Origin of the sequence: Roseicella aerolata, assembly GCF_020523605.1 — a bacterium.
Classification (GTDB): Bacteria; Pseudomonadota; Alphaproteobacteria; order Acetobacterales; family Acetobacteraceae; genus Paracraurococcus; species Paracraurococcus aerolatus.
The window spans coordinates 56,381-103,432 of sequence record NZ_JAJAQI010000021.1 but is presented as its reverse complement, the minus strand read 5'-3'; the positions used below and the strand labels follow the sequence as shown (position 1 = coordinate 103,432).

Genomic DNA, 47,052 nt, shown 5'->3' with positions numbered 1-47,052 from the left:
CCTACGGCTTCCTCGTGGCCGAGCGCTGCCTTTTCCCCCCTCAATCCCGCTTCACCGCGCGGCGGCTCAAGACACCTGCGCTATCCAAAGGCTTCCAGCCGCGCGGTGCCGGTCCGGCCTGAGCGCCACGTGCCGCACTCAATCGCCAGCATTCGCCGCCGCCTCACCGTCGGCCTTGTCCACCTCCTCCCGCGCTGCCCCTGCTGCCTGCAGAAACAGCGTATACGGCCAAGAAGCAAGTGACACAGTAAGACTAGGTGGATGTGCTCCATCAGGTCGTCCGTGAGCTTGTGCGCGCCGGTATAGAGGGCGCGCCAGGTGTTGCAGGCGCCGGCCGGCGGCAGGCCGCCATCGGTCAGCGCCTCGAGCGCGCGCAGGTTCTCGCCGTGGTTGTCATGCTCGTGCCGCATCATGGCGATGGGCTGGCCGATCATCGGGTGGCCGCCGCGGCGCATGAGGGGGAAGAGCACCTGTTCCTCCTTCTGCATGTGCTGCTCCATCTCGGCGGCGAGGGTCTCGAGCAGGGCGGCGAGGCCGCGCGGCGCGGCGGGGTTGTCGCCATGCACCGCCTCCACCCGGCGCGCGAGGCGGATCAGCTCCGGCAACTCCCGCCGGTGGGTGGCGTGGTAGCGGGTCTCGATCAGATCGATCAGGGCCGCCGTCTCCTCCGGCGCCGCGGCCCGGTCCGGCACCAGGGCGGCGAGTTCGGCCTCCACCGCCGGCAAGTCGGCGCCGCGCGCCGCCGCGGCCTCGGCCAGCGCGGCCCCGCCGCCGCAGCAGAAATCCAGCTTGTGGCGGCGGAAGACGGCGGTGGCGCCCGGCAGGGCGGCGGCGATCTCGGCAACGGAGCGGGTGGCGAAGCCGGTGGCGGGGGCGAGGCTCGCGGTCATGGCTGCTCTCCTGGCGCCTGCGGGCGCCCTCTGGCCGGCAGCGGGAGGGGGATCAGCCCCATCTCCAGGCTGCGGGCGATGCGGCGGGCGCGTTCGAGCATGTGCTCGGCGCCCTCTGGGGTGAAATGCGCCCGGGCCGTCTCCTCGAAGAGGACGAGCCAGCGGGCGAAATGCGCGGGGGTCAGGGCAAGGCGCGCATGCGCCTGCATGGGCTGGCCGTGATAGCCGCCGGTCATCAGCGCGACCGAGGACCAGAAGCGGGCGAGGGTGGCGATATGGGCTTCCCAGTCCGCCACCTCGGCAAAGGCCGGCCCGAGCAGCGGGTCCTGCCGGGCGGCGCCGTAGAAGGCGCGCAGGAAGGCCTCGATCGCGGCGGCATCGAGCGCGGTCCGGCGGGTGATGTCCCGGCTCAGGGCGGCGCGGCGCTCGGCGGTCTCGGGGATGGCGTGCAAGTGGGTATCTCCGACGCCGATTACTTCTATTGGATAAAGTGGTATCGTCAATACCGATTTTTGCTGTGACGACCTTGCGCCTGCTCACCACGGCGCCGCGCCGGCTGCCTCTCCGCGGATTGCCCGCCACGCGCGGGCTCGGCCGGGTGAGGGAGGCGCACCCCGCGGGGCTCGACCACGCGACCCTCGCCGACTGCATGGCACCGGCCTTCGGTTCGACACTCTTACAAAATATGGGTGGTCTTGCCGCTGTGTGACCCTATATCTTGTGTTCACCGACTCGCCACCCCTGGCGAGCGGCGAGGATGAAGGCTCCAGATGGACGGTTTCCTGCCCGGCGCCGGCGCGGTGCGGCGTACCACGATCCCCGGTGCGAGCTTCGGCACGGCGCCGCTGCCGGCGCGTGCGCTCGACCCCGGCATGGGGCTGGCCGTGGCGCGCCGCACGGTGTTCCGGGCCGAGGACCGGGAGGATTTCGGCCGCGTCGCCGACCGCGTCGCGGCGGGCAACATGGCCCTGCTCGGCCCGTCGGCGGACCGGCTGGAGCAGGCGCGGCTGCGCAACGCCATCGCCACCGGCGCCCTCATCACCTCCGGCCGCCACCTGCAGCATGGCGATGCCGACCAGCCCGGGCGGAACATGGAGGTCTTCACCAACTGCGCGACGGCCAATGCCTCCTTCACCCTGTTCTACCTGCTGCTGAACGGCAGCGGCGTCGGCCGCGCCTATGACGACGAGCTGGTGGCAGTGGACTGGGGGCAGGCGCCGCGGCTGCTGCTGCGGCTGGACCGGGCGCATCCGGACTTCCCCGACACGCGGGCGGAGCTGCACCGCTTCGGCGCGGAATTCGGCCTGCTGCCCTGGGGCACCACGCTGGATGCCTTCTCAGACGCGCAGGAGGCGGAGATCCGCGCCTGGATCGCACGGGAGTTCTGGGACGATGCCGAGGCGCTGCCGGCCGGCGCCCTCCGCCACGCGGTGGAGGACAGCCGCGAGGGCTGGGCCAAGGCGGTCGAGCTGCTGGAAAGCCTGGCCTTCGCCGGCGCCGCCGGCCGCACGCTGCTGCTCGACTTCAGCGCCATCCGGCGGCGCGGCGCGCCGATCGGCGGCATGCAGGGGCGGCCGGCCTCCGGTCCGCTCTCGCTCATGCGCGGCTTCGTCAGCCTCAGGCACCATGTCATCGAGCCGGCGCGGCACCGCTCCCCGGCCGATGAGGCGCTGGCGCCCTGGGAGCAGGCGCTGCTGGTGGACCACTACCTCTCGGTCGAGGTGCAGGTGGGCGGCGCCCGCCGCGCCGCGCGCATGGCCACCAAGTCCTGGCGCGACCCGGGCATCCTGCGCTTCATCCGGGCGAAGTCCGAGGGCGGGCTCTGGACCGCCAACAACTCCGTCATGGTGGATGCCGAGTTCTGGGAGGGCGTGCGCGCCGCCCGGGGCGGCAGCACCCGGCCGCTGCACGCCCACGCCCTGTCGGTCTTCGAGGAAGCCACGCGCTGCGGCTTCATCAATGGCGAGCCCGGCTTCATCAATGGCGACAAGCTGGAGGACCACCGCACCGGGATCGCCTGGGCCAAGCCGGTGCATCTGGACGGGCGCGATGTCCGCTCCGCCCGCTACCAGGCGGACCACGCCGTGCCGCTGCTGGCCGAACTCTCCCGCCGCGCCCGGACGGCGCGCTTCCCGGCGACCACCAATCCCTGCGGCGAGATCACGCTGCACGTCACCGGCGGCTACTGCGTCATCGCCGATTTCGCGCCGCTGCTGGCCTGCCCCGCCGACCTCGCCATGATGACGCCCGGCCAGGTGCCGGACGACCTCGCGGCGGAATGGGATGCGCGGGTCGAGGACAGCGTCCGTCTCGGCGTCCGCTTTCTGATGCGCGCCAACCTGATGGACGCGCTCTATGCCGAGGAGGTGCGGCGCACCAACCGCATGGGCATCGGCCCGACCGGCCTGCATGAATGGGCCTGGATGCGCTGGGGCCTCGGCTTCGAGGACCTGCTCGATGAGACGCGCTCCGCCCCCTTCTGGGCGATGCTCGACCGGCTGTCGGAGGCGGCGAAGGCGGAAGGGCTGGCCTATGCCGAGGAACTCGGCCTCGAGGCGCCGGTCACCGTCACCACGGTCAAGCCCGCCGGCACCACCAGCAAGCTCTTCGGCCTGACCGAGGGCGCCCACCTGCCGGCCCGCCGGCAGTACCTGCGCTGGGTGCAGTTCAAGGGCACGCGCGACGGCAGCGGCGCCTGGGCGACGGACAGCGACCCGCTGCTGGCCGAGTACGAGGCGCGCGGCTATCCCATCCGCACGCTGCAGAGCTTCCCCGGCATGTCCGTGGTCGGCTTCCCGACCCTGCCGCTGATCCAGCGCCTCGGCATCGGGGAGCGGCTGGTGACGGCGCCGGAGGCCGCGCCGGAGGACCAGTACCGCTGGCTGGCGCTGCTGGAGCGGCACTGGATCGGCGCCGAGCGTGGCAACCAGGTCTCCTACACGCTGAAGGTCTTCACCGACCAGCACGACCTGGAGGCCTTCCGCGCCATGCTGCTGGAGCACCAGCCGCGCATCCGCTGCTGCGCCATCCTGCCCAGCCGGCCGGACCATGCGCTGGGCTATGAATACCTGCCGGAGGAGGAGGTGCCGCTCGGCCGCTTCGCCGCGCTGGTCGAGGCCGTGCGCGACCCGGCGCTGCATGAGGCGATCGACCTGGCGCATCTGCAATGCGCCTCGGGCGTCTGCCCGATCTGATACGGGCGGGGCGGCGCACCGCGGCCGGCGCCAGGGCCCATGGCCCGGCGCTGGTGGAGCGGGTTCAGCGGTAGCGGCCGTGCCGCTGCAGGACCTCGATGCGATAGCCGTCGGGGTCGATGAGGAAGAAGAAGCGCGCGAGCAGCGCGCCGTCGCGGCGGAACTCCTTCACCGGCTCCGGCACGATGCCCGCCGCGGTAAGCCGGGCATGCTCGGCATCGAGATCCTCCACCACCACCGCCAGATGCCCGTAGCCGTCGCCGCGCGCATAGGGCTCGGTGCGGTCGTGGTTGGCCGTCAGTTCCAGCTCGAAGGGGCTCTCGGGACTCTTCAGGTAGAGCAGCGTGAAGCCCTCGAAGGCGAGGCGCTCGGCCACCTCGAGGCCGAGCGCCTCGCGATAGAAGGCGACCGAGCGCGCCTCCTCCAGCACGCGGATCATGGAATGGATGGGCTTGGCCATGGCTGGGCTCCTCGGGCGGTGTCCGCCGGTGCGGGGCGCGCGGTATAGAGCAGATCGCAGGGGGGCGTGCAGGCCCGGGAATGGCGTCCGGCCCGGCGGGCCCGACCGGAAGCGCCGGGGCAGCCCTGCCCCGGCTGCGGACCGCATGCCTGGCCGAGGCGCCCGTCGCGCGGTCCCGGCGCCGCCGCGCTACTCCGCGGCCCTGGCCACGGGTGGCCAACCGAGCACGCCCTCCGGGCCCGGGCGGTTCCGCAGCCACCAGGCCCAGTCCTCCGGCAGCAGCGAGATCGGGTCCGGATGCGCCAGCTCCCGCGCCGCCCAGATTGGCCAGTGCGGGTTGGACAGCGCCGGCCGCCCGAGGAGGACCAGGTCGATCAGCTCCTCCCGGATCGCCCTGTCCGCCACGGCGGGGATGCCGAGATTCCAGCTCACCCCAACCGGGATGCCCACCTCGCGCCGCACGCGGCTGGCGCGGTCCACCATGAAGGCCACCTGGTTGAAGGGCAGGTCCTGCACCTCATCCGTGTTCATGCCGAGGCTGAGATCGGCGAGGTCGAGCCCGTGCCGCTTCATCTCGCCGACCGCCCAGATCGAGTCCTCGAACCGGACGCCCTTCTCGTTGAAGTCGTCCGAGCCGAGCCGCATGGTCAGCGGCAGCCGCTCCGGCCAGACCGCGCGCACGGCGTCCAGCGCCTCCCGGTGGAAGCGCAGGCGGTTCTCCAGGCTGCCGCCATAGGCATCGGTGCGCTGGTTGGCGATGGGGGAGAAGAAGCTGGCGCCCAGATAGCCATGGGCGAAATGCATCTCCAGCCACTCGAAGCCGGCGGCCAGCGCCCGGCGCGCCGCCTCGGCATAGGCCCGGTGGATCTCCCGGATCTCCTCCACCGACAGCGCATGCACGGGGTAGGTGTAGCGCCCGCCATAGGGAATGGCGGAGGGCGCGCGCACCTGCCAGCCATCGGGGTGGTCGGGCGGAAGCTGGATCTTGCCCTGCCAGGGCTTGGTCTCGCTGCCCTTGCGCCCGGTATGGCCGAGCTGGATGGCCGGCACCGCGCCCATGTCCTTGATGATGGCGGTGACGCGGGCGAGTCCCTCGATCTGGCTGTCATCCCAGATGCCGGCACAGGCGGTGCAGGTGCGGCCGTCCGGGGTGATGGCGATCTGCTCGAGGAAGACCAGGCCGAAGCCGCCCGCCGCGCGCGAGCCCATCAGCATGACGTGGAAGTCGCCCATGCGCCCGTCCACGGCGCGGTACATCGTCATCGGCGACATGGCGATGCGGTTGCGGAGCGTGACGCCCTTGAGCGTGAAGGGGCTGAAGAGATCCGGCATGGAACGGGTTACCTGACAGGGCTGACCGCGATTCAACGCGGCACCGGCGGAGAGGGCAAGGCGGGACGCCGCGCAGGCGCTGCGAGGGGCGGAAAACCTGCTGCTCAGACCGGCAGCAATGGGCCCGCGGAGCCGGCCGCAGCGGCGCGCAGGATCGCGGCGGTGTCCAGCCCATAGGTGCCATAGAGCTCCGCGATGCTGCCGCTCTGGCCGAAGGCGTCCACCCCCAGCGCCTTCACCTTGTGCCCCTCCACCGCACCGAGCCAGCCGAGCCCGGCCGGATGCGCATCGGTCACGGTCACCAGGCAGCAATGGCGGGGCAGGAGGCGGAGCAGCCGCTCCACCTGGCTCGGCACCGGGGCCTCGCCCCGCATCCGCGCCGCTTCGGCCGCGCGCCAGCCGGCGAAGAGCCGGTCCGGGGAGGTGACGGCCAGCACCCCGACATCGCGCCGGTGCTCGGCCAGCAGCCCGGCGGCGGCGATCGCCTCCGGCGCCACCGCGCCGCTATAGGCGATGGCGACGGCGCAGTTGGGCCCGGGCGGGCGCAGCCAGTAGCCGCCGGCCACGATGTCCCCGGCGAGCGCCGGCGTCACCTCCCGCTTCGGCTGCTCGATGCCGCGCGTGGACAGCCGCAGATAGACCGAGCCGCCCTCGCCGCCCTCCCGCTGCACATGCTCCAGCGACCAGCGGAGGATGACGGCCAGCTCGTCCACATAGGCCGGCTCGAAGGCGGAGAGGCCCGGCTGCGCCATGCCGATCATCGGCGTGCCGATGGACTGGTGCGCGCCGCCTTCCGGCGCGAGGGTGATGCCCGAGGGCGTCGCCGCCAGGATGAAGCGGGCATCCTGGTAGCAGGCGTAGTTCATGGCATCGAGGCCGCGGGCGATGAAGGGGTCGTAGAGCGTGCCGACCGGGATGATGCGCTCGCCGAACAGGCCGTGCGAGAGGCCGAAGGCCGAGAGCATCAGGAAGAGGTTCATCTCGGCAATGCCGAGTTCCACATGCTGGCCGCGCGGCCCGGCCTCCCAGCGGAAGGCGGAGGGGATCTTCTCCTCCCGGAACAGGTCGCGCCGCGGCTCCCGTGCGAAGAGACCCCGCCGGCCGACCCAGCCGCCAAGATTGGTGGAGACGGTAACGTCCGGGCTGGTGGTGACGATCCGCTCCGCGATTGGCGCGTCGCTGCGGGCCAGCGCGTGCAGCAATTGGCCGAAGCCGGCCTGCGTGGAGGCGACGGGCTGCGGTTCGACCGCGAGGCGTTCCGGCACCGGCAGCGCCGGCGCGGTGGTGCGGCGCGGGCCGCTGGCGTTGAAGGGCACGCCTGCCAGGAAGGCGCGCAGCGCCTCCTCCGGGATGCCGAGGCCCTCGGCCGGGTCCCATTCATGGCCGGGACGGATGCCCATCGCGGCGCGCCACTGCTCCATCTGGACCGGGTTCAGCAGGCCCGAATGGTTGTCCTTGTGCCCGGCCAGCGGCAGGCCGAAGCCCTTGATGGTGTAGGCCAGGAAGCAGACCGGCCGGTCATGCTCGATGCCGCGGAAGGCATCCAGCAGCAGGCCGAGGTCATGGCCGCCGAGATTGGTCATCAGCGCCGCCAGTTCCGCGTCGCTCCGCCGGCCGATCAGGGCGCTGACCTCGCCCTGGTCGCCGAGATCGTCCAGCAGGCGCTGGCGCCAGGCGGCGCCGCCGCGGAAGGTCAGCGCGGAATAGAGCTGGTTGGGGCAGGCATCGATCCAGTCGCGCAGGCGCTCGCCGCCGGGCTCGGCGAAGGCCGCCTGCAGCAGGCGGCCGTATTTCAGCACCACCACCTCCCAGCCCATGGTGGCGAAGGTGCCGAGGATCTTGTCGTTCACGCCCTCCCCGATCACCGCGTCCAGGCTCTGGCGGTTGTAGTCCACCACCCACCAGGTGTTGCGCAGCCCGTGACGGGAGCCTTCCAGCAGCGCCTCGTAGATGTTGCCCTCATCCATCTCGGCATCGCCGACCAGGGCGACCATGCGCCCCTCGGGCTGCGTGCCGCCCCAGCCATGCAGGCGCAGATAGTCCTGCACCAGGCTGGCGAAAATGGTCTGTGCCGCGCCCAGCCCGACGGAGCCGGTGGAGAAATCGACGTCGTCCACGTCCTTGGTGCGGGAGGGATAGGACTGCGCGCCGCCCAGGGCGCGGAAGGCCTCCAGCTTCGCCTGCGTCTGATTGCCGAGCAGGTACTGGATGGCGTGGAAGACCGGCGAGGCATGCGGCTTCACCGCCACCCGGTCCTCGGGCCGCAGCACGGCGAAATAGAGCGCCGTCATGATGGTGGCGATGGAGGCGGAGGAGGCCTGGTGGCCACCCACCTTCAGCCCGTCCGCCGAGGGGCGGATGTGGTTGGCGTGGTGGATCATCCAGGCCGAGAGCCACAGCACCTTGCGCTCGAGCGCCGCCAGCACCTGCGCCTCGGTGGCCTGGCGGGGGGAGGCAGCAAGCTGCGTGGAGACCTGGTCGAGCATGGGCGAGTCCTCCGCGGCGGGTTCGTGATGGCCCGCGCGCCGGCGGATGCTAGGGCGGCTGCCCTGGCAATGGCTTGCAAACTTGCCGCTCCGGCCGGCATATCCGGAAGATCCAACCGCAAAGTCCGGCGAATGAGAAAAAAGCAGCCAGAGTCCGCGCTCGACCCGATCAGCATCCGGATCATCGAGCGGATGCAGGAGAACAGCGACATCGGTCTCGCGGAACTGGCGGAGGCGACCGGCACCACGCCCTCTTCCTGCTGGCGGCGCCTGGATGAGCTGCGCCAGCGCGGCGTCATCCGCCGCTCCGTCGCCGTGGTCGACCCGCAGGCGATCGGGCTGGCGGTCAATGTCTTCGTGCAGGTCACGCTGGAGAAGCAGACCGAGGCGGCGCTGCGCGTCTTCCAGACCCGGATCGCGCGGCGCCCGGAGGTGATGGAGTGCTACCTGATGAGCGGCGATGCGGATTACCTGCTGCGCGTCGTCGTGGAGGACCTGGCGCAGTACCACCGCTTCGTGGTGGACCACCTGACGACCATCCCGGGCGTCGCCAACCTCCGCTCCTCCTTCGCCCTGGAGCAGGTGAAGTACACCACCGCCCTGCCGACCGGGCATCTGCACGCGCCGGCGCCGGAGGCCGTGCGACCCTCGAAGCGGGGCAGTGCGCCCCGCGCCCGGTAGCGGAGGCGCGGCGCGCCGGAGGGTGCCGGCTGAAGGTCATGGCCGCGGCGCCGCGCGCGACGGAACGCACGCCGCCCGGTCATGTCCCGATGGAGGGCCGGCTTCGACCCGGCGGCTGGGGGATGCCCGGTCACGCCGCACCGCCGGCGCTCGAGCCGATACACACCGGCCCCGCCGGCGGGGCGGTGTCCGCTGCCGCGCGGCCCGGCCCACCCCCGCCTCATCATGAATGCGCCAGCATTCATGCGGGACGGTTTCAGCCGTGCAGGCCGGGTGCTTCCTGGCCCGTCCGCGCCACATATTCCGTGTAGCCGCCGCCATACTGGTGGATGCCCTCGGGCGTGAGTTCCAGCACCCGGTTGGACAGTGCGGCCAGGAAATGCCGGTCGTGCGAGACGAACAGCATGGTGCCCTCATACTGTGAGAGCGCGGTGATGAGCATCTCCTTCGTCGCCATGTCCAGGTGGTTCGTCGGCTCGTCCAGCACCAGGAAGTTCGGCGGGTCGTAGAGCATCAGGGCCATGACCAGCCTGGCCTTCTCGCCGCCGGACAGCACCCGGCACCGCTTCTCCACCTCGTCGCCGGAGAAGCCGAAGCAGCCCGCCAGGGCGCGCAGCGAGCCCTGGCCCGCCCGGGGAAAGGCGTCCTCCAGCGTCTGGAACACGCTGCGCTCCCCATCCAGCAGTTCCATGGCGTGCTGGGCGAAGTAGCCCATCTTCACGCTGCCCCCGAGCGTGACCGAGCCCTCGTCCGGTGCTGTCGCGCCGGCCACCAGCTTCAGAAGGGTGGACTTGCCGGCGCCGTTCACGCCGAGGACGCAGCAGCGTTCCCGCCGCCGCACCAGCAGGTCCAGCCCCTCATAGATGACCTTGCTGCCGTAGCGCTTGTGCACCTTCCGCAGGTTGACCACGTCCTCGCCCGAGCGCGGTGCCGGCGGGAAATCGAACACCACGGTCTGGCGGCGCTTCGGCGGCTCGACCCGGTCGATCTTCTCCAGCTTCTTCACCCGGCTCTGCACCTGCGCGGCGTGCGAGGCGCGCGCCTTGAAGCGCTCGATGAAGTTGATCTCCTTGGCGAGCATGGCCTGCTGGCGCTCGAACTGCGCCTGCTGCTGCTTCTCGGCCAGCGCGCGCTGCTGCTCGTAGAACTCGTAATCGCCGGAATAGGCCGTCAGCGTGCCGCCATCGATCTCGATCACCTTGTTGATGATCCGGTTCATGAACTCGCGGTCGTGCGAGGTCATCAGCAGGGCGCCGTCATAGCCCTGCAGGAAATTCTCCAGCCAGATCAGGCTCTCGAGGTCCAGGTGGTTGCTCGGCTCATCCAGCAGCATGACGTCGGGACGCATGAGCAGGATGCGCGCCAGCGCCACGCGCATCTTCCAGCCGCCGGAGAGCTTGCCGACATCGCCCTCCATCATCTCCTGGCTGAAGCCGAGGCCGGCGAGCACCTCGCGCGCCCGGCCCTCCAGCGCATAGCCGCCCAGCTCCTCGAAGCGCGCCTGCACCTCCCCGAAGCGCTCGATGATGCCATCCAGCTCCTCCGCCCGGTCCGGGTCCGCCATGGCGGCCTCCAGCGCCTGCAGCTCGGCCGCCACCTCGCTGACGGCGCCGGCGCCGTCCATGACCTCGGCGGTGGCGCTGCGGCCCGCCATCTCGCCCACATCCTGGCTGAAGAAGCCGATGCTGACGCCGCGGTCGATCAGCACCAAGCCCTCATCGGGCTCCTCCTGTCCGGTGATCATCCGGAACAGCGTGGTCTTGCCCGCCCCGTTGGGGCCGACGAGGCCGATCTTCTCCCCTTTCTGGAGCGCCGCGGAGGCTTCGATGAACACCAGCCGCTGGCCGTTCTGCTTGCTGACATTGTCTAGACGAATCATGGATATGCGGGGCTTGGAACAGTTGTGGCGCGCTTATGCCATGCGGGCGGTGCGAGAGCATGCACCGGGATGGGCGGCCAGGCCGTGCCGGTCCGCGCCAGGCCGCGCCGCTCGGGGGGCCAGGGGCAATGCGAGGGGGCAAAGCCCCCACGCCCATGCAGTGCCTACAGCGGATTGCGTTCAGAACTGAACGCTCATCCGCTGTAGCTCCTTGTTTTCCGAGCAGATTCATGCCTTCGGTCGTTCACGGCCTCGGGCGATCTGCTCTAGCCCGCCGCGGTCTTCACCGCCGCCGCCACGGCCTGCGCCAGCTCCGCCTTGGCATAGGGTTTCCGGATCAGCACCACCTCCCGCAGCGCGGCGGGGCCGGGCACCTCCGCCGCATCCGTCGCCAGCAGCACCGGCAGGGTCGGCCAGCGCTCGCGGATCTCCTGGGCCAGCGCGGGGCCATGCTGCCCGCTCGCGGCCAGCATGTCGGTGAACACCAGGTCGAACCCTGCCGCCCCGCCATGCCCGAGCAGCGTCAGCGCCGCCTCAGGGTCTTCCACCACCGTCGCGCGGTGCCCCGCCTCCTCCAGCAGGCGCACCGCCAGGCGGGCGAGAGGGGGATCGTCCTCCACCACCAGCACCCGCAGCCTCGCCGGGTCGGCCGCCTGGCGGCGCGCCTGGCCGATCGCCACCGGCGCCGCGGCCAGGCTTGCCGGCAGGTAGAAGGTGACGGTCGTGCCGCGGCCCGGCTCGCTCTCGATGGCCAGCGTGCCGCCGGATTGCTTGGCGAACCCGTAGGCCTGGCTGAGGCCGAGGCCGGTGCCCTGGCCGGGCGGCTTGGTGGTGAAGAAGGGTTCCAGCACCCGCTCCATCAGCTCCTTCGGGATGCCGGTGCCGGTATCGGCCACCCGCACCGCGACATAGTCGCCCTCCAGCCCGTTCCGGGCGTCTTCCAGGGTGACGTTCTCCGCCTCGAAGCGCAGCAGCCCGCCTTCCGGCATCGCGTCCCGCGCATTGATCGCCACGTTCAGCAGGGCGAGCTCGAACTGCGCCGGGTCCACCACCACGGTCCAGAGCCGGTCGGGGACATCGACCTCCACCCGGATGTTGCCATGGAGGGAGCGCGTGGCGAGGCTCGCCGCCTCCCGCACCCTTGCGGCCGTCTCGATCGCCTCGGTGCGGATCGGCAGGCGGCGGGAGAAGGCGAGCAACTGCCCCGTCAGGTCGGCGCCGCGCGCCACCGCATGCCGCACGCTGGCGATGATCCCGGCCGCCTCCGCCGCCTCCTGCGGGATGCGCCGCTGCAGCAGCCTGAGACCGCCGGAGATGATCTGCAGCAGGTTGTTGAAGTCATGCGCGACGCCGCCGGTGAGCTGCCCGACCGCCTCGAGCCGCTGCGACTGCGCCAGCTGCTCTCGCATCGTGTCGAGGGATTGCTGCACCGCGCGGCGTTCCGTGATGTCCCGGGTGATCTTGGCGAAGCCGACCAGCTTCCCGTCCTCCCGGATCGGGTCGATCACCGCACTGGCCCAGAAGCGGCTGCCATCCTTGCGCACCCGCCAGCCCTCGCATTCGAACCGCCCTTCGCCGGCGGCGATGATCAGCGCGCGGGCGGGCAGGCCGGCCGCCTGGTCCTCCTCGGTGAAGAAACGGGAGAAATGCTGGCCGACGATCTCCTGCTCGGCATAGCCCTTGATGCGCTCGGCCCCGGCATTCCAGTTGCTGACCCGGCCGTCGAGGTCGAGCATGAAGAGCGCGTAGTCGGTGACGCCCTGGACCAGCAGGCGGAAGCGCCGCTCGCTCTCCTCCAGCGCCTGCTGCGCCCGGCGGCGTTCGGTGATGTCACGGGTGACCTTGGCGAAGCCGATGAGGCGCCCGTCATCGTCGCGCACCGGCTGGATGGCGACGCTCGCCCAGAAGCGTGCGCCGTCGCGGCGCACGCGCCAGCCCTCGCCCTCAAAGCGCCCGGTGCGGATGGCGGTGGCCAGCGCCCGCGCCGGCAGGTCGGTGCGCCGGTCCTCCGCCGTGTAGAAGCGGGAGAAGTGGGAGCCGATGGCCTCGGCGGCGGTATAGCCCTTGATCCGCTCGGCCCCGGCATTCCAGCTGCTGATCCGCCCCTCAGTGTCGAGCATGAAGATGGCGTAGTCGGTAACGCCCTGGACCAGCAGACGGAAGCGCCGCTCGCTCTCGGTCAGCGCGTCCTGCACGCGCCGCCAGGCGGACATGTCCCGCGTCACCTTGGCGAAGCCGAGCAGGCGGCCCTCGCGGTCGCGGACCGCATCCAGCACGCCGAGGGCACGGATGCGGCTGCCATCCTTCCGGAGGCGCCATCCCACCGACTCGTGCCGGCCGCTGGCCTCGGCTTCCGCCAGGATGGCCTCGGGCAGGCCGGCGGCGCGGTCCTCCTCGGGGAAGAAGCGGGCGAAAGGCTGGCCGATGATCTCCTCGGCAGCGTAGCCGGTGATGCGGGTGGCGGCGGCGTTCCAGCTCGTCACGCGGCCATCGGGGTCGAGCAGGTAGACGGCATGGTCGGCCATCGCATCCGCGAGGAGCTGGTCGCGGTCCCGTGTCTCCGTGCCGAGGATGCCTTCCATACGCCCTCCCGTCGGGGCATCTCCGCAGCCTCGCTGTCGGCCGGCTGTCCAGCACCGCGAGGCATCCGCCCACCTGAATACCCCGCAGGGCCGTAAACGAGCCGGGTGGGGTCCCGATACCGGGGCAACGATCACGTTGGAGGGACACGAAGGTGCCGTTGCAGTGATCGGTTGGAAAGCGCCCCCGGAGGCGGGCCGCGGGGGTCGGCGGCAGGATCGCCGGGGAGGGGTGGTGGACGGCCGCTCGCCGCCCCCGCATTCTCGCCCGCATCACTCGGACGAGATCGGGCGAGAACAGGCATGGGTACACGGGAAGGCGCGCTCGGGCGCGCGGCGGCATTCTTCGACGAAGGCGGGTTCAAGGCCCTGCTCGCCCGACTGGTCGGGATTCCCTCCACGGCGCAGGAGCCGGGCTTCGAGCCGGAGCTGGAGCACTACCTGGACCAGGCGATCCGCCCCTGGGTCGAATCCATGGGCTTCACCGTCCGCATTCACCCGAATCCGCTGCCCGGATTCGGTCCGATCATGACCGCCGAGCGCATCGAGGACCCGAGCCGGCCGACCGTGCTGCTCTATGGCCATGGCGACACCGTGCGCGGGCTCGATGAGCAGTGGAGCGCCGGCCTCGCGCCCTGGGCGCTGACCGATGCCGGGGATCGCTGGTATGGCCGCGGCACCGCCGACAACAAGGGCCAGCACGCCCTCAACCTCGCGGCGCTCGAGGCGGTGCTGGCCGAGCGCGGCGGCAGGCTTGGCTTCAACGTCAAGCTGCTGCTGGAGATGGCGGAGGAGCGTGGCTCCCGCGGCCTGCAGGAATTCGCCGAAGGCCACAAGGATCTGCTGGCCGCCGATGTGCTGATCGCCTCCGACGGCCCGCGCGTCGAGCCGGACCTGCCCACCATCGCCACCGGCAATCGCGGCATCTTCCAGTTCGATCTGGTGCTGAAGCTGCGGGAGGGCGGGGTGCATTCCGGCCATTGGGGCGGCCTGACCACCGACCCGGCGATCCGCCTGACCCACGCCATCTCCGCCATCTGCGACGCAAAGGGGAAGATCCTGGTGCGCGACTGGCTGCCGCGGAACGGCGTGCCGGCCGAGGTGCGCGCGGCGCTGCAGGGCTGCCCGGTGGGGGCAGGATCGGGTGGCGGGGGAGGGGCGGCGACCATCGACCCCGACTGGGGCGAGCCGGGGCTGACGGCGGCCGAGAAGATCTATGGCTGGAACAGCTTCATCGTGCTGGCGATGCTGAGCGGCCAGCCGGAGAACCCGATGAACGCGGTCGCGCCCTGGGCGCGGGCCACCTGCCACATCCGCTACATCGCCGATACCGCCCCCACCACCTTCGAGGCCGCGCTGCGCCGCCACCTGGACGCGCAGGGCTTCGCCGATATCGGCATCGAGAATGCCGGGGTGCGCATGTGCGCCGCCCGCACCGCGCCGAACCATCCCTGGGTGCTCTGGGCGCAGGAGAGCATGCAGCGCTCCCTGGACACCCGCGTCCAGGTCATCCCGAACAGCTCGGGCGGGCTGCCGGGCGATGTCTTCGCCGACCAACTCGGCCTGCCCATGGTCTGGGTGCCGCACAGCTACAATGGCTGCAAGCAGCACGGGCCGGACGAACACCTGCTGATCGCGCCGGCACGGGAGGGCATCCTGGCCTTCGCCGGGATGTGGTGGGACCTGGGTGAGGGCGGCACGCCGAAGCGCTGAGCCGCCCTGGCGACCGCCTGGTGCATCACCCATCCGGAGGTCGCCATCCATCCCGCCATGCCGGTGCCCGGGGGACCGCTTTCGGTCGAGGGGGAGGGCAGGGCGCGCCGAGGCCGGCGCGGCCCCGGAACACCCTGTTCCCTGGCCCCGGCACGGCCGGCAGCCGTTACCCTTCCTCACCGACCCGGCGACCTGCCGTCATGCGGCTGTTACAGACCGGGCGCATCTCTCCCTGGCCGGACCCGTTGGACCGCGACAGGAGGATTTGCCGATGAACACATTCCGCATGGCGCTGCTGGGTGCTGCGCTGCTGGCCGCCGCCGGCGCGCCTGCCCTGGCGCAGCCCGGCCCGGGCCCGGGCGGTACCGGCCCGCGCGGCGACCGCGGCCCCGGCGCGATGTTCAACCAGATCGACGGCAACAAGGATGGCCGGGTGACCTGGGAGGAAGCCTGGGGCTTCGTCCAGCAGCGCTTCAACGCGGCGGATACGGACCGTGACGGCAGGATGAGCCAGCAGGAGATGGCCAATCTCCGCTGGGGCGCCGGGGCGATGCGGCCCGAGGGCACCTCCGGCCAGGGTCCCGGCCCGGACCGCGAGCGCATGCGCGGCATGATGTTCCGCGCGCTGGACGCCAACCGCGACGGCGGGGTGACGCTGGAGGAGGTCCGGCCGGCAGCCGAGGCGCGCTTCCGTGCCCTCGATGCGAATGCCGATGGCGCGGTGACGCGGGACGAGATTCCCCGCCGACCGCGGCACCACCAGCGCGGTCCGGGCGGCCAGGGCAACCAGGCGCCGCAGCAGCCGGGCTAGAGCAGATTGCGGAGGGTCGTGAGCGCCCCGCAGCGTGAATCTGCTCTACGGACAACGGTCTACAGCGGATGGCGTTCAGTTTTGAACGCCATCCGCTGTAGGCGCGGATGGCGGGCATCCCCGGCGCCCAGGGCGCCGGGATGTCCCCGCCCGCGCGGCAGGCGCCCCGCCTTCCTGGCCAGGATCCGGGGCGATCCGTCTGTCGCGGGGTTTCGATAGCCTGCTAGGCTTCTCCGGGCGGGTCAGCAGGGCCCGCCAGGGGAGAAACGCCAATGACCATCCAACGCCGCGCCGTGCTCGGCGCCGGGCTGCTCGCCACTGCGGGCGTCAGCCGCCTCGTCCATGCCCAGACCCGCCGGCCGGAGGAGACGCTCCGCATCGGCCTGCTGCATGACATGTCCGGCCCCTATCGCGACATCTCCGGCCCCACCAGCGTGGTCTGCGCCCGCCAGGCGGTGCGCGAGTTCACCGCGGCCAACCCCGATATCGGGGTCGAACTGCTGGTCGCCGACCACCAGAACAAGTCGGATGTCGGCCTCTCCATCGCCCGCCAGTGGTTCGACCGGGAGGGGGTGGACATGGTGCTGGGCGTCAGCAACTCGGCGCTCGCGATCGCCCTGAAGCCGGTGATCGAGGCCAAGGACAAGGCGCATATCAACAGCGCCGCCGCGACCTCCGCCCTGACCTCGGAGTATTGCAGCGCCAACGCGATCCACTGGAGCTATGACACCTGGTGCCTGTCCCACGCCACCGGCGAGCCGCTGGTGAAGCTGGGCTCCGACACCTGGTTCTTCATCACGCCCAACTACGCCTTCGGCCACATGCTGCAGGCCGACACGACGCGTTCGGTGGAGGGCGCGGGCGGCAAGGTGCTCGGCGCCATCAGCTATCCCTTCCCGGAGACGACGGATTTCTCCGCCTTCCTGCTGAAGGCGCAGGCGAGCGGCGCGAAGGTCATCGCCTTCCTCGGCGCCGGCACGGATTTCGTGAATGCGGTGAAGCAGGCGCAGGAATTCGGGGTCATGAAGTCCGGCAAGCGCTTCGTCGGGCTGACGGGCTACATCAACAGCGTCATGGCGCTGGGCCTGCCCACGGCACAGGGCCTGACCCAGACCGAGACCTTCTACTGGGACCTCAACCCCCGCACCCGCGCCTTCATGGACCGGGTGCGCGGCCAGTTGCCGCCGAACACCTTCCCCTGCCACAACCATGCCGGCGACTATGCCGCGCTGCTGCACTACCTGAAGGCCGCGGCCTCGATCGGCGTGGCGAAGGCCAAGGCCTCCGGCCGCGACACCATCGCGGCGATGCAGGCCATGCCGACGGATGACGACTGCTTCGGGGCGGGCAGCATCCGGAAGGACGGGCGCAAGCTGCACCCGACCTACCTTTTCCTGGTGAAGTCACCGGCGGAGAGCCGCGGGCCCGGCGATGTCTACAAGGTGCTGGCGGAGACCTCGGCGGAGAAGTCCTTCCGGCCGATCGCGGAGGGGGCCTGCACCATGGCGAAGACGTGAGGCGACGGCACGGCGCCTGCCATCCGGGCACCGCATGGCGGCGCCAGCATCCTTGCCTGTCGATCGCTGGACCGGGGAAGATGGTGGGCGCGACAGGGATTGAACCTGTGACCCTTCGCGTGTGAAGCGAATGCTCTCCCGCTGAGCTACGCGCCCGGTGAGCGGGGGAATAGGGGCCGGGGCGGGGGGTGTCAAGCGCGGGATCGCATGCGGGATCACGGTGCTTGTTGCTCCGCGACAGCGGCCCATATGCTCCGCCATGGCCCAGACCCGGCTGCTTCTCCCGGCCGCCTGCGCCGCCGGGCTCCTCGCTCTGGCGTCTCCCGGCGCGCATGCCGAGCCGTTGCTTGCGCGCTACGAGGTGCGCTTCGCCGGCCTGCATGTGATGGATGTCGAGGCGGTCCTGGACCTCGAGGGCCATCGCTACCGCGTCACCACCCGCACCCGCACCACCGGCCTTGCCGGCGTCTTCTCCCGCAGCGACCAGGTGACGCTGGTGGAGGGCGCCTGGCGCGGGGCGGAGCCGCTGCCGGCCCGCTACCGGGCCGAAGGCACCTGGCGCGGCGACCGGCGGGAGGTGGCAATGGACTGGGTGGCGCCCGGCCAGCCGGTCCTGCGCCGGCTGGAACCCCCGCGGGAGCCGGAGCGAGAGCCGGTGCCGGAAGCGCTGCAGCGCGGCACCATGGATACCCTCTCCGCCATGGCGAAGCTGACCCGCACCGTCGCCCTGACCGGCCGCTGCGAGGGAGGGGCCGCGGTCTATGACGGCCGGCGCCGGGCCGACATCACCGCCTGGACCGATGGGGTGCAGCGCCTGCCGCAGAATGCCCATTTCGGCGGGGAGGCGCTGCGCTGCGGCTTCGAGAGCCGCCTGCTCGCCGGCGCCCGCCTGGACCGCGACCCGGAGGAGGCGAAGAAACCGCAGCCCGCGACCGCCTGGATCGGCCGGCCGTTGCCGGACCGGCCGCCCATCCCGGTCAGGATCGAGGTGCCGACCCGCTGGTTCGGGCATGTCCGGGTGGTGCTGGCGGGCGTGGCCCCGCTGTCCTCAGGGCAGGAGATCGCGCAGGGCCGGAACTAGCGCGGCCGGCGTCGCCGCGGTGGCGACGGCGCCTTCCGCCATGGCGGGCGGGCCATAGCCCCAGCCAGCGAAAAGGCAGGGCAGGCCGGCGCCGCGCGCCGCCAGCACGTCGTTCCGGTGGTCCCCGATCATCACGGCCTGCCCCGGCTCCCCGCCCGCCGCCCGCAGTGTCCCCAGCAGGTGGCCCGGATCCGGCTTGCGCACCGGGAAGCTGTCCCCGCCGCCCACCGCGGCGAAGCGCCCGTCGAGGCCGAGCGCCGAGAGCAGCGCCGCGGTCGCCGCCGCCGGCTTGTTGGTGCAGACCGCGAGCGCCCAGCCCGCCGCCTGCAGCGCCTCGAGCGCTTCGGCGATGCCAGGGAACAGCACCGTCTCCTCCGCCGCCCGGGCGGTGTAGTCGGCGGTGAACCCGGCCAGCAGGGCTTCGGAGAAGGCCAGGTCGCGGGCCGCGCAGGCGCGCTGCACCAGCGCCCGGACCCCGTCGCCGATCATCCCGACCACCTCCGCCCGGGCGAAGGGCGGGCGGACCTGCGCCGCCATCAGGCGGTCCAGGGCGGCATGGATGTCGGGCGCGCTGTCGACCAGCGTGCCATCGAGGTCGAAGACGGCGAGGCGGGGCATGCCCCGGCCTAGGCCAGAAGGCGGCGGGCCGGCAAGCCCGGGGCGCATCGAGCCGTACCCACAACAAATGCCGTTCAGCACCGACTGCCTTGCTGCTCCGTGTGGAGACACGCGGCGCGTCCATCTGCATCCTGCAATGCACGTTACGGGTGATGGACGGCTTGGTGCTTGCGTCCACTGCGACAGGCCGGTCACAACCGGCAATCCTTGTTGATGCGGGTGCGCTTGCCTCTGTCCTCCGCGCCCGACTACCGGAGATGCCATGCCCACCGCTGCCATCATCCTTGCCGCCGGTCTCGGGACCCGCATGAAGAGCGCGCTGCCCAAGGCGCTGCACCCGGTTGCCGGCCGGCCGATGATCAACCACCTCCTCGGCGCCTGCGAGCAGGTCTTCGACCGGATCGTGGTGGTGGTGGGGCCCGGCATGCCGGCGCTGGAGAGAGCCGTGGCGCCACATGCGACGGTGGTGCAGGGGGAGCGGCTGGGGACCGGCCACGCCGCGCTGCAGGCCGCGCCGCTGCTGCGCGACTTTCCCGGCGATGTGGCGATCCTCTACGCCGACAATCCGCTGATCACGGTGCCCACCATCCGGCGGCTGGTCGCGCGGCGCACCGAGGCCGGCCTTGCCCTGCTGGCCATGCGCCCGGCCGATCCCGGGCGCTATGGCCGCGTGGTGCAGGACGCGGCCGGCCATGTGGCGCGCATCGTGGAATGGGCCGATGCCTCGGAGGCGGAGCGGGCGATCGGCCTGTGCAATGCCGGCGTGGTCTGCGCCCCCGCCGTCGACCTCTTCCGCTGGCTGGATGCGGTCGGCAACGACAATGCCAAGGGCGAGTACTACCTGACCGACATCGTCGGCCTTGCCGTCGCGGAGGGCCGGCGCGTCGCGGCGGAGGAGGCGGCGGAGGCCGAGCTTGCCGGCGCCAACAGCCGCGCCGAGCTGGCCCAGCTGGAGGCCGGGATGCAGGCCCGGCTGCGCGCCGCGGCGATGGCGGGCGGCGCGACGCTGACCGCGCCGGAGACCGTGTTCTTCTCCTGGGATACGCGGCTCGGCCAGGATGTCAGCATCGGCCCGAACGTGGTCTTCGGCCCGGGCGTCACGGTGGAGGACGGCGTGGAGATCCGCGCCTTCAGCCATCTGGAGGGCTGCGTGGTGCGCTCCGGCGCCGTGATCGGCCCCTTCGCCCGGCTGCGGCCGGGGACGGAGGTGGGACGCGAGGCGCATGTCGGCAACTTCGTCGAGCTGAAGGCGGCGACACTCGCCGAGGGCGCCAAGGCCAACCACCTGACCTATCTCGGCGATGTCACGGTGGGCGCGAAGGCGAATATCGGCGCCGGCACCATCACCTGCAACTATGACGGTGTGCACAAGCACCGGACCGAGATCGGCGCCGGCGCCTTCATCGGCAGCGACACCGCGCTGGTGGCGCCGGTGCGTGTCGGCGATCGCGCGCTGGTCGCGGCCGGCAGCGTGATCACGGAGGATGTGCCGGACGACGCGCTGGCGATCGCGCGCGGCCGGCAGGCGACGAAACCGGGACGCGGCTTCAAGGGCAAGAAGGGATCCCACTGATGTGCGGCATCGTCGGAGTTGTCGGGAAGGCCGAGGCGGCGCCGCTGCTGCTTGAGGCGCTGCGCCGGCTGGAATATCGCGGCTATGACAGCGCCGGCATCGCCACGCTGGTCAACGGCCATATCGAGCGCCGCCGCGCCGAGGGCAAGCTCGGCAATCTCGCCGGCGTGCTGGAGCGCGAGGCGCTGCCCGGCACCACCGGCATCGGCCATACCCGCTGGGCGACCCATGGCGCGCCGACCGAGCGCAACGCCCACCCGCACAGCACCCGCCGCGTCAGCGTGGTGCACAACGGCATCATCGAGAACCATGCCGAGCTGCGCGCCGAGCTGGAGGCCAAGGGCGCGGTCTTCGAGACCGAGACGGACACCGAGACCTTCGTCCGCCTGGTGGACGACTTCCTGGCCAATGGCCTCGATCCCCGGGCCGCCTTCGCCGCCGCGCTGAAGCGGGTGCACGGCGCCTTCGCGCTGGCCGCCATCTTCTCCGGCTATCCGAAGCTGCTGCTCTGCGCCCGGCAGGGCGCGCCGCTCGCCATCGGCTTCGGGGAGGGCGAGATGTTCGTCGGCTCCGACGCCCTGGCCCTGGCCCCGCTGACGCGCCGCATCGCCTATCTCGAGGAAGGCGACTGGGCGGTGGTGGACGGGGAGGGCGCGCAGTTCTTCGACGCACGGCATGAGCCGGTCGAGCGACAGGTGGTGCTCACCGCCGTCTCCGGTGCCGCGGTCGGCAAGGGCAACTACCGCCACTTCATGGAGAAGGAGCTGCACGAGCACCCCGCGGTGCTGGGCGACACGCTGCGGCAGTATCTCGACCCGAAGACGCTGGAGGTGCGGCTGCCGCGCCTGCCCTTCGACCCCGGGCGGGTGCCGCGGCTGACCATCTCCGCCTGCGGCAGCGCCTTCCTGGCCGGCGCGGTCGGCCGCTACTGGATCGAGGAGCTGGCCCGCCTGCCGGTGGATGCCGATGTGGCCAGCGAGCTTCGCTACCGCAACCCGCCGCTGCAGGAAGGCGGCGCGGCCATCCTGGTCAGCCAGTCCGGCGAGACGGCGGACACCATGGCGGCGCTCCGCCTGCTGCGGGAGGGCGGGCAGAAGGTCCTCTCGGTCGTCAACGTCCCCGAGAGCTCCATGGCGCGGGAGAGCGACGGCGCGGTGCTGACGGTCGCGGGGCCCGAGATTGGCGTTGCCTCCACCAAGGCCTTCACCGCCCAGCTCGCGGTCATGGCCTGCCTGGCCATCGGCTTCGGCCGGGCGCGGCGGGAGCTGACCACGCTGGATGAGGGCCGCCTGACCCAGGCGCTGCTGGAAGTGCCGAGCCACGCCGCGGAGATCCTGGAAAAGGACGCGCAGATCCGCGAGCTGGCCGCCGAGGTGGCGAAGGCGCGGGACGTGCTCTTCCTCGGCCGCGGCAGCCTGACGCCGATCGCCTTCGAGGGGGCGCTCAAGCTGAAGGAGATCAGCTACATCCATGCCGAGGGCTATGCCGCCGGCGAGATGAAGCACGGGCCGATCGCGCTGATCGACAGCAATGTCCCGGTCATCGCCCTCTGCCCCTCCGGGCCGCTCTTCGAGAAGACGGCGAGTAACCTGCAGGAGGCGGCGGCGCGAGGCGGGCGCATCATGGCTTTCACCGATGCCGATGGCGTCGGCCCACTGAGCCGCTTCGCGGAGCGGGTGATCGAGCTGCCGAAGGCCAGTGCCTTCGCCGCCCCCATCCTCTACGCCATCCCGGTGCAACTGCTGGCCTACCACGTCGCGGTGCTGAAAGGCACCGATGTGGACCAGCCGCGGAACCTGGCGAAGAGCGTCACCGTCGAGTAGGCGTCCGGGGAGGGCAGGGCCCTCCCCGGCATCACCCCGCGCGGCGCAGGTCGAGCGAGCGCGGCGCCTCCTTGGCCGGGATCGCCTTCGGTGCCGGCATCGGCCCCGGCGTGTGGCCGAAGGGCTGGAAGCGCGTCCTGCGCCGCGCCTCGGCCTCGTTGGCGTTCACCGGCAGCGTCTCGTAATTGCGCCCGCCCGGATGCGCCACATGGTGCGTCAGCCCGCCGAGGCTGCGCCCGGTCCAGCGGTCATAGATGTCGAAGACCAGCGGCGACTGCGCCCGGATGGTCGGGTGCAGGGCGGAGGACGGGTCCCAGGCCTTGAAGCGCACGCCGCCGACATACTCGCCCTCGGTCTCGGTGCGGGTCAGCGGCACCTCATGCCCGTTGCAGGCCAGGGTGTAGCGCTCCTCCACCCAGCCGCGGAGGCGGGCCTGCAGGCGCTCCGTGCTGCTGTCCACGTAGCGGACGGTGCCGCCGCCGCCCGGCTCCTCGCCCAGCACATGCCAGGGCTCCAGCGCGTGCCGCAGTTCCAGCGTCGCGCCGCGCAGCGTCACTTCCCCGATGCGGGGGAAGCGGAACTCCAGGTGTGACGCGAACCAGTCCTTCTCCAGCGGGAAGCCGAGATCGGCCAGCTCGCGGAGGACATCGCCGAAATCCTGCTCGACGTAATGCGGCAGCATGAACTCGTCATGCAGACGCGTACCCCAGCGGATCAGGCGCCGGTCATAGGGCGTGCGCCAGAAGGCGGCGATGGCGCTCCGCATCAGCAGCATCTGCGCCGCCGACATCCGGGCATGCGGCGGCATCTCCAGCGCCCGGTACTCGACCAGGCCGAGCCGCCCGCTGCTGCTGTCCGGCGAGTACATCTTGTCGATGCAGAACTCGGTCCGGTGGGTATTGCCGGTCATGTCCGCGAGGATGTTGCGGAACAGCCGGTCGGTCATCCAGGGCGGCGTCTCGACGCCCGGCCTGACCTTGCTGAAGGCGATCTCCAGGTCGGCCAGCGCGTCCTGCCGCGCCTCGTCCACCCGCGGGTGCTGGCTGGTCGGGCCGATGAAGAGGCCGCAGAAAAGGTAGGAGAGGCTCGGGTGGTTGTGCCAGAAGCCGACCAGGCTCTTCAGCAAATCGGGCCGGCGCAGGAAGGGGCTGTCGGCGGCCGTCGCGCCGCCCATGACCACGTGGTTGCCGCCGCCGGTGCCGACATGCCGGCCATCCAGCATGAATTTCTCGGCCGAGAGCCCGACCTGCCGCGCCTCCTCATAGAGTTGCCCGGTCCGCTCCACCATCTCCGGCCAGGAGGAGGCGGGGTGGATGTTCACCTCGATCACGCCCGGGTCGGGGGTGACGGAGAAATGCAGCATCCGGTCGTCACGCGGCGGCAGGTAGCCTTCCAGCACAACCTTGCGGCCGGTCTCCTCGGCGGTCGCCTCGATGGCGGCGGCGAGGTCGAGCCAGTCCTCCGCCTGATGGAGCGGCGGGAAGAAGACATGGATGAGACCGTCCCGGGCCTCGACCGTCATCGCCGTGCGCACCACGCCGGGGTCGGAACGGCCGACCACCGGCAGGTCCTGCGGCACGGGGCGGAAATTCTCGGCGCCCATGGCCGGGCCGTGGCCGGCGCCGAAACCGCCGCCGCGCGGGTCCTGCGAGACCATGCGATAGCCGTCGGAGGGGCCGCTCTCCGCGGACCGGCCGCGCTCGAAGGCCTGGCGCGGCGGCAGGGGCCCGGTCGGGGCGAAGGGATCGGCCTCGGCCTCGAAGATCCGCGCCGCGTCCTCCTCCGACATCCAGGGCAGGCTCTCCAGCGGCAGGCGGAAGCCGATCGGGCTGTCGCCCGGAATCAGGAACAGGTGCTCCCCGCGGAAGAACCAGCGGCCGGACTGCCAGCGCCGCTGCCCGTCCTGGATCACGCGGCGGATCGGCAGGACGGAGCCGACCGGGGCGGCGAGGCCCTGGCCGAAGACCCGGGCGAGCCGCGCCCGCTCCAGCGGGTCGCGCAGCCTGGCGTCCTCGACGGCGACATTCGGCGGCAGGCGCTTCTCCCGCCACAGGTAGTAATGGATGTCCTCATGGGCCGCCGTGACCAGGCCAGGGTCCACCTGCAGCCGCTCCGCCAGGAGGCGGGCGAAGCGGGCGGCATCCTCCGCGGTCGCGGTGTCCGTGTCCTCGTCCGAGGCGAGCAGGGCGGGGTCCTTCCAGACCGGCTCGCCGTCCTTCCGCCAATGCGAATAGAGCGCCCAGCGCGGCAACTGCTCGCCCGGATAGTGCTTCCCCATGGCGTATTGCAGCGCGGCGCCCGGCGACCAGAGCGGCGCGAGGCGGCGCAGCAGCCGGCCGGCATAGCGGCGCTTGGTCGGGCCCAGCGCCGCCGTGTTCCATTCCGGCGCGTCCATGTCGTCGGCGGCGATGAAGGTCGGCTCGCCGCCCATGGTCAGGCGCACATCGCCCTGGGCCAGCGCCCGGTCCACCGCCTGGCCGCGCGCCAGGATGTCCTGCCACTGCGCCTCGGTATAGGGCTTCGTCACGCGCGGCGTCTCCCTCACCCGCGTCACCGCCATGGCGAAGCCGAATTCGGCCTCCGCCTTCTCGACCAGGCCGGTGATGGGTGCGGCCGAGACCGGCTCCGGCGTCGCGGCCAGCGGGATATGGCCCTCCCCGGCCATGAGGCCGGAGGTGGCATCGAGCCCGACCCAGCCGGCGCCGGGCAGGTAGACCTCGGCCCAGGCATGGAGATCGGTGAAGTCGGTGGTCGGGCCCTCCGGCCCCTCCAGCGGCTTCACATCGGCGACGAGCTGGATCAGGTAGCCGGAGACGAAGCGGGCGGCGTAGCCGAGATGGCGCAGCACCTGCACCAGCAGCCAGGCGCTGTCGCGGCAGGAGCCGCGACCCTGGCCCAGCGTCTCCTCCGGGGACCAGACGCCCGGCTCCATGCGCACGACATAGGAGATGCGCTCCTGCACCGTCCTGTTGAGCGCGACCAGCATGTCCACGGTGCGCTGCCCGTGGCGCGGGATCGCCGCCAGGAAGTCCCGCAGCAGCGGGCCGGGCTCCTCCAGCTTGCGGAAGGGTGCCAGCTCCTGGTCCAGGATGTGGTCGTACTGGAAGGGCCAGGTCTCCGCCTCGGGCTCCAGGAAGAAGTCGAAGGGGTTGATCGTCGCCATGTCGGCGACGAGGTCCACCTCGACCTCGAAGGACGTCACGCGCTCGGGGAAGACCACGCGGGCCAGGTGGTTGCCCTGCGGGTCCTGCATCCAGTTCAGGAAATGCGGCCTGGGCGAGATCTTCAGGGCGTAGGAGAGGATGGGTGTGCGGGCATGCGGTGCCGGGCGCAACCGGATGGTCTGCGGGCCGAGCGCGACGGCGCGGTCATAGCGGTAGCTGGTGCGGTGGTTCAGCGCGACATGGAGCGGCATGGTCGGGGGCGCCTGCGGAAGAGTCGGGGCGGTTTACAGCAAAACCGGCGCCAGCCGCGGCATGATGATCCCGGGACAGAGGGTTGCACGCCGCGGCCGTCTGCTGCCCAATGCACGGGCAATTGCCTCATCCGGGATGCACCAGCGCCCGGCTGTGACATCCCGGGGAGGCGCCTTGCCGGCCGCAGCCCCTTTCACCCTCACGCCCACCGCCCGCCGGCCGCCTTGCGACAAGGGGGACATCGGGCGGGATGGCGCGATCCGCGCACCGTGGCCGGGTGCGACGGCGGAGCCCTGCATGACATCCATGTCCGTCACCCCGGCAGCCCGGCGATCCGCCCACCGGCTGTCGGCGCCTTCCATCATCCTGCCCATCGCCATCCTCCTCATTCTGCTGCGCATGCCGGAGATCCTGACGGCAGGGCGGTTCTGGGCGGAGGAGGGCAAGATCTACTTCCACGACGCGCTGCTGGGCAGCTGGTTCGATGCGCTGCTGGCGCCGCGGATGGGCTACTTCTCCGCCTGGAACAAGCTGGCGGCCCTGGCCGCGGCGGCCGTGCCGCTCGAATACGCGCCGCTCGTGACGGCTTACGCCGCGCTCGCCGTCCAACTCGCCGTATTGTGGCTCGCCCTGCGTTCGGATGCCTTCCCGCAGCCCTTCGGTCCGGCGCTGGCGGCGGCGGTGATCCTGTTCGCCCAGCCGAGCGGGGAGATCTGGCTCAACACCATCAACAGCCAGTTCTTCCTCGCGCTCGGGGCCGCGCTGCTGCTCGTGACCTCGCCGGCCGCGCTGTCGCCCTCCCTGCGGCTCGGCTTCCTCGCCCTCGCCGGCACCACCGGGCCGGTCACGGCCTTCCTCGCGCCCCTGTTCCTCTGGCGGGCGATGCGCGACCCGCGGCGGCTCTTCCTGGCGGAGGCGGCCCTGGTCAGCCTCTGCGCGCTGGTCCAGGCCTGGCTGGTGCTCGACGGGCTGGGCGGCGGCGCAAGGCCGGCAGGCTTCGACCCCTGGGCCTTGCTGGCCACGATCGGGATCAAGCAGCTCGCCCTGCCATTCCTCGGCCCCTGGTCCTTCGGCGCGGCGACCCGGCTGGTGGCCGGCGGCGGCGCCGAGCAGGTCGCGGTGGTCGCCACCATGGGCCTTCTCGGCATCGCCGTCATCCTCGCGCTGCTGGCCCATCCGGTCGCCCGCCTGCTCGGCATCGCCGCGGCCGGCACCGCGGTCCTCTCGATCGCCGGCGCGCTGACCTCCGATCCCTGGACCACCGTCCCGCCGCTGGCGCATGGCCGCTACGGCTACCTGCCGAATGCGCTGATCGGCCTGGGCCTGGTGACGGTGGTGCTGGCGCGGGGCGTCGCGCCGTGGCGCCGGGCGGCCGGCGGCGTGCTGCTCGCCGCCTTCCTGGTGCATGGCATCCAGGCCTGGCCGAACCGCGCCTGGATCCAGAGCGGCCCGGACTGGCGCGTCGAACTCGCCCGCTGGCGGGCCGATGCGAGCCGGGAGGCGCTGGAGATCTGGCCGCCCGGCTGGACGATGACGCTGCCGCGCAGTCCCGAGACGCGCTGAACCCTCCGCATCCCGCCGGCCAGGCCATCGGAGCGGCAGCCTGCCCCGGATCTGCCGTCCGTCGGCGGTGCCCGGTCCGGGCGGGGGCGTGCCGCGCATGGCTGGACGGCCCGCCCCAACCGCGCCACCCTGCCCGCAACGAGGGCAGGGGGGAACGAGGCGGGCCATGCCGAGATCCAAGACGGTCGAGAGCTTCGCCGCGGCGGTGGCCGATATCCCGGACGGCGCCGTCATCGCCTTCGGCGGCTTCGCCGGGCCGGGCACGCCCTACAACCTGACCCGGGCGCTGCTGGACCAGGGGGCGAGGCGGCTGACCTGCATCGCCAACACCACGGGTGGGGCGCACCAGCCGCGGCTGCCGGATGTCGGCATGCTGGTCGAGAACGGGCAGGTGGCGAAGGTGATCTGCAGCTTCACCGCTGCCACGCGCCCGACCGATGTGCTGCCCTTCACGAAATACCATGAGGCCGGGGAGGTCGAGGCCGAACTGGTCCCGCAGGGCACGCTGGCCGAGCGGCTGCGCGCCGCCGGCGCCGGCATCCCGGCATTCTACACCCCGACCGCGGTCGGGACCGAACTGGCGGAGGGGCGCGAGACGCGCGTCATCAACGGCCGGGAATACCTGCTGGAATACGCGCTGCCCTGCGATATCGCCTTCATCCGCGCCTGGCGGGCGGATGCCGCGGGCAACCTGCAATTCCGCCTGTCCCAGCGAAATTTCTGTCCATTGATGGGCATGGCGGCGAAGCTGACCATTGTCGAGGTGGAGGAGGAGATCCTGCCCGCCGGCGCGCTCGACCCGGACCACATCCACCTTCCCGGCATCTTCGTGCAGCGCATGGTGCAGGTGCCGCCACCGCCCGAGGGCCTCTGGACCATCCGCCGGCAGGAGCGCGCGCGATGAGCGGCGAGGGGACCGGCCAGCCGGGTCAGGCCGCCGGCTGGGACCGCCAGCAGATGGCGGATCGGCTCGCCCGGGAATTCCAGGACGGCTGGATCGTCAATCTCGGCGTCGGCATCCCGACGCTCTGCAGCAACACCGATCTCGGCGACCGCGCGGTGATCTACCACGCGGAGAACGGCGTCATCGGCTACGGCCCTGTGCTGCCGCCGGGGCAGGAGGATCTGCACCTCGTCAATGCCGGCGGGCAGAATGTCTCGCTGAAGCCGGGCGCCGCCATCGTCCACCATGCCGACAGCTTCGGCATCATCCGCAGCGGCCGGATCGACGTGACTGTGATGGGCGCCTATGAGGTTTCCGCGGATGGCGACTTCGCCAATTGGAAGGTGGGCGGAGCGAAGGGCGGCGGCATCGGCGGCGCCATGGATCTCGCGGCCTGCGCGCAGCGGGTCTTCATCATCCTGGAGCATGTGACGCGGAAGGGCGAGCCGCGGCTGGTGCGCCAGTGCAGCCTGCCGGTGACGGCGCGCGGGGTGGTGACGCTGGTCGCCACCAATTACGGCCTCTTCGCGCCAAGCGGCGAGGGCTTCGCGGTGCGCGAACTGGCGCCCGGGATCAGCCTGGAGGCCGCGCGGGCGGCGACCGGCGCGCCGCTCTTCGGGTGATGCAGCCGCGTTGCGGGACGGCGCGGCTGCTGCGGTCCCGGGAAAGGCGCTGGCCTTCGCCCGGACGCCTTTGGGAGGAAACGGATGGCCCTGCATATTGACTACTACGCCTCGCTGAACTCGCCCTGGACGCATCTGGGCGCGGCGCGGATCGAGGCGCTGGCGGCGCAGCACGGCGCGTCCCTGCGCATCTGGCCGGTGGATTTCGGCACCATCTTCGCCGGCTCCGGCGGCCTGCCGCTGCCGAAGCGCAGCCCGCAGCGCCAGGCCTACCGGTTGCAGGAACTGGCGCGCTGGCGGGAGCATCTGGGCATCCCGATCCAGATCCGGCCGAAGCACTTCCCGGCCAATGAGCTGCCGGGCGCCTGCGCGGTGATCGCGGCGCGGGAGACGATCGGTGACGCCCCGGCGATCCGGCTGGCCCATCGCATCCTGAAGGCGCTGTGGGAGGAGGAGCAGGATACCGGCGAGGAGGCGGTGCTGACCCGGCTGGTGACGGAGTCGGGGCTCGATCCGGCCTCGCTGCTGCCGCTCTCGCGCGAGCCGCGCTGGGCGGAGATGCGGGAGAGCGACACCCAGGCGGCGCTGGCCCGCGGCGTCTTCGGCGCGCCGAGCTATGTCATCGGCGAGGACATCTTCTGGGGACAGGACCGGCTGGAATTCGTGGCGAAGCGGCTGGCGAAGGGCTAGGGCGCCACTCGGAACCGAGGCGCCGCGTGCCCGGTCCGCGGGTGGCGCACCTCCCGCGGCCGCGGCGACGGCGTCGCACCGGGACCGGCCAAGGGGCCGCATGGCGGCGGGCGCCCGACGGCCCCCCTCTGCCGCGCGGCCTCCCCCTGCTACACTTGCCCGGACGACGACAGGAGCGAGCGATGGCGCAAGGCGAGCCGGCACCGGACCCCAGCCAGGGCCGCCGGCCGTGATCGGGGAGAGCCGCCGCCGCATCGAGGATGCCCGCTTCCTCACCGGCCAGGGCCGCTATGTCGCGGACCTGATCCCGGCAGGCGCGCTGCATGCCCATGCGCTGCGATCCCCGTATGCGCATGCCCGCATCCTCTCGGTCGATGTGGCGGCCGCGGCTGCCATGCCGGGCGTCGCACTGGTGCTGACCGGCGCCGACCTCGCGGCGGAGGGAATCGGGCCGCTGCCCTGCCCGGCAGTGGTGCAGACCATCGGTCCGCTCGTCATCCCGGACCGCCCCGCGCTGGCCCGCGAGACGGTGAAGCATGTGGGGGAGCCGGTCGCCTTCGTCGTCGCGGAAACAGCGGCGCAGGCGCGCGACGCGGCCGAGGCGATCCTGGTGGAGTACGACCCGCTGCCTGCCGTGGTGGACAGCCGCGCCGCCTTCGCCCCCGGCGCGCCGCGGATCTGGCCGGAGGCGCCGGGCAACCGCGCCTTCCGCTTCGAGCGCGGCGACCGCGCCGCGACCGAGGCCGCCTTCGCCGCTGCCGCGCGGGTGATCGAGCTCGACCTGGTCAACAACCGCGTGCATGCCGCGCCGATCGAGCCGCGCGGCGCCGTCGCCGCCTGGGACGGGACGCGGCTCGACCTGCTGCTCTCCGGCATGGGCGTGCATGGGCTGCGGCGGCAGCTCTCGACCGTCTTCGGCCTGCCGGAGGAGGCCTTCCACCTGCATTGCCCCGATGTCGGCGGCGGCTTCGGGATGAAGAACTTCCTCTTCCCCGAGCATGTCGCGCTGCTCTCCGCCGCCCGCCGGCTCGGCTGCCCCGTCGCCTGGATCGCCGACCATACGGAGGAATTCCAGGGCGCCGTGCATGGCCGCGACTACCAGGGCATCGCGCGCCTCGCACTGGATGACCAGGGCCGCTTCCTTGCCCTGCATGCCCGGATGGCGGCGGATATGGGCGCCTATTGCTCGGCGCATGGGCCCGCCTGTCCGACCAACTCGGTCTCGACCGCCATCGGCGGCGTCTATGCCATCCCCGCCATCCTGCTGGAGGTGGAGGGCGCCTTCACCAACTCCACGCCCGTCGATGCCTATCGCGGCGCCGGCAAGCCGGAGGCGAATTACCTGACGGAGCGGCTGGTGGAGGCCGCCGCCCGCGCCACCGGGCTCGACCCGATCGAGATCCGCCGGCGCAATGCCATCGCCAGCTTCCCCTACCGCAGCGCCACGGGCATGCTGATGGATACCGGGCGCTTCCGCGACAACCTCGCGGATCTGGAGCGGCTGCTGGACCGCGAGGGCTTCGCCGCCCGCCGCGCCGGGAGCGAGGCGCGCGGGATGCTGCGGGGCCTTGGGCTCGCCTGCTTCCTCGAGACCTCGCGCGGTGCGCCGCAGGAATGGGCGGCGGTGCGCTTCGCGCCGGACGGGATGGTGGATCTCTGCATCGGCACCCAGTCCAACGGCCAGGGGCTGGAGACCAGCTTCACCCAGATCGCCTCCGCCTGGCTGGGGCTGGAGGAATCGCGCTTCCGCCTCGTCCAGGCCGATACCGACCGGATCGCCTTCGGCAATGGCCATGGCGGGGCGCGCTCGCTGCATGTCGGGGCGACCGCGCTGGTCCTGGCGATGGAGAAGGTGATCGACAAGGCGCGGCACATCGCCGCCCACCTCCTGCAGGTGGCCCCCGAATCCATCGAATTCGCCGAGGGCTGCTTCACCGTGACCGCGACCGGCGCGGCGCTGACGCTGGACGCGCTGATCGAGGCCTCGCGCGACCCGCAGGACCTGCCGGAGGGGATGGAACCCGGCCTGGATGCCGAGGCGAAGAACCTCTCGGACCTCATCACCTTCCCCTCCGGCGCGCATGCCGCCGAGGTGGAGGTGGACCCCGAGACCGGCGCCGTGACCCTCCTGCGCTACCTCGCCGTCGATGACTACGGCTCCCTCATCAACCCCATGCTGACGGCCGGGCAGGTGCAGGGCGGGCTGGCGCAGGGCATCGGGCAGGCGCTGCTGGAGCGGATCGCCTACGACCCCGCCTCGGGCCAGCTCCTCTCCGCCTCCTTCATGGACTATGCCCTGCCGCGGGCCGAGGACCTGCCCGACCTCGCCGTGTATTTCGGCGAGGCGCGGACGCAGTCCAACCCGCTCGGCGTGAAGGGCGTCGGCCAGGCCGGTGCCATCGGCGCCCCGCAGACAGTGATGCATGCCCTGCTGGATGCGCTGCGGCCGCTCGGCGTGACGCATCTCGACATGCCGGCGACGCCGGAGAGCGTGTGGCGGGCGATCCGGGCCGCCCGGGCGGCGGCGTGAGGTCCCGGCGCGAGGCGGCGGATCTGGCCCGGACCTGAAGGCCCGGGCGCCGGTCGCGCCCGGCGGTACATGCCCGTCCGCGACGGCTCCTATCCCACCGCCAGACCCTCGGCCGCGGCCTGCGCCTCCGTCTCCTCCTCGATCTGCAGCGCGTCGTTGAATCGGTTGAAGAAGCCACAGAGGGTGATGCGCAGCGTCAGCTCGACGATCTGCGCCTCGGAGAAGGCCTCCCGCAGCTGGCGGAACAGCGCCTCGGGGATGCGGTTCGGCGTCTCCCAGGCGGCGATGGCGTATTGCACGACGAGCTTGTCGGTCGCGCCCAGCTCGGGATGGTCCTGCCACTGCATGATCCGGTCGATGCCGGCCGGGGAGATGCCCTCCACCGCCAGGAAGGGCTTGTGGTGCGCGACGCAGTAGTGGCAGGCATTGAGGTTGGAGACGACGACGATGGCGATCTCCAGGGCGCGCTTCGGCAGCGTCTTCGCCTCGCGCAGCTCCATCAGCAGCGGGAACAGGTGCCTGAGCGCCGCCGGCACATGGGCGAAGACCGCGACCTGGTTGCGGAAGGGGCCGTAGCTGGCGGCGAAGCGCTCGTAGATCTCCGCGAGCTCCGGCGGCAGCTCGCTGCTCTCGATGTTGCGGACACGGGCCATGATGCTCTCCCCCGATGGGTTCGGGGGCGCAGCTTACGCGGTTGCGGGCCGGGGCGAAGGATGCGGAGACGACCGGATCGATTCCGGTCCTGACGGGGCCGGCATGCGGCCGGGAGGGCCGATCGCCGGCCCGCCCTCAGATCACGAAATTCAGCGGCTCCACCGTGGGCCGCTTCACGCCCGCCGCCGCCGCCCGCTTGATCAGGTCGGCGATGGTCAGCCGCGAAAGGTGGTCCCGGCACAGCCCTTCCAGCTCGGCCCAGAGCGGCTGCACCACCGCCGCCTGCAGCCGCCCGGCCGGGGTCTCCGCGCCGGCCTCCTCATCGAGCGCGGTCGCCACGATCTCGGCCAGCCGCAGGTCGCGCGGCGGCCGGCCGAGCCGGTAGCCGCCCTTCGGGCCGCGGATGCTGTCCAGCAGCCCGGCGCGGGAGAGGGCCTGCAGCACCGGCTCGATCCCCCGGCGCGCCTGGCCCAGCCGCTCCGCGATGTCGGCGGCGCTCACCGCCTCGGTGCGGCCGGCATGGAAGGCAACATCCAGCATGATCGCCACCGCGGTCATCGCCCGTTCCCGGCGCAGCAGCATGCGTTCCTCTCCCGGGGGGCGGCTCACCGCGGGGCGCGGTTGCCCGCGGGCGCGGCTGGGCCCCGACCATGATCGGTCAGATGGACCTGAAAGCTGGATACGAAGAGGGGCGGCGCCAAGGCGCCGCCCCCGGTTTCACTACCGTCCGCCCTGCTCAGGCGCGGGTCAGGGTCGAGGCCTCCGGCCCCTTCTTGCCCTGGACGACCTGCATGACCACCGCCTGGCCCTCGGTCAGCGGCGAGAGGCCGCTGCGCTCGAGCGCGGTCGCGTGCACGAAGACATCGCGCCCGCCGCCCTCCGGGGAGACGAAGCCGAAGCCCTTCTCTGCGCTGTACCACTTGACGGTACCGCGCATCTCCTCGGCCGGGCCGGAGGGGGCGAAGCCACCGCCGCCGCCGCGCGGCCGGTCACCGAAGCCGCCGCTGCGCGGGGGGCGGTCGCCGAAGCCGCCGCGGGGGGCGCCGCCGCCCGGGCCGCCCGGCTCGCCGGGGCTGGTGATCTCCACCACCTCGGTCACCTGCTGGCCCTTCTGGCCGGGGCCGACGCGCACGCGCATGCCGGCACCCGGGTTCACCGCCTCCTGGCCGGAGCGCTGCAGCACCGAGATGTGGAGGAAGGCGTCGCCCGAGCCATTGCCCAGCTCGACGAAGCCGAAGCCCTTCTCCGGGTTGAACCACTTGACCGTGGCTTCGATCTCGGGGCCCGTCGCGAAGACCGAGGGGCCGCGGGAGGCGGGCATGCTGCTCGGCATCGGGAAGGGGGGCGGGGCTCCCCAGCCGCCGCCGCCGAATTCAGGCGTATCATCGTCGAACCCGCGCTTGCGGGGCTTCCGGGGGCGCCAGCTATCGTTTTTGGCCATCTCTCGAACTCTTCGGTGCTCCTTTGGCCACGCCCCGTTCCCGGAACCCGGCCCGCCTCGGACTTGCCCAAGGGGAAGCCCGGGGCACTTGCCAAGGCTCTAGCATAAGGCTTCCGGACGCGCGCGCCAGCCCGCGCTGCAATTCCGATGAGTACCGTGAATTTTCGTGAACGGTCCCGTACCGGACCAGGCAGGGGGCCGGCGCGGCTGCCGGGTTCCACGAAGAGGCGGGCAGAATCCGGCAGAAATTGGCGATGGCTGCCATGGCGCGCCGCCAAGGCCGCATTGACCCGGCCGGGCCCGCCCCGCACATCGGGGCGCCACGAGGAATGCCGTGAACGATCTGGGGACCGCCTTCGCCACCGCGCTCGATCTCGTCGCGGCCGGCGACCCGGCCCTGCTGCGGATCACCGGCCTGTCGCTCCGCGTCAGCCTGCTCGCCACCGCCTGCGCCGCCCTCATCGGCCTGCCGCTCGGCGCGCTGCTGACCGTGGCGCGCTTTCCGGGGAGGCAGGCCCTCATCACCCTGCTGAACGCGCTGATGGGCCTCCCGCCGGTGGTGGCGGGGCTGCTGATCTACCTGCTGCTCTCGCGCAGCGGGCCGCTTGGCGCGCTCGGCCTGCTTTTCACCCCCACCGCCATGGTCATCGCCCAGACCGTGCTGATCACGCCCATCCTGGCCGCCCTGTCCCGCCAGGTGCTGGAGGGGCTCTGGGACGAGTATGCCGAGCAGCTCCGCTCCTTCGGCGCCGGGCCCTGGCGGGCGGTGCCGACGCTGCTCCGGGATGGCCGCTTCGCCCTGTTGACCGTGCTGCTGGCCGGCTTCGGCCGGGCCAGCGCGGAGGTCGGCGCGGTAATGGTGGTCGGCGGCAATATCGAGGGCTTCACCCGGGTGATGACCACCGCCATCGCGCTGGAGACCAGCAAGGGCGACCTGCCGCTGGCGCTGGCGCTTGGCACCATCCTGATGGCGATCGTGCTGACGGTGAATGTCGCGGCGCAGGGGCTGCGCGGCCTGGCGGCGCGGATGGGCGGGTGATGCGGGCGCCAATGGCCGCCCTGCCGCTGCGGGCCGAGGGGCTGTGCTTCGGCGCCGGCGGCGTCGGGATCCTGCATGACCTCTCCCTCGCCATCGAGGCCGGGCCGCCGCTGCTGATCATCGGGCCGAACGGCGCGGGCAAATCCGTGCTGCTGCGGCTGCTGCACGGGCTGCTGTGCCCGACCGCCGGGCGCATCGCCTGGGAGGGCGCGGGGATGCGGCGCGACGCCATGGTCTTCCAGCGGCCCGTCATGCTGCGGCGCTCGGCACTCGCCAATGTCGAGTACCCCCTGGCGCTCGCCGGCCTGCCGCGCGCGGCGCGGCGGGCACGGGCCGCGGCGGCGCTGGCCGAGGCCGGGCTGGCGGCGCTGGCCGGGCGGCCGGCCCGGCGGCTCTCGGGCGGGGAGCAGCAACGCCTGGCCCTGGCCCGCGCCGCGGCGCTGCGGCCGGAAGTGCTGTTCCTGGACGAGCCCTGCGCCAGCCTCGACCCCGCCGCGACCCGGGCGGTGGAGGTGGCGATCACCGGCCTGGCCGCGCGCGGCTGCAAGATCGTGATGACGACGCATGACCTGGCCCAGGCCCGGCGGCTGGCGGGGGAGGTGGGCTTCCTGCATCGCGGCCGGTTGCTGGAGCATGCGCCGGCGGAGGCCTTCTTCGCCGGGCCGCGCGCGCCGGAGGCGGCCGCCTTCCTACGGGGCGAATTGCTGGCCTGAGGGCTGCCGCCCCACAGGCCGGTGCGGCGCGGCCCGGCGGCCCTTCGCGGCCCGGTTCGCCGGCCACCGGGCCATCTGCAAAGGCGGCAGCCCCCGCACCCATCTGGCCGGCAGGCCCTACGGCCGCGCATGATGGGCACGGATCACGGGGGACGTCATGCGGCTGAAGGACAAGGTCGTCGTCATCACCGGGGCTGGGGCGGGCATCGGCCGCGCCACCGCCCTGCTTGCAGCGGGGGAGGGCGCGACGGTCGCCTGCCTGGACCGTGACGGCGCGGCGGCCGAGGCTGTGGCCGCCCAGCTCGCCCGGCCGGGCATGGCGATCGCCGCCGATGTGGGGGCGGAGGCGGAGGTCGCCGCCGCCATGCGCGCCGTCGCCGACCGCTTCGGGCGCATCGACGTGCTCTGCAGCAATGCCGGCTTCGGCATCCAGGGCGCGGTGACGGAGACCAGCGAGGAGGACTGGGACGCGATCTTCCGGGTGAATGTGAAGGGCGTGTTCTTCTGCGCCAAGCATGCCATCCCGATCATGGCGGCGAAGGGAGGCGGCGTGATCGTCAACACCGCCTCCAACATCGCCATCGTCGGCATCCGGGACCGCGCCGCCTATGTGGCGACCAAGGGGGCGGTGGATGCGCTGACGCGGGCCATGGCGATCGACCACGCGGCGCAGGGCATCCGGGTGAACGCCGTGGCGCCGGGGCCGACCGCAAGTTCCTATTTCGACAGCATGCTGGCGCGCGCCAACGACCCGGAGGCCTTCTCCGCGGCGCTCGCCGCCCGCTCCCCCATGAACCGGGTGGCGCAGCCGGAGGAGATCGCCCGGGCGATCGTCTTCCTGGCTTCCGAGGACAGTTCCTTCATGCTGGGTGCAACGCTGGTGGTGGATGGTGGCCATGCGATCTGGTGACGACCCCTCCCGCCTGTTCCACGCCGGCAACCGCGCGCTGCAGGACCGGCATGACGGCCGCCGCGTGGCCGACAGGCTGGAGGCACGCCGGCGTGTCTCCGCCTTCGAGCCGCAGCATGTCGCGCTGATCGGGGCAGCGCCCTTCTTCTTCCTGGCGACCGCCGCGGGGGGCGCCGTCGATTGCAGCTTCAAGGGTGGCCCGCCCGGCTTCGTCCGCGTGACCGGCCCAGCCGAGCTGGAATGGCCGGATTACGACGGCAACTCGATGTACCTCTCGCTCGGGAACATCCTGGAAAGCCCCTCCATCGGCATGCTGTTCATCGCCTTCGACGGGAAGTCCCTGCGGCTGCGGCTGCGCGGGCAGGCCAGCCTGGTCGAGGACCCGGCGCGCATCGCCGCCATCCCCGGAGCGCGGCGGCTGGTGCGCGTGGCGGTCACCGACATCTTTCCCAACTGCCCGCGCTACATCCCGGATCTGGCGGGCGGCGCCCCCTCCGCCTACCTGCCGCGGCCGGACGGCAGTTCCCAGGCCCCGGAATGGAAGGGGCGGGACTATATCCGGGACATCCTGCCGAAAGACGACCCGCATCGGCCATGACGTCCGCCGATCCTCCGCTGCAGAGGCTGGCGGTCCCCTCCGAACACCACTCCGCTGCCGGTCTCCGTGGTCGCGCAAGGTCACGCCTTCGGTCGTTCACGGCCTCCCGCGATCTGCGCTAGCCTCGCCCGGACACAGCGACGGGGGCGGGGCCATGGACGGGATGACTCACAGCGCGGAGGAGCAGGCGCTGGTGAAGGCCGCGCATCGCGTGCTGCCGGCGGGGCATTTCGGCAACTTCGCCTCCGACCTCATCATCCGGGAAGGGCGCGGCGGCCGGGTCTGGGATGTCTCCGGCAACGAGTATGTGGACTACCTCCTCGGCTCCGGCCCCATGTTCGTCGGCCATGCGCATCCGGAGGTGACGGAGGCTGTGCTCGCCCAGGTGCCGCGCGGCACCACCTTCTTCGCCAATAACGAGCACGGCATCCGCCTGGCCGAGGAGATCGTGGCGGCGCTGCCCTGCGCCGAGCAGGTGCGCTTCGTCAGCAGCGGGACCGAGGCGGACATGTATGCGCTGCGCGTCGCGCGCGCCTTCCGCGGGCGCGACCGCATCCTGAAATTCGAGGGCGGCTACCACGGCATGTCCGACTGGGGGCTGATGAGCCTGTCACCCAGGCGCCTGGCGAATTTCCCCACCGCCGTGCCGGATTCCGCCGGCATCCCGAAGAGCGCGCGGGAGGAGGTGCTGGTCGCCCCCTTCAACGATCTCGACGCGGCGCGGGCGCTGATCGAGGCGCACCACGACGAGCTGGGCGGCGTGATCCTGGAGCCCTTCCAGCGCCTGATCCCGCCGGCCCCCGGCTTCCTCCGGGGCATCCGCGAGATCACCGCGCAATACGGCATCCCGCTGATCTTCGACGAAGTCGTCACCGGCTTCCGCTTTGCCTATGGGGGCGCACAAAGCTATTACGGGGTCACCCCCGACCTCTGCACGCTCGGAAAGATCATCGGCGGCGGCTTCCCGCTGGCGGCGATCGCCGGGCGGGCCGACATCATGGCGCATTTCGACCGCGGCATCGTCGGCGATGACGGCTTCCTCATGCAGGTGGGGACGCTGTCCGGCAATCCCGTGGCCTCCGTCGCCGGCCTCGCCACCCTGGCGGTCCTGAAGCGACCCGGCACCTATGAGCAGGTCTTCGCCACCGGCCGCGCCCTGATGCAGGGGATCGAGGCGATGCTGAAGCGGGCCGGGCTGCCGGCGCAGGTGGTGGGGGAGCCGCCGCTCTTCGACGTGGTCTTCACCGCGGAGGAGGTGCGGAACTACCGCGACGTGCTGCGCGCCGACCCGGCCCTGCAGAAGCATTTCAACACCCGGCTCCGTGCCGCCGGCATCCTGAAGGGGGAGAGCAAGTACTACATCTCGCTCGCCCATACCGCCGAGGACATAGAGCAGACGCTGCAGGCCTTCGCCGGCGCCATCGCGGCGCTGCCCGGGAAGGCGGGGTAGGGAAGGCCGTCGGCAACATCGGAAAGAGGTGGCCGGACCAGGCCCGGCCGTGACGAGCCGGGGGCGGAGGGTACCGCCTCCGCCCCCAGGTGCCCTCAATCGATCTTCACCACCAGCTTGCCGAAATTCTCACCCTTCAGCAGGCCGATGAAGGCCTGCGGCGCGTTGCGCAGCCCCTCCACCACATCCTCCCGCCAGCGCATCTTCCCTTCGGCCATCCAGCCCAGCATGTCCTTGCGGAATTGCGGGTAGCGCGCCCAGCCATGGTCGCTGACGATGAAGCCCTGGATGCGCAGCCGCTTGCGCACCGCCGCGCCCAGGTTCGGGCCGGGCGGGCCGCCGAAGCTGTCCGCTCCCTCGACCACGTTGTATTGCGCGATGACGCCGCACATCACCATGCGGGCGAAGTCGCGCAGGCGGGGGAAGACCGCCGCCTGCACCGGGCCGCCGACATTCTCCCAATAGACGTCGATCCCCTCCGGGCAGTGCCGGTCGAGCTGCGCGTTGAGGTCGCCGCGATGGTCGATGCAGGCATCGAAGCCCAGCTCCTCCGTCACGAACTGGCACTTCTTCGGCCCGCCGGCGATGCCGATGACCTTGCAGCCCCGGATCTTCGCGATCTGCCCGACGACCTGGCCGACCGCGCCGGAGGCGGCCGAGACCACCACCGTCTCACCGGCCTTGGGCTGGCCGATATCCTCGAGCCCGACCCAGGCGGTCAGGCCGGGCATGCCGAGCACGCCGAGATTGGCCGAGAGCGGCGCCTCCTGCGGATCGACCTTGATCAGCCCCGCCGGCTTCACGCAGGAGAAGCGCTGCCAGCCATAGCCGCCCGCGACCGTATCGCCCGGCGCGAAGCCCGGCGCCCTGGAGGCGACGACGACGCCCGCCGTGCGACCCTCCATGACCGCGCCCAGATCCACGGGCTTGGCATAGCTCTTCGCCTCGGCCATCCGGCCGCGCATGTAGGGGTCGAGCGACAGGTACTGCGCGCGGACCAGCACCTCTCCCTCCTGCGGCTCCGGCACCGGGGTCTCGACGATCTCGAAATCCTCGGGCACGGGTGCGCCCTTGGGGCGGCGGCGCAGCAGCACCTGCAGATTGGTCTCGGCCATGGCGTCCTCCTTTGTGGTGCCGGCACCATCGCCCCGCCGGCGGCGCGGGGGAAGGGGGCGCCTTGCGCCCCGCGGGGAGGGGACCCACTCCCCCAGGGGGACGGGGCCTGCGGCCGATGGCCTTCAGGACTGAAGGCAGCCCGCGATATGGCATTGATTGCAGGGGAGATTCACGCGCCCGGGCGTTCACTTCCGTCCGCGATCCGCTCCAAGGGCAGCCCCGCCATCTCCCGCCATTCGGCCTCGGTCAGCGTCCGCAGGCCGAGTTCGGCGGCCTTCGCCGCCTTGCTGCCGGCATCCGCCCCGACCACGACGAAGTCCGTCTTCTTCGACACGCTCTTGGTCACCTTGGCGCCGAGCGATTCGGCCCGCGCCTCGGCCTCCGGCCGGGTCATGGTCTCCAGCGTGCCGGTGAAGACCAGGGTCTTGCCGGCGAAGGGCGAGTCCGCGGCGGCGCTGAAATCGGCCGGCGCCGGCGTGACCTGGGTGGCGAGATCGTCCAGCGCCGCCAGGTTGCGCGGCTCCTCGAAGAAATCCACCAGCTCCTGCGCGATGGCCGGGCCGATGCCCTGGATGGAACCCAGCTCCTCCCGCGCCTCGGAGCCGATGATGCGGGCGGCCAGCATCCTCTCCCGCCACTCCGGCAGGGAGTGGTAGTGGCGGGCCAGCAGCTTGGCATTGGCCTCGCCGATCCGGCGGATGCCGAGGGCGAAGATGAAGCGCTCGAAGGGCGGGGTGCGGCGCGCCTCGATGGCGGCGAGCAGGTTGGGGACCTTCTTCGCCTCCTCCGGCTTCTTGGACTTGGCGCCCCAGCCCTCCCATTGCCGCATGCGGTCGGCATGCTGCGCGAGGCGGAAGATATCGGCGGGGCTGCGCACCAGCCCCTCGTCGTAGAGCTTCTGGATGTTCTCCTCGCCCAGGCCCTCGATATCCATCGCATTGCGGGCGACGAAATGCTTGAGGCGCTCCACCGTCTGGGCCGGGCAGATCAGGCCGCCGGTGCAGCGCCGCACCACTTCGCCGGCGGGGCGTACGGCATGGCTGCCGCAGGCGGGGCAGAACTCGGGGAAGGCGAAGGGCTGGCTGTCCGCCGGGCGCCTGTCGAGCACCACGGAGACGATCTGCGGGATGACGTCGCCGGCGCGCTGCAGCACCACCGTGTCGCCCGGGCGGACATCCTTGCGGGCGATCTCGTCCTCATTGTGCAGGGTCGCGTGCTGGACGATGACGCCGCCGACATTCACCGGCTCCATCACCGCCCGCGGCGTCAGCGCGCCGGTGCGGCCAACCTGGATCTCGATGCGCAGCAGCCGTGTCGTGGCCTGCTCGGCTGGGAATTTCCAGGCGATGGCCCAGCGCGGCGCGCGGCCGACGAAGCCGAGGCGGGCCTGCCAGTCCAGCCGGTCCAGCTTGTAGACCACGCCGTCGATGTCATAGGCGAGGCTCGCCCGCTGCTCGCCGATCCGCGCCTGGAAGGCGGCGGCGGCATTCTCGTCCTCCAGCAGTTCCGAGAGCGGGTTCACCGCGAAGCCCCAGGCGCGGAGCTGCGCCAGCCAGTCCCAATGGCGGTCCACCGGCACGCTGCTGGCCGCGCCCATGGCATAGGCAAAGAGCTTGAGCGGGCGCTGCGCCGTGATCCTCGGGTCGAGCTGGCGCAGGCTGCCGGCCGCGGCATTGCGCGGATTGGCGAAGACCCGCAGGCCCTTCTCGCCGGCCTCGATACGGCGCGCCTGCTCGGCATTGAAGGCGAGGAAGGCGGGCTTCTCCATGAAGACCTCGCCGCGGATCTCGATCCGCTCGGGTGCCTTGCCCGCGAGCCGCAGCGGCAGGTCTTTGAGCGTCCTGAGATTGGCGGTGACGTCCTCGCCCTCCGCCCCGTCCCCGCGCGTGGCGCCGCGGAGGAAGCGGCCATTCTCATAGACCAGGTTCACCGAGAGCCCGTCGATCTTCGGCTCGCCCACGAAGCGCAGGACATCATCCTTGAGGCCGAGGAACCGCCGGATGCGGGCGCAGAACTCCGAGAAGTCCTCCGGCGCGAAGGCGTTGTCGAGGCTGAGCATCGGCACGCCATGGCGGAATTTCGAGAAGCCCTCGGCGGCCTGGGCGCCGACGCGGCTCGAGGGGCTGTCATCCCGAATCAGTTCCGGGAAGCGGCCCTCGATGGCGCGGTTGCGGCGGACCAGCGCGTCATAGTCCGCATCGCTGATCTCCGGCGCGTCCCGCTCGTGATAGGCGCGGTCGTGATGCGCGATCTCGGCGGCCAGGGCGGCCAGTTCGGCCGCCGCCTCCTCCTCAGTCAGCGCCTCGGGCGGGCGGGTGCGCAGGCCGGACTCGGTCATGCGCGGCCGCCCGCTGAAGACGCGCCGGCGCCATGCCGCACCGTGCCGGGCCTCATCCGCAGGACTTGCATCGCAATCATTGGCGTCGCTCCATCGGGGGCGGGACCCTGCATGTGATCATGACGTTATGCGGAACAATGCCCGGCAGGCCGCGGCGGAAGACGCCGTCCTGGCGCCGGGCGCAGGCCCGCGGCGGATCTGGCCCGATGCCATCCGCGCATCCTGGCCGCAAGCGGGGGCAGGGGGCTGGATCGGGCGCAGAGGCCGGGGCGGTGCTGTCATGGCGAAGGGAGGCGTGCCAGGCGGGCCTGCTGCGGCCGCCGGCTACAGCAGCGTCCCCTCCAACAGGCTGTCCGCCGCCGCCCGGGCCGCATCCGTCACCCGCTCGCCGGCCAGCATGCGGGCAATCTCCTCCCGCCGCTCGCGCTTGTCCAGCGGCTCGACCATCGTCGCCGCGCGCTCCCCCTTCACCCGCTTGGCCACGCGAAGCTGCTGCGCGCCGCGCGCCGCGACCTGCGGGCTGTGGGTGACGACCAGCACCTGCAGCCGCTCCGCCACGCGGGCCAGGCGGTCCCCCACGGCAGCGGCGGTGGCGCCGCCGATGCCGGCATCCACCTCGTCGAAGATCAGCGTCGGCACCGGCGAGCCGCGGGCGAGCACCACCTTCAGCGCCAGCATCAGGCGGGACAGCTCGCCGCCCGAGGCGATCTTCTGCAGGTGCCCCGGCGTCTGGCCCGGATTCGTGGAGACGAGGAAGGTGACGCGGTCCATGCCATCCGCCGACCAGCCATTTTCCTCGCGCTGCGCGACCTCAACGAAGAAGCGGGCGCGGTCGAGCTTGAGCGGCGGCAGTTCCTTGGCCAGCGCCGTCTCCAGCCGCTTGGCGGCGGCGCTGCGCGCATCGGTCAGCGCGCGGCCGGCGGTGAGATAGGCATCGCGCGCCTCGGTCGCGGCCTTCTCCAGCCCGGCCACCCGCTCGGTCCCGGCATCCAGCGCGCCCAGGCGCTCCTTGAGCTGGGTCAGCAGCGCCGGCAATTCCACCACCGCCACGCCATGCTTGCGGGCGGCGGCGCGCAGGCCGAAGAGCCGGTCCTCCAGCTGCTCCAGCCGGCGCGGGTCGGGGCCGCCCTCATTCAGCATCCGCTCCAGCAGCGTCTCGGCCTCGGCGACCGAATCCTGCGCCTGTGCGAGCAGCGCCAGGATCGGCTGCGCCTCCTCGTTCGGGGGCGGCAGCCGCTCCAGCGCCCGGGCGGCGCTGCGCAGCGCATCCGCCGGGCCGCCCCGGCGCCGGTCGCGCGGCTGCAATTCGCCGAGCGCGGAGGCGATGCTCTCGTTCCGCCGCTCGCCCTGCTGCAGGCGCTGGCGTTCCTTCGAAAGCTCCTCCTCCTCGCCCTCCACGGGGGCGAGGTCGGAGAGTTCCTGCACTGCATGCCGCAGGAATTCCTCATCCCGCTGCGCGGCGGCGATCGCCTCCCGCGCCGTGGCGAGCGCCCGCTCCGCCTCCCGCCAGCTGCGCCAGGCCGCGGCGACGGCGTTGCGCCGGCCTTCCAGCCCGCCGAAGGCGTCCAGCAGCCCGGCATGGGTCGCGGGGTCCGCCAGGCCCACCTGGTCGTGCTGCCCCTGCACCTCGACCAGCGTCGCCGCCAGCCGCCTGAGCAGCCCCACCGCGACCGGCTGGTCGTTGACGAAGGCACGGCCGCGGCCATCCGCCTGCACCACGCGGCGGAGCACCAGCACCTCCTCCGGCTCCATCCCCTGCTCGGCGAGGATGGCAAGCGCGGGATGGCCCTCGGGCGGGGCGAAGGCGGCGGCGACCGAGCATTGCGTCTGGCCGGCGCGCACCATCCCCGCCTCGGCACGGGCGCCGCAGGCGAGGCCGAGGCTGTCCAGCAGGATGGATTTGCCCGCGCCGGTCTCGCCGGTCAGCACCGTCAGGCCGGGGCCGAAAGCGAGGTCCAGCCGCTCGATCAGGACGACGTCGCGGATCGCGAGGGAGATCAGCATGCCGGGCGCGCGGTCCGCCCTGCCCTCAAAAAACCCAGTTCCAGGCCCGGCGGACCAAGCCCGGCCGGTCCTCCGGCGCCCGCTCCGCGCCCGCCACCAGCAGCGCGTAGCTGTCCTGGTACCAGGGGCTGCCCGGGAAGTTGTGCCCGAGCACCGAAGCGGACTTCCGCGCCTCCTCCGTCAGGCCGAGCGTCAGGTAGATCTCGGTCAGGCGGTGCAGGGCCTCCGGCACGTGGTTGGTGGTCTGGTACTCCTCCACCACCCGGCGGAAGCGGCCGATCGCCGCGGCGTAGAGCCGCTGGCGCTGGTAGAAGCGGCCGACATTCATCTCCTTGCCCGCGAGATGGTCACGGCCGAGATCGATCTTGAGGCGTGCGTCGCGGGCATAGGCGGTGTCGGGGAAGCGGTTCACCACGTCCTGCAACGCTGCCAGGGCCTGTTCCGTGGTGCGCTGGTCGCGCTGCGCATCGGCGATCTGCTCGTAATAGGACAGGGCGCGCAGATAGAAGGCATAGGCGATGTCGCGATGCGCCGGGTGCAGCTGGATGAAGCGGTCCAGCGCGCCGATGGCCTCGGTGTAGCGGTTGCGCTGATACTCGGCATAGGCCGACATCAGCTTCGCATTGGTCGCCCAGGTGGAATAGGGGTGTTCGCGCTCGATCTGGTCGAAATAATCCACCGCGGCAGGGAAGCGGCGGGCCTGCAGCGCCTCCACGCCGGCGGCATAGAGCCCTTCCGGCGTCTGGTCCACGGTGGCGTTGACGACGCGCCGCTCGGCGTCGAGCGAGCTCTGCTTGCCATCCCAATTGCCGAACCAGGAGCAGCCCGGCAGGGCGGCCAGGCCGAGACAGAGGACGAGCAGGGGGGGAACGCGTCGAATCATCATGGCCCGGTCGCTGGATCTGGCCGGCTCTATAGCACGCCGCTGCGCCGGTCCACAGGACCGGCGCGCGCCCCGGCGGGATGGGTCAGGCGACGGCAGCGGCGGCGGCAGCGGCCACCGGCACGCGCCCGCCGCCCTCGACCGAGGCGCCGGCCGGCAGGGCGCGCCAGTTGGCGTGGTCCGCGAAGAGCGCCCGGAGCAGCCTGTTGTTCAGCGCATGGCCGGAGCGGTGGCCGCTGAAGCGGCCGCGAATCGGCGCGCCCGCCAGCGCCAGGTCGCCCACCACATCCAGCATCTTGTGCCGCACGAACTCATCCGGCCGGCGCAGCCCGCCCGGATTGAGCACCGCCGGCCCGTCCACCACCACGGCATTCGCCAGGCTGCCGCCGAGCGCGAGGCCGGCGGCGCGAAGCCGCGCCACATCCTCCGCCAGGGTGAAGGTCCGCGCATCGGCGAGTCCGGCGCGGAAGACCTGCGGGGAGAGCCGCAGCGAGAGGGACTGCCGGCCGATGGCGGTGTTCGGGAAGTCGATGGTCAGCGCGGCCTCGAACCGGTCGCCGCCGGTGGGCGAGAGCACCGCCCAGGCGGCGTTCGGGCCCTCGCCCTCCTGCACCCGGACCGGGCGCAGCACCTCAATCGCCTCCGCCTTGCCGCTGCCGAATCCGCCATGGGCGGTGAGGCCGACGCAGTCGATCAGGAAGACGAAGGGAGCGGCGGAGCCGTCCAGGATCGGCACTTCCGGCCCGTCGAGCTCGATCACGGCATCGTCCACGCCGCAGCCGGCCAGCGCGGCCATGACATGCTCGACCGTGCCGATGCGGTGCTGCGGCGCCTCGGGCGAGGCCAGTACGGTGCAGAGGCGGGTATCGACCACATGGTCGAAGATCGCCGGAATCTCCAGCCCGATATCGGTGCGGTGGAAGCGGATGCCGGTGCCGGCGGCAGCGGGGCGCAGGGTGAGCGCCACGCGACGGCCGCTGTGCAGGCCGATGCCGACGCAGCCGATGGCGGCCTTCAGCGTCCGGCGGCGACCTGTCTCAAGCGCGATGTAACCGTCCATGCCTGCCTCTGCGAACCCTGGATCCATGCCTTCCGGCAGGACTCCCAGCGCATAAGTGGCACTGTATTTGCGCTGCGGCGAATAAAGCCTTGTTTCCTCATATTACGCTGCAAGGCCTTGAATTTGCCTCTTTTTGGCGCTGCAAAATGTGGCCGGACCGTGGCGCGAAAAAAGCCGCCGCGGTTGCCCGCGGCGGCTGCCATGACCGGGATGCCGGCCGGGCTCAGTTCGACTGGCGGCGCAGGAAGGTCGGGATGTCGAGGCCCATGTCATCCTGCTGCGGGGCGCGCGTCGCCGGGCGGCCGGCCGGTGCCTCGGGCACCAGCTGCTGGGCGACCGGCGCCGGGGCCGGCTCCGGCAGGGTCCGCCGCATCAGCCCGCCGCCCGTGACATTGCGGAACAGGTTGCGGAAGGCGCCGCCGGTCGAGGCCGGCGCCGAAGGGG

36 protein-coding genes and 1 tRNA gene (1 of these 37 running past the window's edge) are annotated in these 47,052 nt (G+C 71.9%); 18 read left to right on the top strand and 19 right to left on the bottom strand.

Annotation, left to right across the window (positions count from 1 at the left end):
- Nucleotides 1–80 precede the first annotated feature (80 nt).
- A complete protein-coding gene (gene ric / locus LHA35_RS15015) occupies nucleotides 81–890 on the bottom strand; it encodes an iron-sulfur cluster repair di-iron protein (RefSeq protein WP_226609232.1) in 810 nt (269 codons plus the stop codon).
- Nucleotides 887–1,342, bottom strand: a complete 456-nt coding sequence (locus LHA35_RS15010; protein ID WP_226609230.1) for a group III truncated hemoglobin — start codon at nucleotides 1,340–1,342, stop codon at nucleotides 887–889. The genes ric and LHA35_RS15010 overlap by 4 nt, the downstream gene beginning before the upstream one ends.
- 318 nt (nucleotides 1,343–1,660) lie before the next feature.
- Here LHA35_RS15010 and LHA35_RS15005 point away from each other — a divergent pair, with 318 nt between their 5' ends.
- On the top strand, nucleotides 1,661–4,084 hold the full coding sequence (locus LHA35_RS15005; RefSeq protein ID WP_226609227.1) for a recombinase: 2,424 nt from the start codon (nucleotides 1,661–1,663) through the stop codon (nucleotides 4,082–4,084).
- Nucleotides 4,085–4,148: 64 nt separating this feature from the next.
- Here LHA35_RS15005 and LHA35_RS15000 read toward each other — a convergent pair whose 3' ends face one another.
- From LHA35_RS15000 to LHA35_RS14990, 3 genes are all read right to left on the bottom strand, one after another.
- Nucleotides 4,149–4,544 carry a VOC family protein gene (locus LHA35_RS15000; RefSeq protein ID WP_226609225.1) on the bottom strand — a complete coding sequence of 132 codons (396 nt, stop codon included), beginning with the start codon at nucleotides 4,542–4,544 and terminating at the stop codon, nucleotides 4,149–4,151.
- A gap of 189 nt (nucleotides 4,545–4,733) precedes the next feature.
- The gene (locus tag LHA35_RS14995) at nucleotides 4,734–5,876 is read right to left on the bottom strand and encodes an oxidoreductase (protein WP_226609222.1); all 1,143 of its coding nucleotides are present in this window, start codon (nucleotides 5,874–5,876) and stop codon (nucleotides 4,734–4,736) included.
- 104 nt (nucleotides 5,877–5,980) lie between these two features.
- Nucleotides 5,981–8,362, bottom strand: coding sequence for a transketolase-like TK C-terminal-containing protein (locus tag LHA35_RS14990; RefSeq protein ID WP_226609220.1), 2,382 nt, complete (start codon nucleotides 8,360–8,362; stop codon nucleotides 5,981–5,983).
- Between the two features lie 132 nt (nucleotides 8,363–8,494).
- Between LHA35_RS14990 and LHA35_RS14985 the strand changes: the two genes are divergently transcribed.
- Nucleotides 8,495–9,043 (top strand): Lrp/AsnC family transcriptional regulator, encoded by a 549-nt coding sequence (locus LHA35_RS14985; RefSeq protein ID WP_226609217.1) that lies wholly within the window; start codon nucleotides 8,495–8,497, stop codon nucleotides 9,041–9,043.
- A 256-nt stretch (nucleotides 9,044–9,299) separates the two neighbouring features.
- Here the strand turns inward: LHA35_RS14985 and LHA35_RS14980 are convergent, their stop codons facing one another.
- Both LHA35_RS14980 and LHA35_RS14975 read right to left on the bottom strand, forming a co-directional pair.
- Nucleotides 9,300–10,922 carry an ABC-F family ATP-binding cassette domain-containing protein gene (locus LHA35_RS14980; protein ID WP_226609214.1) on the bottom strand — a complete coding sequence of 541 codons (1,623 nt, stop codon included), beginning with the start codon at nucleotides 10,920–10,922 and terminating at the stop codon, nucleotides 9,300–9,302.
- Nucleotides 10,923–11,188: 266 nt separating this feature from the next.
- Nucleotides 11,189–13,504 carry a PAS domain S-box protein gene (locus tag LHA35_RS14975; RefSeq protein WP_226609212.1) on the bottom strand — a complete coding sequence of 772 codons (2,316 nt, stop codon included), beginning with the start codon at nucleotides 13,502–13,504 and terminating at the stop codon, nucleotides 11,189–11,191.
- A gap of 300 nt (nucleotides 13,505–13,804) precedes the next feature.
- Here LHA35_RS14975 and LHA35_RS14970 point away from each other — a divergent pair, with 300 nt between their 5' ends.
- The 3 genes from LHA35_RS14970 to LHA35_RS14960 all read left to right on the top strand — a co-directional run bounded on the left by LHA35_RS14970 (nucleotide 13,805) and on the right by LHA35_RS14960 (nucleotide 17,542).
- The gene (locus LHA35_RS14970; protein WP_226609210.1) at nucleotides 13,805–15,214 is read left to right on the top strand and encodes a M20/M25/M40 family metallo-hydrolase; all 1,410 of its coding nucleotides are present in this window, start codon (nucleotides 13,805–13,807) and stop codon (nucleotides 15,212–15,214) included.
- A 271-nt stretch (nucleotides 15,215–15,485) separates the two neighbouring features.
- Complete coding sequence (locus LHA35_RS14965) at nucleotides 15,486–16,025, top strand: EF-hand domain-containing protein (protein WP_226609207.1); 540 nt, start codon at nucleotides 15,486–15,488, stop codon at nucleotides 16,023–16,025.
- A 272-nt stretch (nucleotides 16,026–16,297) separates the two neighbouring features.
- A complete protein-coding gene (locus LHA35_RS14960) occupies nucleotides 16,298–17,542 on the top strand; it encodes an ABC transporter substrate-binding protein (protein WP_226609205.1) in 1,245 nt (414 codons plus the stop codon).
- A gap of 81 nt (nucleotides 17,543–17,623) precedes the next feature.
- Here LHA35_RS14960 and LHA35_RS14955 read toward each other — a convergent pair.
- Nucleotides 17,624–17,698: transfer RNA gene (locus tag LHA35_RS14955), tRNA-Val, on the bottom strand.
- Nucleotides 17,699–17,801: 103 nt separating this feature from the next.
- Between LHA35_RS14955 and LHA35_RS14950 the strand changes: the two genes are divergently transcribed.
- Nucleotides 17,802–18,623 (top strand): DUF3108 domain-containing protein, encoded by an 822-nt coding sequence (locus tag LHA35_RS14950; protein WP_226609203.1) that lies wholly within the window; start codon nucleotides 17,802–17,804, stop codon nucleotides 18,621–18,623.
- Here the strand turns inward: LHA35_RS14950 and gph are convergent.
- The gene (gph, locus tag LHA35_RS14945; protein WP_226609200.1) at nucleotides 18,591–19,241 is read right to left on the bottom strand and encodes a phosphoglycolate phosphatase; all 651 of its coding nucleotides are present in this window, start codon (nucleotides 19,239–19,241) and stop codon (nucleotides 18,591–18,593) included. The genes LHA35_RS14950 and gph overlap by 33 nt on opposite strands.
- 262 nt (nucleotides 19,242–19,503) lie before the next feature.
- On the opposite strand from gph, the gene glmU reads away from it, so the two are divergent.
- Both glmU and glmS read left to right on the top strand, forming a co-directional pair.
- Nucleotides 19,504–20,814: a bifunctional UDP-N-acetylglucosamine diphosphorylase/glucosamine-1-phosphate N-acetyltransferase GlmU gene (gene glmU, locus LHA35_RS14940; RefSeq protein WP_226609197.1), complete on the top strand. Its 1,311-nt coding sequence runs from the start codon at nucleotides 19,504–19,506 to the stop codon at nucleotides 20,812–20,814.
- On the top strand, nucleotides 20,814–22,637 hold the full coding sequence (glmS, locus tag LHA35_RS14935; RefSeq protein WP_226609194.1) for a glutamine--fructose-6-phosphate transaminase (isomerizing): 1,824 nt from the start codon (nucleotides 20,814–20,816) through the stop codon (nucleotides 22,635–22,637). Before glmU ends, glmS begins: the two co-directional genes overlap by 1 nt.
- A gap of 31 nt (nucleotides 22,638–22,668) precedes the next feature.
- Here glmS and LHA35_RS14930 read toward each other — a convergent pair whose 3' ends face one another.
- Nucleotides 22,669–26,052, bottom strand: coding sequence for a transglutaminase family protein (locus LHA35_RS14930; RefSeq protein WP_226609191.1), 3,384 nt, complete (start codon nucleotides 26,050–26,052; stop codon nucleotides 22,669–22,671).
- 298 nt (nucleotides 26,053–26,350) lie between these two features.
- Between LHA35_RS14930 and LHA35_RS14925 the strand changes: the two genes are divergently transcribed.
- From LHA35_RS14925 to LHA35_RS14905, 5 genes are all read left to right on the top strand, one after another.
- Nucleotides 26,351–27,616 carry a hypothetical protein gene (locus tag LHA35_RS14925; RefSeq protein ID WP_226609187.1) on the top strand — a complete coding sequence of 422 codons (1,266 nt, stop codon included), beginning with the start codon at nucleotides 26,351–26,353 and terminating at the stop codon, nucleotides 27,614–27,616.
- Between the two features lie 166 nt (nucleotides 27,617–27,782).
- Entirely contained in the window at nucleotides 27,783–28,520 is a 738-nt protein-coding gene (locus LHA35_RS14920) for a CoA transferase subunit A (RefSeq protein ID WP_226609185.1), read from the top strand.
- A complete protein-coding gene (locus LHA35_RS14915; protein WP_226609182.1) occupies nucleotides 28,517–29,182 on the top strand; it encodes a 3-oxoacid CoA-transferase subunit B in 666 nt (221 codons plus the stop codon). Before LHA35_RS14920 ends, LHA35_RS14915 begins: the two co-directional genes overlap by 4 nt.
- A gap of 84 nt (nucleotides 29,183–29,266) precedes the next feature.
- The gene (locus tag LHA35_RS14910; protein WP_226609180.1) at nucleotides 29,267–29,872 is read left to right on the top strand and encodes a 2-hydroxychromene-2-carboxylate isomerase; all 606 of its coding nucleotides are present in this window, start codon (nucleotides 29,267–29,269) and stop codon (nucleotides 29,870–29,872) included.
- A gap of 229 nt (nucleotides 29,873–30,101) precedes the next feature.
- Complete coding sequence (locus tag LHA35_RS14905; RefSeq protein WP_226609177.1) at nucleotides 30,102–32,402, top strand: xanthine dehydrogenase family protein molybdopterin-binding subunit; 2,301 nt, start codon at nucleotides 30,102–30,104, stop codon at nucleotides 32,400–32,402.
- An 89-nt stretch (nucleotides 32,403–32,491) separates the two neighbouring features.
- On the opposite strand, the gene LHA35_RS14900 is transcribed toward LHA35_RS14905, so the two are convergent.
- The 3 genes from LHA35_RS14900 to LHA35_RS28885 form a co-directional block, all read right to left on the bottom strand.
- Nucleotides 32,492–33,055: a carboxymuconolactone decarboxylase family protein gene (locus tag LHA35_RS14900; RefSeq protein ID WP_226609173.1), complete on the bottom strand. Its 564-nt coding sequence runs from the start codon at nucleotides 33,053–33,055 to the stop codon at nucleotides 32,492–32,494.
- A gap of 136 nt (nucleotides 33,056–33,191) precedes the next feature.
- Nucleotides 33,192–33,638 (bottom strand): RrF2 family transcriptional regulator, encoded by a 447-nt coding sequence (locus LHA35_RS14895; protein WP_226609170.1) that lies wholly within the window; start codon nucleotides 33,636–33,638, stop codon nucleotides 33,192–33,194.
- A 154-nt stretch (nucleotides 33,639–33,792) separates the two neighbouring features.
- The gene (locus tag LHA35_RS28885; RefSeq protein ID WP_338050885.1) at nucleotides 33,793–34,377 is read right to left on the bottom strand and encodes a cold-shock protein; all 585 of its coding nucleotides are present in this window, start codon (nucleotides 34,375–34,377) and stop codon (nucleotides 33,793–33,795) included.
- A 454-nt stretch (nucleotides 34,378–34,831) separates the two neighbouring features.
- Between LHA35_RS28885 and LHA35_RS14880 the strand changes: the two genes are divergently transcribed.
- The 5 genes from LHA35_RS14880 to LHA35_RS14860 all read left to right on the top strand — a co-directional run bounded on the left by LHA35_RS14880 (nucleotide 34,832) and on the right by LHA35_RS14860 (nucleotide 39,207).
- On the top strand, nucleotides 34,832–35,536 hold the full coding sequence (locus LHA35_RS14880; protein WP_226609167.1) for an ABC transporter permease: 705 nt from the start codon (nucleotides 34,832–34,834) through the stop codon (nucleotides 35,534–35,536).
- Nucleotides 35,536–36,249: an ATP-binding cassette domain-containing protein gene (locus LHA35_RS14875; protein ID WP_226609164.1), complete on the top strand. Its 714-nt coding sequence runs from the start codon at nucleotides 35,536–35,538 to the stop codon at nucleotides 36,247–36,249. The genes LHA35_RS14880 and LHA35_RS14875 overlap by 1 nt, the downstream gene beginning before the upstream one ends.
- A 157-nt stretch (nucleotides 36,250–36,406) precedes the next feature.
- Nucleotides 36,407–37,159: an SDR family oxidoreductase gene (locus tag LHA35_RS14870; protein ID WP_226609161.1), complete on the top strand. Its 753-nt coding sequence runs from the start codon at nucleotides 36,407–36,409 to the stop codon at nucleotides 37,157–37,159.
- Nucleotides 37,146–37,757: a pyridoxamine 5'-phosphate oxidase family protein gene (locus tag LHA35_RS14865; protein ID WP_226609158.1), complete on the top strand. Its 612-nt coding sequence runs from the start codon at nucleotides 37,146–37,148 to the stop codon at nucleotides 37,755–37,757. Before LHA35_RS14870 ends, LHA35_RS14865 begins: the two co-directional genes overlap by 14 nt.
- A 154-nt stretch (nucleotides 37,758–37,911) precedes the next feature.
- A complete protein-coding gene (locus LHA35_RS14860) occupies nucleotides 37,912–39,207 on the top strand; it encodes an aspartate aminotransferase family protein (protein ID WP_226609154.1) in 1,296 nt (431 codons plus the stop codon).
- Nucleotides 39,208–39,302: 95 nt separating this feature from the next.
- Here the strand turns inward: LHA35_RS14860 and LHA35_RS14855 are convergent, their stop codons facing one another.
- The 6 genes from LHA35_RS14855 to ftsZ form a co-directional block, all read right to left on the bottom strand.
- Nucleotides 39,303–40,322, bottom strand: a complete 1,020-nt coding sequence (locus LHA35_RS14855; protein ID WP_226609152.1) for an NADP-dependent oxidoreductase — start codon at nucleotides 40,320–40,322, stop codon at nucleotides 39,303–39,305.
- 170 nt (nucleotides 40,323–40,492) lie between these two features.
- Entirely contained in the window at nucleotides 40,493–42,661 is a 2,169-nt protein-coding gene (gene ligA, locus LHA35_RS14850) for an NAD-dependent DNA ligase LigA (protein ID WP_226609149.1), read from the bottom strand.
- 324 nt (nucleotides 42,662–42,985) lie between these two features.
- Nucleotides 42,986–44,665: a DNA repair protein RecN gene (gene recN / locus LHA35_RS14845; RefSeq protein WP_226609147.1), complete on the bottom strand. Its 1,680-nt coding sequence runs from the start codon at nucleotides 44,663–44,665 to the stop codon at nucleotides 42,986–42,988.
- A 25-nt stretch (nucleotides 44,666–44,690) separates the two neighbouring features.
- The gene (locus LHA35_RS14840) at nucleotides 44,691–45,551 is read right to left on the bottom strand and encodes an outer membrane protein assembly factor BamD (RefSeq protein WP_226609144.1); all 861 of its coding nucleotides are present in this window, start codon (nucleotides 45,549–45,551) and stop codon (nucleotides 44,691–44,693) included.
- Nucleotides 45,552–45,633: 82 nt separating this feature from the next.
- Complete coding sequence (lpxC, locus tag LHA35_RS14835) at nucleotides 45,634–46,608, bottom strand: UDP-3-O-acyl-N-acetylglucosamine deacetylase (RefSeq protein ID WP_226609142.1); 975 nt, start codon at nucleotides 46,606–46,608, stop codon at nucleotides 45,634–45,636.
- Between the two features lie 223 nt (nucleotides 46,609–46,831).
- On the bottom strand, nucleotides 46,832–47,052 hold the final stretch of the coding sequence (gene ftsZ, locus LHA35_RS14830; RefSeq protein WP_226609139.1) for a cell division protein FtsZ. Its footprint extends 1,333 nt past the window's final position; the window shows 221 of its 1,554 coding nt (coding positions 1,334–1,554); the start codon falls outside the window, past its right edge; the stop codon is at nucleotides 46,832–46,834.

Excerpts from the sequence above, each read along its gene's own strand:
- ric (WP_226609232.1), bottom strand. The coding sequence starts at position 890 with ATGACCGCGAGCCTCGCCCCCGCCACCGGCTTCGCCACCCGCTCCGTT.
- LHA35_RS15005 (WP_226609227.1), top strand. The coding sequence starts at position 1,661 with ATGGACGGTTTCCTGCCCGGCGCCGGCGCGGTGCGGCGTACCACGATC.
- LHA35_RS15000 (WP_226609225.1), bottom strand. The coding sequence starts at position 4,544 with ATGGCCAAGCCCATCCATTCCATGATCCGCGTGCTGGAGGAGGCGCGC.
- LHA35_RS14995 (WP_226609222.1), bottom strand. The coding sequence starts at position 5,876 with ATGCCGGATCTCTTCAGCCCCTTCACGCTCAAGGGCGTCACGCTCCGC.
- LHA35_RS14990 (WP_226609220.1), bottom strand. The coding sequence starts at position 8,362 with ATGCTCGACCAGGTCTCCACGCAGCTTGCTGCCTCCCCCCGCCAGGCC.
- LHA35_RS14985 (WP_226609217.1), top strand. The coding sequence starts at position 8,495 with ATGAGAAAAAAGCAGCCAGAGTCCGCGCTCGACCCGATCAGCATCCGG.
- LHA35_RS14980 (WP_226609214.1), bottom strand. The coding sequence starts at position 10,922 with ATGATTCGTCTAGACAATGTCAGCAAGCAGAACGGCCAGCGGCTGGTG.
- LHA35_RS14975 (WP_226609212.1), bottom strand. The coding sequence starts at position 13,504 with ATGGAAGGCATCCTCGGCACGGAGACACGGGACCGCGACCAGCTCCTC.
- LHA35_RS14970 (WP_226609210.1), top strand. The coding sequence starts at position 13,805 with ATGGGTACACGGGAAGGCGCGCTCGGGCGCGCGGCGGCATTCTTCGAC.
- LHA35_RS14965 (WP_226609207.1), top strand. The coding sequence starts at position 15,486 with ATGAACACATTCCGCATGGCGCTGCTGGGTGCTGCGCTGCTGGCCGCC.
- LHA35_RS14960 (WP_226609205.1), top strand. The coding sequence starts at position 16,298 with ATGACCATCCAACGCCGCGCCGTGCTCGGCGCCGGGCTGCTCGCCACT.
- LHA35_RS14950 (WP_226609203.1), top strand. The coding sequence starts at position 17,802 with ATGGCCCAGACCCGGCTGCTTCTCCCGGCCGCCTGCGCCGCCGGGCTC.
- gph (WP_226609200.1), bottom strand. The coding sequence starts at position 19,241 with ATGCCCCGCCTCGCCGTCTTCGACCTCGATGGCACGCTGGTCGACAGC.
- glmU (WP_226609197.1), top strand. The coding sequence starts at position 19,504 with ATGCCCACCGCTGCCATCATCCTTGCCGCCGGTCTCGGGACCCGCATG.
- glmS (WP_226609194.1), top strand. The coding sequence starts at position 20,814 with ATGTGCGGCATCGTCGGAGTTGTCGGGAAGGCCGAGGCGGCGCCGCTG.
- LHA35_RS14930 (WP_226609191.1), bottom strand. The coding sequence starts at position 26,052 with ATGCCGCTCCATGTCGCGCTGAACCACCGCACCAGCTACCGCTATGAC.
- LHA35_RS14925 (WP_226609187.1), top strand. The coding sequence starts at position 26,351 with ATGACATCCATGTCCGTCACCCCGGCAGCCCGGCGATCCGCCCACCGG.
- LHA35_RS14920 (WP_226609185.1), top strand. The coding sequence starts at position 27,783 with ATGCCGAGATCCAAGACGGTCGAGAGCTTCGCCGCGGCGGTGGCCGAT.
- LHA35_RS14915 (WP_226609182.1), top strand. The coding sequence starts at position 28,517 with ATGAGCGGCGAGGGGACCGGCCAGCCGGGTCAGGCCGCCGGCTGGGAC.
- LHA35_RS14910 (WP_226609180.1), top strand. The coding sequence starts at position 29,267 with ATGGCCCTGCATATTGACTACTACGCCTCGCTGAACTCGCCCTGGACG.
- LHA35_RS14900 (WP_226609173.1), bottom strand. The coding sequence starts at position 33,055 with ATGGCCCGTGTCCGCAACATCGAGAGCAGCGAGCTGCCGCCGGAGCTC.
- LHA35_RS14895 (WP_226609170.1), bottom strand. The coding sequence starts at position 33,638 with ATGCTGCTGCGCCGGGAACGGGCGATGACCGCGGTGGCGATCATGCTG.
- LHA35_RS28885 (WP_338050885.1), bottom strand. The coding sequence starts at position 34,377 with ATGCCCGCCTCCCGCGGCCCCTCGGTCTTCGCGACGGGCCCCGAGATC.
- LHA35_RS14875 (WP_226609164.1), top strand. The coding sequence starts at position 35,536 with ATGCGGGCGCCAATGGCCGCCCTGCCGCTGCGGGCCGAGGGGCTGTGC.
- LHA35_RS14870 (WP_226609161.1), top strand. The coding sequence starts at position 36,407 with ATGCGGCTGAAGGACAAGGTCGTCGTCATCACCGGGGCTGGGGCGGGC.
- LHA35_RS14865 (WP_226609158.1), top strand. The coding sequence starts at position 37,146 with ATGCGATCTGGTGACGACCCCTCCCGCCTGTTCCACGCCGGCAACCGC.
- LHA35_RS14860 (WP_226609154.1), top strand. The coding sequence starts at position 37,912 with ATGGACGGGATGACTCACAGCGCGGAGGAGCAGGCGCTGGTGAAGGCC.
- LHA35_RS14855 (WP_226609152.1), bottom strand. The coding sequence starts at position 40,322 with ATGGCCGAGACCAATCTGCAGGTGCTGCTGCGCCGCCGCCCCAAGGGC.
- ligA (WP_226609149.1), bottom strand. The coding sequence starts at position 42,661 with ATGACCGAGTCCGGCCTGCGCACCCGCCCGCCCGAGGCGCTGACTGAG.
- recN (WP_226609147.1), bottom strand. The coding sequence starts at position 44,665 with ATGCTGATCTCCCTCGCGATCCGCGACGTCGTCCTGATCGAGCGGCTG.
- LHA35_RS14840 (WP_226609144.1), bottom strand. The coding sequence starts at position 45,551 with ATGATGATTCGACGCGTTCCCCCCCTGCTCGTCCTCTGTCTCGGCCTG.
- lpxC (WP_226609142.1), bottom strand. The coding sequence starts at position 46,608 with ATGGACGGTTACATCGCGCTTGAGACAGGTCGCCGCCGGACGCTGAAG.